Origin of the sequence: Marinomonas posidonica, from assembly GCF_043643765.1 — a bacterium.
GTDB classification, from domain to species: Bacteria; Pseudomonadota; Gammaproteobacteria; order Pseudomonadales; family Marinomonadaceae; genus Marinomonas; species Marinomonas posidonica_A.
Window position 1 is genome coordinate 251,274 of sequence record NZ_JBHZSP010000002.1, and the last position, 56,755, is coordinate 308,028.

Sequence of the window (56,755 nt, forward strand, 5' to 3'; positions counted from 1 at the left end):
CATTGAATTGGGTACTATGATTCATGGCGTATTTCCTTTGCCAAAAGGCTATCAATTTCGTTATGACAACCAACAGCAGATCAATACCGGACACAGCTCATGACAGACACTCTAACGCTGAGCAGTGAGCGCAGCAAAAAGCAATTCATGGCCAAGCCATTTACACTTGGCCTACTTATATTAAGCGCCATTTTGTCCATCATGATCGGTGCGATGCCACTGTCTTTTAGTCAAATATTTCAAGATCTGCTTAATATCACAGGAGCACAACATTATGCCCTGAGCACGAATGTTTTACTGGAAATTCGCTTACCTCGCACCCTACTGGCCATGGCGGTTGGCGCGGCATTGGGTATCTGCGGTGCCGCCATGCAAGCACTGTTTCGCAACCCTTTAGCTGACCCAGGATTAATAGGCGTTGCAGGAGGCGGAGCATTTGGCGCCGTCGTCATTATTGTACTCGGTAACAGTATGTTCCCAGATGCGATGTCCTATTTTGGCCCATATGCACTACCAATAGGCGCCATGTTAGGTTGCCTTGGCGTCTGCGGCATTATCTATAAACTCAGTAACCAACATGGTCAATTCACTATTATCACCTTATTACTAGCCGGCATTGCTGTGAACGCGATAGTTGGTTCTTTTATTGGCATATTAACGCTAATAAGTACCGATGAAGAATTACGGGAATTAACCTTTTGGACCATGGGGAATCTTGGCGGTAATAATTGGTCACTTACCTTACCAGTACTGCTCTTGATTGGTGTTAGTTTAGTTGGCTTAAGTCGCCTTGCTAGACCTCTTAACTTATACCTCCTTGGCGAAGCTCAGGCACAGCATCTTGGTGTACAGGTGGCGCAACTCAAGAAACAAGTCTTTTTTTTCACCGCCATTGCAATTGGTGCAGCTGTTTCAATTAGTGGCATGATTGGCTTTGTTGGTTTTGTTATTCCTCACCTTGTTCGTATTTTAATTGGCCCAGATCATAAATTTTTACTGCCAACCAGCATGTTGTTGGGCGCCAGTTTTCTTACCCTTACTGACATTATTGCGCGCATTGCCATCTCCCCAGCAGAAGTGCCGATTGGGTTAGTCACCAGTGCTTTAGGTGGCCCTTTCTTCCTTTATGTATTGTATAAGCAAACCCAAAGATTCAATTAATTCTTTTTAGGATATCAATCATGTCTATTATCACACATGACTTATCGATCTCATTCATGGACAAGCCTTGCCTGAAAAATGTCCAACTGACAGCTAAAACCAATCAACTGACCGTTTTAATTGGGCCAAATGGTGCAGGCAAATCCACATTATTAAAAGCTTGCTGTGGCGATTTCGAAGCAGCTTCAAATCAAGTTTCTTTAAATGGCAAAAACATCTCTCAATATTCTGCAGCAGAACTTGCTCAAATAAGAGCCGTCATGACTCAGTCCTATGAGATGGGATTTAGCTTTACCGTATCCGAATTAGTAATAATGGGCTGCTATGCTTTCGAGCATCTCATCTCTCGGCAAGATATGGCAAAGATTGTACGAGATGCCATGAATTATATGTCGATATCACATTTGCATGACCAAAACTTTATGACGCTGTCGGGAGGAGAAAAACAGCGTACGCAGTTAGCCCGAGTATTGGCCCAACTGTGGTTTCCTTATCAACAAGACACCCCTCGTTTTCTACTGCTAGATGAGCCTACCTCCAGCCTTGATATTTATCACCAACATCAAGTTCTATCTCTTGCCAAAACTCTCACCAATAGAAACATAGGAGTGATCGCCGTTGTGCATGACCTATCCCTTGCAGCAAATTTTGCTGATCAACTGGTCCTGCTCAATCATGGTGAAGTGGTCACACAAGGGACTGCGGAAAAAGTATTACAAAGACATCATTTAGATAAGGTTTATGGCGTCAAAGGAGATTTTTTTCATTCATCCCCCAACATTCAGCCCACAGTATTATTGGATGCAATTCAATAATACCATTTGAATTAGAAACACATTTAAATAAAAAAGGGAGTGCTAAATAGCACTCCCTTTTTTGTCCCACCCTGAAATACGTTGACATAAATAGGACTTCTTTATGGCGACATCAGGTATCAAGCGTAGCTTCAGCAATGGCTCGCCAATCTTTGTTTTCCGGGCTTTTTTCTATTCTTTTACCAAAGAATTGCGCCACCTGATTTCCAGTTCCGTCATACAACTCTAATGAAGTAATAATGCCATCAGACGTTGGCTTTCTAATTAACCAACCACGGTTTACACCACTCATAAGTAAATGCAAATTGAACTCTGGGTCAAGGATATTCAGCCAATCTCCCTTCTCAACAATCGAATGAATGACACCAGAGTGAATCTGAATGCCGCCTTTATTCCCTACGAAACACATAATAGGCACTTGCTGATCCGCTACTGTAATCAACACCTCTTTCAATTTCCCTATGTCAAACGGCTGAGCATATTCTTCACCGACCAAATCAAATGCCCGTTCTCGGCTTACTGCATATTTCTTCAGCAAACCAACAAATTGATGGACATCTGTCATATTTGACCAGTCTTGGTATAGAGCCTTTTGATCTATCTCTTGCGCTTCGCTAGCAACGTCTTCTGATCTCTTAACAATGCTCAATCTTACTTGCTGATTTGAATGGCGATATTTTGTGACCAAACTCATATAGGCTTCAACATTACTGCTTTCTTGCAAATACAATTTCTGAATAGCCACACCATTTTCATCATAAAATTGAAGACTAAAACGACTACCGTTAGACAAAGTTTCTTGAACAGCAAAACCATGCTTCCAACGTTTTAGAAATAACCGTAAATCGATACGATTATCAAATGAAATGATTAATCCCATCCCCATTGGCCCGCCAACTTTGACATTTTCATAAACGCCTTTACGTTCATGAACAGCAAAGTCATTACGTAGCAAAATCATGACATAACCCAAACTTGGTAGATCTTTAAGCAAATTGGCAAAATCGTCATTCAGGTAAAGACTCTGCACACCCAACTGCTCATAGACCATTTCTGCTTCAGACATTTCCAACTGAGCCGCAACGTCACGCTGTCTCATATTTGGTTGATCTTGCTTCAATGCGGCATATTTCTCCTGCAAAGAGGCATTATCAATTGATCTGTCAAATAACGTCTTAATAGACATAACAACTCCAGACTTGTTTCGTTAAAAGGTTGAAGTAAGTGACAGTTTGAAAGAGCGTCCGCTTTCCAGATAGCGTTCGGATTCTCGCTCTGGTTGAATCATCACAACCTTATCCGTTAGATTATTAATACCAAATCGCACTCTGGTGTTATCCAATATCTGCTTACTCACGCCCAAATCGGCCACGAAATACCCTTCTAACATCTCTGTATTAGCCTCATTAGTAAACTGGTCACCAACATAACGAGCTTGTGCATCTAGATCAAAACCTGAATATAGATCTTTATGAAGGTAGTTTACTTTGACAAGATGATCCGAACGATCCATTAACGCCTTACCATTAGACTCATTTTCAGTATCAAGATAAGTGTAACTCAAGCTAAGTTTCTGGGTATCTAAATCATTAAATATCGACCAAGTGAACTCTACACCCTGTAAAATAGCCGATTCAATATTTTCATATTGTCTAATTGTAACCCCCGTTGATGACACTACTTCTGTATTGATGAGATCTTCTACATCCGAGCGAAACAAAGTAATGGCACCTTGGGAATGACTCTGCTGGAATGTTACCCCTAACTCAAGCGTGTTCGCCGTTTCAGGTTTAAGATCATCATTCCCTAAATAGCGACTCGGTCCTGCATTCACCACGTAATTAGAAGAGCCTTGACTAATAGAAGGCGCAAGATAACTTTTACCATAGCTAGCTTTTACTCCTAAAACAGGTGTTAGCTGATTAAAGACACTGACTTTAGGGCTAACCTCGCTACCATATTTACTGTGATCATCAAATGCCAAGCCCAATGTAATACTTGCTTTATCCGTCATCTTAAACACATTTTGTGCCGCTAAGGTCGTTGAATCCACCTTGTCTTGAAACGTCGTGGTGTCGTCACGAATGGCTTCTTCCTCGCGATAAGTTAACCCAACACTCAGATAATTTTTTTCATTTAAATAACCTTGCGTATCAAAAGCAAAACTGTCTTCCTTAACGGTCCAATCACGGGTTGCTTCAAGTACATTCGACTCACCAGTCGAATAAGAAACCGTGCTGTCAAAATCGGCTATTTCAGTTAAATACTCGGCGGTAAATATCTTGGTTTCGACGTCAGTCGTGTCATCTTCATCTCCCGAAGCGTCGTATTCCTTACTATTGTCATCAGATTGAAGAGTACTGAGTTCAATACGATCGCCATTATTCAAGTCGATTCCAATCACGGCTTGATAGTTATCAAGGTCTTTAGACGATTGTAAACTGGCCAAATTGTCATCATCTCGAATTTCATCTCTGTCACTGGTTTGTCCAGAAATCAATAAATCAATATTATCTGTTACCGCGCCAGAAGCAGACAAACTTACCCCTTGACTATCTCCACCATTGGCATTGTCCATTACTTCTCCGTAAAGAGAGATTGAGCCAGACCATTCTGCGGTGGATTTTTTGGTAATGATATTAATTACCCCGGCCAAGGCATCAGCACCATAAAGACTGGACGCAGGGCCACGAATAATTTCGATTTTTTCAATATTAGCTAAAGGCACCAACCCATAACGATACGCAGGCTCTCTAGGTACGGAACGGTCAATGTTTGGGATACGTTTACCATTTACCAAAATCAAAACTTGATCCGTACCAAAACCTCTTATTTGAGCGGCTGGCGATGGATTGACATAAGTGGAAACGAGCTGAACACTGGGAGATAAATTGATAACATCAGCTAAATCCGTTGCGCCACTAGACTTAATGTCATCAGCCGTAATGACACTAACGGAGCCAGAATAGTTATTTTGATCAACAGGCGCTTTCGCTGAAATGATCAATGAATCCAAATCCGTTGTCTCATTCGCCAATAAAGTATTTGCTGTAATGAAGCAACCGGAAATTAAAATAGCTAACTTTTTTTTATTAAATTTCATTTTTAAAACCTAAGAAAGTTGAAAGATGATATACAACTTGCACTCCTTGCAACCCTTAAGCTAAATGATAATGATTACTATCATTATTTTCAACAAATTATTTGCACATTTCCCTCAATGTGTCATTTTTATGCAAATGACATCACCTAACATCCTAGGTATACTAGCCCTCATTCAAGACTGACCTCTTATACAGAGCGACGCGACCACTTACAGACGGGATATTTTTGAGCCATACATTGACCCTTTATTTATTTAGCCACTAGGCGCTCATTAACAAAAAACTTAAACCACTGTGATGGATACAAACATGAACTCTATAACTCTTGGCCCACTTTCTAAGGCTGATGGCGAAATCCAAATTCCAGGCTCAAAGAGTCTTTCAAACCGCATTTTGTTACTGGCAACGCTTGCCAAAGGCACCACCAGAATCACTAACCTATTAGACAGTGATGACATTCGTCATATGCTTGAGAGCCTGACTCAATTGGGCGTAAACTACCGCCTAGAAGATCAAGGCACGACTTGTGTATTAGAAGGTTTGGGTGGCCCTATTCAAGCCAATTTCGGTGACTTATTTTTGGGCAATGCTGGCACTGCAATGCGCCCACTAACCGCAGCACTATGCCTTGGCCAAGGTGAATTTCGTTTGCATGGTGAGCCACGCATGCACGAACGTCCGATTGGCGACCTAGTCGATGCCCTGAAAACGCTTGGTGTGGACATTCAATATGAAGGCGAGACGAATTACCCACCGCTGCGCATTAAGGCTAATGGATTAAACGGCGGGGAAGTTGCCATTAAAGGCAACATTTCAAGTCAGTTCTTGACCGCTATTTTAATGAGCGCACCGCTAGCGCAACAGGACCTCACTATTAAGGTCGATGGAGAATTAGTCTCTAAGCCTTACATCGACATCACATTACACGCTATGAAGCAATTTGGTATCGAGGTGGAAAACCAAAATTACCAAGCCTTTATCGTCAAAGGTCAACAAACTTACCAAAGCCCTGGCGAAATCATGGTCGAAGGCGACGCTTCTTCTGCGTCTTATTTTTTAGCGGCAGCGGCGATTGCTGGTGGGAAAATCAAAGTGCATGGCGTTGGTACAGACAGCGTTCAAGGGGATGTAAAGTTCGCCGAAGTACTGGAAAAAATGGGTGCAAAAATCACTTATGGCCCAACCTGGATAGAAGCAGAACGTCAAACGCTAAAAGGCGTAGACCTAGATATGAACCACATCCCAGATGCCGCCATGACAATTGCTACGACAGCACTGTTTGCAGAAGGCACGACTCGCATCCGTAATATTTATAACTGGCGCGTAAAAGAAACAGACCGTTTAAGTGCAATGGCCACAGAGCTTAAAAAGCTTGGTGCTGAAGTGATTGAAGGTGAAGATTTCATTAGTGTCACACCGGTAACAACCTTAAAACACGCGGCAATCGATACCTACAATGATCACCGCATTGCGATGTGCTTCTCATTGGTAGCCTTCTCAGATACCCCTGTGACAATCAATGATCCAGGCTGTACCTCTAAGACCTTCCCAACCTACTTTAAGCTATTCAATCAAGTCACTCAATCGTAACGGTTGACCAGACAGACCAAGCCCCAGTGACCTATGCATTCTTTCATAGGTCACTGGGGCTTTTTTTATAGGGAATTACTTTTGATTCTCAGGCGTGGCTGGCGTTTCCAACATTTTAATCTGCTTCGGTGTCAGTAACTTATACAAAGACGCGCGATTCTCCGCATATGCCATGGTTAACGCCTTAGTTTGCTTAGCGCTTTTATCCGCCAGTGTATCCACTTGCTTCAAATAGCCTTTTGAATTAGGCGTAAGTTGACTCAATGCCACTTGAGTATTGTGGAGCTGTTCTTGAATTTTGCGGATTTTTTGACCATCTCGTTCAAACAATGCTGACACTTTTTCTTCCGCATTACTGTCCAAGCCCAGCTTATCGGCAATGCGTTCCGCCAATTGCTCATGATTAGGCACCGCCATTTTCGCATTTTCAGGTTCTGCAAAGGCTTTCATCGCCACACCAGCAATTATTGCAATGCCCAAACATGTGACAGCAATCCTGCCAGTTTTTTTGTTGGTCAACATACTTTCTCCTCAGTCGTTCTGTTTCGCGATGAAGACATTATGTCTAGAGTTACGTCAAACCGAACCAAAGACCAAGGAGAGAGTGATAAAGCTTGTCAATATGGCGTCAACAAGCTGATAAATGTATCCACCAAGCGAAATAAAACACTCAGTGAATGCACATTTCCCAAATTAGAATCGACTTGTTAAGGCTGGATCCCAATCTTTCCAAACCACCTCTTTTCCTTGCGCGTGAATCATCGCCGCAATGTCAACGACGCTTCTTTCATCACTTATCTCAAACTGCTCCAAAGCGGGCTGAGCTTCTTCGGCATAACCTCCGGGCTGAGTTTTAGACTCAGCACTCATGGTGGTGAAGCCCATTTTTACAGCATGCTGTCTAAAGCTAGGCGATTCACGTGTCGACAAACTCATTTCTAAATCCGCATCAAACAACCGCCAAGCGGCAATCAATTGAACCAGTTGGCGATCGCTGATCACGGATTTAGGTTCGATCCCACCTTCACAAGGACGAATTCTAGGAAAGGCCACACTAAAACGGCTACGCCAATAACGCTTTTGCAAATGGCGTAGGTGATGAGCCATGGCAATGGAGTCAGTGCGCCAGTCCTCTAAGCCCAATAGCACTCCTAATCCTATTTTATGAATCTGCGCCTGACCAATACGATCCGGCGCATCTAAGCGGTAATTAAAATTACTTTTATTGCCTCGCAAATGATGCTCTAGATAGGTTTTACGTCGATAGGTTTCTTGATACACCAAGACCGCATCCAATCCCAATTGATGAAGCCGCTCATAATCCACCTTTTCTAATGGCTGAACTTCCATTGAGAGCTGACTAAAACGGGGCTTTATTCGCGGTAACATGCGCTCAAAATACGGCATAGATACCTTGTTTGTTTCACCTGTGACCAACAGGATATGGTCAAACCCTTTCGCCTTAATCGCGGCCACCTCAGCATCAACTTGGTGCTCATTAAGCGTCAGACGGCGAATAGCGTTCGACATAGAGAAACCACAGTAAGTACATTCATTAGCACAAGTATTCGACAAATACAGCGGCGCAAATAAGCTGATCGTGTTGCCGAAACGCCGCTGAGTGATACGTTCACTTTTGCTCACCATCTCCAGCAAATAAGGTGCTGCAGCGGACGAAATTAACGCGGCAAAATCGTCTACGTCTAACTTATCTTTTGCTAGAGCCCGAATCACATCCTGTTCAGTTTTCATTTGATGACTACGAGTCATGGTTTGCCAGTCCAGACCTTCAAGCACCTGACTGAACTGACCTGCAATAGCTGGACTCTGCTCAACAACACGCAAAACAGACGCCTTACTCATGACAAAGCCCCGATAAACTCAGTCAGTGGGCTAGTGGCATGCGCCGCATCAAACCGCTTCTCCCCTAATCCAGATTCGTACGCTAATCGACCTGCTTCAACCGCCAAACGAAACGCCTTACCCATTTGCTCCGGTTGTTTCGCTACAGCCATCGCGGTATTCACCAAGACTGCATCCGCCCCCATTTCCAAAGCCAAAGAAGCATCCGATGGCGCTCCAATCCCCGCATCCACAATCACTGGTACATTAGCCTGTTCAATAATAATGTCTAAAAAAGGTCGACTCGCCAGCCCCATGTTCGATCCAATTGGCGAGCCTAACGGCATCACACATTGGCAGCCAACCTCTTCCAGACGTTTGCACAAAACAGGGTCTGCATGCACATAAGGCATCACCACAAAGCCTTTTTTTACCAGCGCCTCGGCGGCCGCCAAGGTTTCATTGCCATCCGGCATCAGATAACGTGGGTCTGGATGGATTTCTAATTTCACCCAATTTGTCTGTAACGCCTCTCGAGCCAACTCAGACGCAAAGATGGCTTCTTTTGCATTCCTTGCCCCAGACGTATTGGGCAATAACTTTACCCCCATATTTTGTAAGGGTTTGAGAATATTGTCCGTTTGATGCTGCAAATCCAAACGTCGTAAAGATAGCGTCACCAACTCGGTGCCACTGGCCGACAGAGACTCTGTCATTGCCTCGCCGCTGGCATACTTTCCAGTACCAGCAAACAACCGAGAACCAAACTCATGATCAGCAATAATCAAGGGCTCCATACCTAACCTCCCGCAATGGATTCAAAAATAAACACACGACAAGAAGCGAGTACATCAGTCGTGGCCCAAGCACTACGAGGAATGATGTTTTGATCTATGGCCACCGCCACACCATTAGACTCTTTTTTCAACGTATCAATTAAGTCTTGAACATAACGACCATCAAACTCGAACGGTTTGTCATTAAGATATATTTTCATTTCCGACCTCTTTTGATTGCGCAAACTGCTCTATCAGAAAACGAGTCACTCGTTCAGGCGATTCGGCTAAGGTAATGGCGGTTACCAAAGCCACACTGTTTACTCCTGTGGCCGCAACGGCAGCAAAGCGTTCACAGTTAATCCCGCCAATGGCTACTGTAGGGTAATGACCTTTGAGTAAATTGACATAATGCTGCAGACGCTTAAGTCCCTGAGGTTGCGATGTCATTTGTTTTGTTTGGGTGGGATAGATATGCCCCAGCGCAATATAACTAGGCTTAAACACCAGAGCTCGAGCAATCTCAAAATAGCCATGCGTACTCACGCCTAAACGCAAACCAGCTTGTTGAATACGTGCTAAGTCAGCTACTAACAAATCTTCCTGCCCTAAGTGCACACCATATGCACCGTATTCAATGGCTTTTTCCCAATAATCATTGATGAACACCTGCGCTTGGTAAGTTTTTCCTAGCAGGATCGCCTGCTGGATTTGCTCTTCGAGTTGAGCTGAATCGGCGTCCTTGATGCGCAATTGGGCAATGCGAACCCCTTGCTTCAACACTCGTTCCAACCAATGAATGGAATCCACAACAGGGTATAACCCCATTGAATCCACATCCATTTCTGCAAATGCCAGCGACTGTCCTAAGCCACTTTCAGCGGTAACAATATTAGGTAAGTTCTCAATTTGCTCCGGCCAACCAGGCCGACCTAATGGCCCGGCTCCTTGCCCTATTTGCACCCCAGTTTTAAGCGCACCGGTAATGTAAGCCTTTGCCATAGTTATCGCATCGTCAGCAAAGTAGTCATACCCCAGAAAACAGGCCAACGCAGTTGATAATGTACAACCTGTGCCACGGGTATTATGGACAGACAATTTGTCGGTTGAAAAACCACACACACTTTCACCTTTAAACCACCAATCTGTCGCCATGGTCGCTTCATGATGACCGCCTTTCAACAACCAAGAAACTTGGTTAACGCCATATTTCTCAGTGATTTGAAAGGCAATTTGGTTGACCGGTTGATGCACCGAAATCTGCGTTAACGCTTCAAATTCCAGTAAGTTTGGTGTGAGATAATCCACATAAGGCAGCATTAGAGTCAGTAACTCTGTGGCCGCCTCACTTTGTTGTAACCGATTACCAGCTTCGCTGCTGGCCGCCATAACCGGATCAAACACAATGCTAATTTCAGGACGTTGCTGTTTTATGTTTGCTAACCACTTACTACACGCGACAACCAACTCATAATTAGGCAACAAACTCACCTTAATGGCTTGCGGCCACACATCATCCAACAGCGTGTGCCATTGCGCATCAAACATCGCCACGCTAACGGGCTCAACTGAATCAACAATTTTAGAATTTTGCGCTGTGACACAGGTCACGATCGATTGCACATGACATCCCAGATCTTGCCCTGTTCGTAAGTCGGCTTGCAATCCTGCGTGTGCCGACGAGTCAGACCCGCCAACACACCAAATAACAGGAGGTTTTGACATTATCTCACCTCCTACTTTAAGGTTGCTCTGTTTCAAGGTCCGTTGTTGAACCCGTTTTACTTGCCACTGACACCTCATCTGTTGACGATTCAGCCAATAAATTTGAATCAAATTTATCTGTCGTCAGATACACATCGCTGCCTAAATCACGAAATTGTTCAGACATTTTTTGCATGCCCGCAATCGGGTTATCCTCTTCTATGGACACTAAATCAATGGCATTCGCTTCTAATCCCGCCGCATAATCACGAACTTCTTGAGTAATCTTCATCGAACAGAATTTTGGACCACACATAGAGCAGAAATGCGCCACTTTACCTGATGCTTGAGGCAAGGTTTCATCGTGATAAGCACGCGCGGTTTCTGGGTCAAGAGACAAATTAAATTGATCTTCCCAGCGGAATTCAAAACGCGCCTTCGAAAGCGCATTATCGCGAATCTGTGCGCCTGGATGACCTTTGGCAAGGTCCGCGGCATGAGCAGCAATTTTATAGGTAATCAAGCCCTGCTTTACGTCTTCCTTGTTCGGCAAACCTAAGTGCTCTTTCGGCGTCACGTAACACAACATGGCACAACCGTACCAACCGATCTGAGCAGCACCAATACCAGAGGTAATGTGGTCATAACCCGGGGCAATATCTTGTGTTAATGGTCCCAAAGTATAAAAAGGTGCTTCATGACAATGTTCTAACTGCTCCGTCATATTCTGCTCAATTAACTGCATCGGCACATGCCCTGGCCCTTCAATCATGACTTGAACATCGTACTCCCAAGCCACTTTTGTTAACTCTCCTAAGGTTCTCAATTCCGACATTTGTGCTTCGTCGTTGGCGTCCATGATAGACCCAGGACGCAGGCCATCTCCTAATGACAGCGCCACATCGTATGCCGCACAAATCTCACAAATTTCACGGAAGCGCTCATACAAAAAACTCTCCGTATGATGCGCCAAACACCATTTAGCCATAATCGAACCGCCACGAGACACAATGCCAGTCAGGCGCTTCGCCGTCAGTGGGACATAACGCAACAAAACCCCAGCGTGGATTGTGAAGTAATCCACACCCTGCTCCGCCTGTTCAATCAAGGTGTCACGAAAAACCTCCCAGTTTAGGTTTTCAGCAATGCCATCGACTTTTTCCAACGCCTGATAAATCGGTACAGTACCAATAGGGACAGGGGAATTTCGTAAAATCCATTCGCGGGTTTCGTGTATGTTTTTCCCCGTGGACAAGTCCATTACCGTATCCGCGCCCCAACGAGTCGACCAAACCAGTTTTTCCACTTCTTCCTCAATGGAAGACGTCACCGCCGAATTACCAATATTGGCATTCACTTTAACCAAGAAATTACGGCCGATGATCATCGGCTCAGATTCTGGGTGGTTAATGTTATTAGGGATAATGGCACGACCTCTTGCCACCTCGTCTCGCACAAACTCTGGTGTAATCTTATCTTGTAGGTTGGCCCCAAAACTTTGACCTGGGTGCTGCTTAAGAAGCAACTCACTCTTAATGGCTTGCAAGTTTTGATTTTCACGAATCGCAATGTATTCCATCTCAGGGGTGATTATTCCCTTTTTGGCATAGTGCATTTGAGTCACACATTGACCAGACTTAGCACGGCGTATTTTGGGTAAATGCTGGAACCTCAGTTCATCCAACTTACCATCGTCTAATCGAGATTGAGTAAAGCTTGAACTAACCACGGAAAGGGTTTCTGTGTCATTACGCTCTTCAATCCAATTGGCTCGTAATGGATTGATCCCCTGATGAACATCGATTTCTTCTTGTGGATCGCCGTAAGGCCCTGAACAATCGTATACAAAAATGGCTTCGTTTGGTTCAAACGTCAGTTTGTCAGGGTCCGAACCGATCGGCGTGTCGGTGAGATTGATTTTACGCATTGGCACACGTACACCATCTCGCTTACCATCTAGATAAATACGTTCCGAAGCTGGAAAAGGCGTGGCTTGAAGTGACTCGATAAAGGCTTTTGCAGCCAAACGAGACTCTTCGCGTGACTGCTTGTTTGGTTTTTTGTTGTTGTGACTAGACATGAGCATTTCCCTTTTTAATAACGTGAGAATTGCTTGTCTGGGGTGCTGTTTATCCTAACGAACTGATTTAGACATCAGACTAGGCAAACATGGAATCCTGAAATGATAGAATTGAAATAGACGAGTGACTGGCTGCATCGAAAACAATTCAACAAAACAGGAGTTCATTCGATGCAGATAAGAAAAAGTATGACTTTCTTGTTTCCTACGCGGGTATCAACCCGATCAGGTTCTGCGGATCCCGCATTCAATTATGCGATCTCAGCCAAATGGCACTCCGACAAGTAATCATGAGTATACTTAATCAAACGTCCTTGTAAACCCAGTTTTTAATCTTGAAAGTTAAATGGGTAAGGCTACAACAACATAACTCAGTCCTGCTGCATCTCTAACGCCATTTTATAAAGTTGATTCTTTTTCCCGCCAGTGAATTTGGCGGCAATCGAAGCCGCCTGCTTTAAAGGCAAAGATTCTTCTAACAACAAAGCCAACACTCGACGAGCTTCCTGCAGTGATTCATCTTCTTCTGGCAAAGATAAATTCAGCATCACCACAAACTCGCCTTTCATCTGATTCGCATCTTCATCAAACTGCTGCAGAATTTGACTAGGCGAACCAGATAAAAAAGTTTCAAATGTTTTAGTAATTTCACGAGCTAACACTAAGTTGGCTTGATCACCATATACGGCCTCAAGATCGCTAATAGAATCATAAATTCGGTGCGTCGATTCGTAGAAAACAACGGTGCCAGCTTGCTTCGCCCAAGCAGCAAACACATCACGACGGGCTTTACTCTTTGCCGGCACAAAACCGGCGAAGAAAAACTGATCCGTTGGTAAACCAGACGCACACAAAGCCGCCACCACAGCACACGAACCAGGAACAGGCACAACTTTATGCCCTAATGCTCTTAAGCTTGATACCAAGTGGTAACCTGGATCCGAGATCAATGGTGTACCTGCATCCGATACTAGGGCGAGGTTTTTACCTTCTGATAGTAAACTGGCAACGTACTCTGCTTTGTCTTTTTCATTGTGATCGTGTACAGAAAATAACTTAGCCTCAATGCCAAAATGGTTCAATAATCGACGGGTGTGTCGAGTGTCTTCTGCCGCGATATAGTCTACATTGCGTAAAGTTTCTTCTGCTCTTTTGGTAAAGTCGTCTAGATTGCCTATTGGTGTCGCAACTATATACAGCGACCCTCTCACTTCATCCGAAGTATGTGATACCATGATGCCTCTTTCATTTGTCATTTTTAAGATTATGAGCCTATATAATTACCGCATCATATCATTAACCCTCTGCTCTTTTCTGCTGGCGGCCTGTAATTCCGCGAATTTAAATATGCCGCAACAAAACGCCACACGAGTGCAGCAAAATACCGCTGATCAAGAACGCACTTTACCGCCTAGCATTTACCAACCGAAAAAGGCCTTGAGCTCAGATCAAGGCATTCGTGATGCCCTACAGCAAGCTCAAAATAATTATGATAATGGCAATTATATTCAAGCTATTTCTATTCTAGAAAAAACTGTTTTAGGCAAAAAATCATCGGTTCAATTTGACGCGTTTCTCTTAGCGGCAAACATCAACGCTCAGTTAGACAATGCTCTAGACGCCTTCGATCAACTGAATAAAGCCGAACTACTGCCCGTTACTCGTCATCCAGACAAACAAAATGCACTCCAACAAACACGCGCCAGCATTTTAGAACATTTTGGCAATTGGCTTGAAGCCGTCAAACTAAGAATGGCGTTAAGTTATAGCCTGCCACTTGATGAAGGCGAATCCAATCAAGCAAAACTTTGGCTTGCCGTTCAAAACCTGACACAAAATGAAATTGATAGCCTGTATCAAGAACAACAGCCAATCCTGAATGGCTGGCTAACCATCAGTAATATTTTACGCGACCAGTCTCTATCCATTGAGCAACAGTTAGCCTACTACCAAAACTGGCAACAAGAAAACGCCAACCATCCAGCAGCAATTACCCCGCCACAAGACTTTCAGATCATGGCGTCCGTTGAAGAAATGGCACCGGAAAAAGTCGTGTTAATGTTACCAATGACAGGTAAATTAAAACGTGCCTCACAAGCCATTGTCGACGGTTTTTTTGCCACCTACTACAACCAAAAAGAAAAGCGCCCACAGGTTAATATCGTCGATGTAGATCAGTTCAATGACATTAGCGATGCCCTACAAGCCGCCAATGACATGACCCCTGATATTATTATTGGGCCACTGCAGAAAAATAACGTGGCACAAATCAGTCGCCTTCACTTGCCATACCCAGTCATTGCCCTAAACCAATTAGACTTTAATAAAGCCGCTAACAATCTGTTTCATTTTTCGCTCAACGCGGAAGACGAAATTCATGAGTTGATTAGCTTTGCCAAACAAGAAGGCGCAACCAAAGCCGCGGTATTAAGCACTCAAGATACTTGGGCACTGAAACAGAACGATGAGTTCACTCAAGCGGCCGAACAAGAGCACGTTACCATTACCTCAACCCAATCTTACGCTAACACCCCACAGGGGCGTCAGAATGCCGTACAAAAACTACTATTAATCAACGAAAGTACGTCGCGCCGTAGATCTGTTGAAAAATGGACTGGCAGCAAGGTTGAGAGCATCGCCCGACCAAGACAAGATTTAGATTACGTTTTTTATGTTGGCAAGCTTGATGACGCCAAACAAATTCGACCGTTATTGGACTTCTATTTCGCAGATTCCGTCCCGATGTTAGCCACAAGCAGCCTAAACGACAGCGCGCCAGACAAAAATGGCAAAGCGGAAGACATTGAGCGTATATTGTTTACGGAATTGCCAGCTCTAGCGTCCAATAAAAAGACAGCCAGTGCCCTGCCCGCTAACCCAGGGTCAAACATTTTACGTCGTCTGCAAGCAATGGGCGCAGATTCTTACTTGCTAGCGAACAAATACCAACTGTTTGCTTTGCTAAAAAGCACTAAAATTTCTGCTAACACAGGCATTATCACTATGGATGATAAAGGCGTTTTTCATAAGCGCCCTGAGATAATGACCTACCGAAGAGGGAACTTGGTTTATGCGCGCAGTAAGCAGTTTTTTCAAAACGAAGAAAGCAGTAGCAAAGAATAACGGACAAAAAGCCGAACAAGCCGCTGAAGCCTTTTTGTGTCGCCAAGGATTAACCTTTGTAGAACGTAATTTCTATTGTCGAACTGGCGAAATAGATTTGATTTTTCTTGACCAGCAAACCTATGTGTTTGTCGAGGTGAGGTTCCGAGCAGCCCCTACTCATGGGGCAGCCGCGGAAAGCCTAACCCCCTCAAAGTTAATGAAAATTCGCAAAAGCGCAGCCCTATGGCTACAAAAAAACAACAAAATCGACAACTCCAGTCGTTTTGATGCCGTACTATTTGATATAAAAATTGACCATAAACATTTAACTTGGCTTAAAGCAGTATTTTAATCACTATGGATTTTCAAGAAGCAATTTACACGCAGTTTGCACAAAGTTTTGAAGCTCAACAGCAGGCACTGGAAAGCCTCCCTCCCTACATTGAACATGCTGGAAAAGTCATTTTTAACAGCATTGCATCGGGCGGCAAAATCATTTGCATTGGCAACAGCACAGGTTCACATTTGGCGCAGTACTTCAGCACCTTAATGTTGGATAAGATGGACAGAGAACGACCAGGACTGCCTGCCATTAATCTAAGCGGTGAAGGCTCTTCAATTCTAGCGATCACTCATAATGACAGCTATCACGATGTTTTCTCCAAGCAAATTACAGCGCTTGGCAACCCAGGCGACATTCTCTTTGTGATTGCCAACCGAGGCAACACTTCCCCCATCATTCAAGCCATCCAAGCGGCACACGAGCGAAAAATGAGCGTTGTGGCCTTAACCAGCCCAGAAGCCAAAAACATTTCCTCTTTGACATCACAAGATGACACTGAAATTAAGGTCAATTTATTAGGGACAGCAAGAGTCCATGAATGCCAAATCACCGTCATTCATACACTTGTGGACTTACTAGAAAGACAACTCTTTGGCTATGAAGACTGATAGCCAAAACAAATCTAAATGACTAAGATGCCCACAGTAACGCGATCAGTTTATTGGCTACTTAGTCGACAACTCAAGAAAAGGCTTACGAAGAAAAGCCCTTAATGTCATAACATCAAGGGCTGAATAATCACTTAACTACTTTTAATTGGAAGCCTTTTGGTGGTGTCGGTGGAGTTGGTGTTGGCTCTTGTTCAAATTCTTCATCTGGAAACACAAACCCATCACCATTTTCTTTTGCATACAGCGCCATCGCCGCTTTCATTGGCACGTAAACTTGCATCGGTTTGCCACTAAAACGCGCCTCAAATGATACAGCGTCTTTGTCCATATTAAGATGGCGAACCGCACTCATACTGATGTTTAGTACAATTTGACCATCTTTCACAAACTCAGTTGGAACGACAACGTTTTCCTGTTCTGCATCCACCAATAAGTATGGTGTCATTTCATTATCTGCCACCCAAGAATAAGCGGCATTCAATAAGTAAGATCGTTTAGGAATCATCTCTTTTACCCTTTTTACGAATAAAAAAAAGGAGCAGTAAAGCCCCTTTCTTTTACATTTAGATCATCAAATGGCTTAGTCTAAGCGCATTTCTTGCTCTGCTTCAGAAAGGCTTTCTTGGAAAGACTCACGAGCAAAAACAAGATCCATGTATTTATGCAGCGATTTAGCTTGCTCTTTAGGGATATCAACACCTAAAGCCGGTAAACGCCATAAAATCGGTGCTAAGCAGCAATCTACAATCGTGAACTCTTCGCTCATGAAGTAAGGCTTTTCATCAAAAATTGGCGAAACACTGATTAAACCTTCACGTAGCTCTTTTTGTGCTTGAGCAACGGCTTCTTTGTCTTTACTCGACAAAATTAGGTCGACCAATTTAGCCCAATCACGCTGGATACGATACATGTATAAACGACTTTCAGCACGAGCAACTGGGTATACTGGTAATAATGGTGGATGAGGAAAACGCTCGTCCAAATATTCCATCATGACATTTGGCTCATACAACACCAAATCACGATCGACTAAAGCTGGAAGTTCATTATACGGATTCACATCTGCCAATTCGTCTGGCTTGTTAAACGGGTCTACATCAATGATATCCACTGTTACGGCTTTTTCTGCCAATACGATACGCACGCGATGGCTGTAATGATCTTCTCCATCAGAAAAGAACGTCATTGAGGAGCGCTTTGCAATAACACCCATGTCTAACCCCTATATTGAAGACTTCAAAACCCTCTTAAAGAAGAGGACAAATAAACCAAATTGATGGAGTGGCCAGCGATAAACAGACACTCTCACCAAAAATATGCCCTATTCTACCATCTTTTAAATGCTTTTTCTGTGAAAAATCATTTTGTTACAAGATTGCCGACAACGCATATTTAAAACAAAAAAAACGCTTGGCGTAATCACCAAGCGTTTTAATACAGATTCTAAAGCGAATATTAACGCTTAGAGAACTGAGGACGACGACGTGCTTTACGAAGGCCGACTTTCTTACGCTCAACTTCACGAGAGTCACGAGTTACGTAACCAGCAGAACGTAGAGAACGACGAAGAGTTTCATCGTATTGCATTAGCGCACGTGTGATACCATGACGGATCGCACCAGCTTGACCAGAAATACCACCACCTTTAACAGTGATGTATACGTCAAATTTTTCAGTTGCTTCAACAAGCTCAAGAGGCTGACGAACAACCATGCGAGCAGTTTCACGACCGAAGTACTGATCGATAGAACGGTTGTTGATAACTAGGTTACCAGAACCGGCTTTTAGGAACACACGAGCGGTAGACGTTTTACGACGACCTGTACCGTAGTATTGAGTAGCTGACATAATGATCTTCCGTATTAAATGTTAAGTTCTTGAGGCTGTTGAGCAGCATGTGGATGCTCAGTACCAGCGTATACTTTCATTTTCTTGTGCATTGCACGGCCCAATGGACCTTTTGGCAACATACCTTTTACGGCGATTTCAAGAACGCGCTCTGGAGCGTGATCAATCAACTTCTCGAAATTCATAGAACGCAAGCCGCCTGGGTAACCAGTATGGCGGTAGTATTGTTTAGCTGCAGCTTTGTTACCTGTAACGTGAACTTTCTCAGCATTGATAACAACGATGTAATCACCAGTGTCAACATGAGGAGTGTATTCAGCTTTATGCTTACCGCGTAGACGGCGAGCAATTTCGGTCGCCAAACGACCAAGAGTTTTGCCTTCAGCATCAACCACGAACCAGTCGCGACGTACTTCAGCAGGTTTAGCAGTAAAAGTTTTCATCAAAAAAACCCTATCAATACGCGTGCTTATAACACGCTATACCTATTATTATTGGTTGGCCGATCTTATTCAGATCAATCAACGTACACTTACCTTTTAAAAAGGCGAGCGAAGTATACAGCATTTCTAACACATAAGAAAGCCGTAATCGCCATTACGGGCGGTGTTCAAGGGATAAATATTCTTCAGATTGCATTTCCAGTAAACGACTGATCGTTCGGTCATATTCAAATTTCAAGCGCGTCCCTTGATAAATGTCTATGATGGCCACTTCTGCGGAAAATATCACTTTAACGTGGCGATCATAAAACTCATCAACCAAGTTAATAAAACGTCTTGCCAAGTCATCGCGAGCGGCATCCATTTGTGGCAAACCGGAAATGATTACTGTGGTATAAAGTCGAGCGATTTCAATGTAATCAACCTGACTTCGAGGACCATCACACAAGGCATTAATATCAAACCAAGCCAAATCTTCACAGCTTCTTAATAAAGGTATGTCACGCCCTTCAATCTCAACGCTACCACCTTCTACAATATGTGAAGCATCGGTAATCAGGCTCATAAACCTTTCATTCAATTGATCAGCGGATTCATCATTGAGCGGGTAATGGTATAATTTAGCTTGTTTTAGTGTCCTTAGACGATAATCGACGCCACCATCAACATTCATCACCTTGGTATATTGCTTCACCAAATCAATGGCTGGCAGGAATCGTGCTCGCTGCAAGCCGTTTTTATACAAACCATCAGGCTCTATGTTGGAAGTAGCGACCAAGCTAGTGCCGTTTTTAAATAACTCTTCTAACAAACCAGCCAAGATCATCGCATCGGTAATGTCTGTCACGAAAAATTCATCGAAACACAGCACCTGAGCTTTATCGGAAATTTGCTTACCCACGATTTCTAACGGGTTTTTAACATCATTTAACTTTCTAAGCTCTTGATGAACCATCTGCATAAAGCGATGGAAGTGCAACCGCAACTTTTTCTCAGTCGGTAAGCAGTCAAAAAACGTATCCATCAAGTAGGTCTTACCGCGACCTACCCCACCCCAAAAATACAATCCTTGCTCAACTTGCAGCTGTTTCTTTTTCTTAAACATGCCGAACAAACCTGTTGATTCAGGCTCTTGCTTAGCAAGCAGTCGATCAAATAAATCTTGTAAGGCTTCTACGGCTTCTTCTTGTGCTGGATCGTAATGAAAATCTTCGCGCTTGAGGTCTTCTTTATAACGTGTGATTGGTGTCATGTCAGTCTTTCGTATGAATAAGTGAATTACATGCATTCTAACAAATTGTAACTTAAACAACACCTCTCATCCTGTTACGCTTTTCCCTATATAAGCTATAATGGAAATATGTTTTAAGGAGAGAGTTATGAATTTAGAAGAATTCAATGTCATTGTTTTTATTACAGGTATTATTGTTGGGGGTATCGCAACCTACTCAATAAAGAATCTGCTCGCTAAGAGCAATATCAAGCAACCAGACTCAACAGGCAATCTGGTTACCATGAAGTCTCTACAACAGGAACTTGATAATAAACAAGTCATTATTGATAACTTCTTTGCAGACAGTAATGAGCAAATAATCATGGTTGAAAAACGTCTTGCTGAACTAAAAAACAATCTAGCCAGCAATGCTTCACAACTAAGCAATGTCAAAATTGATTCGGCTCCAACAAGCCAATCCAATGATGAAAACATCCCTGCGGAACCACCTAGAGATTACGCTCTTAAACAAGCGCAAGATCAAGGCATGTTGAGCGAAGCATTTGGCCTTAAAGAACCAGACATTGAGCTTGAACCCAAGCGTGGTATCTAAACCTCACAGTGGCTTTAACCAGCATCACTGAATCTCATAAAAAAACGGGCCATTCACATAGCCCGTTTTTTTATGAAGAAAAGGATCTTTTTAAGCTGGATTATCAATATCGATAAATATGGCTTCCAGTCCAGATTGCTCCGACAAGAATTTGGCCATAGACTGGGCGCCAAAACGCTCTGTCGCGTGATGACCAGCAGCAACAAAATGAATGCCCATCTCTCTAGCAATATGAATCGTTTGCTCCGATACTTCCCCAGTGATATACACATCTGCACCAACATTAATCGCTTGCTCAATATACCCCTGCGCACCACCAGTACACAAAGCGACTCGCTTAATCGGCTTTTCAGACACACGCTCAAACAGCACACTTCTCTGCACCGCTTGCTCAACCAGCAACTGAAAGGAATCCAGAGACATCTCTTTCTCCAGCGTACCCACTAAACCAATGGATTCCTCTAGGGGCACACCTGACTGCAAACTTTCGCGAGATGTAAGACCTAAAGCCGTCGCCAAACCGGCATTGTTACCAAATTCTACATGCGCATCTAATGGCAGATGATAGCCATACAAATTAATGTCATTCTTAATTAAGGTTGAAATACGGCGATACTTCATACCTACAATCTCAGGCGCTTCATTTTTCCAAAAGTAACCGTGATGAACAAAAATCGCATCAGCCTGCCAAGCGACAGCCGCCTCGATCAAAGCCTGGTTGGCCGTAACCCCCGTCACAATGCGCTTAATTTGGTTTTTTCCTTCAACCTGCAAGCCGTTTGGCGCATAATCTTTAAAACGACTTGGCCTTAGCGTCCGATTCAGCAATAATTCAAATTCACTGCGTAACAAAGCAACCCCTTATCAATGATGAAGCTAAAAATTTACTGGATGCCCACTATTATCGCCATTCTATTAGGCGCTTGTATAGGTCTGACCACGCTACTCATCCAAGACAATCGTAAAAGCCAACGTCCTTTTAGTTTTGCAGACATTGTCAAAGCCACCACACCTTCCGTGGTCAGCATATATAGCCAGAAATTTACAAAACGTCACTGGACTGACAAAACCGCCACTACACAAACCACCAGCTTAGGTTCTGGCGTGATCATTACCCCTGATGGCTTCATCCTCACCAATCATCACGTGATCCAAAATGCCCAAAGCATCACCGTTGCCCTAAACGATGAAAGACGACTCGCCGCCGATTTAATCGGCTCCGACCCCTCAACCGATTTGGCCGTTCTAAAAATACAACTTAATGATTTGCCAAGCATACAAATCGGCCAGAGCGAAACAGTACAAATAGGCGATCAGATCTTAGCCATAGGCAATCCATTTGGCATAGGTCAAACTGTTACCTCAGGCATCATTAGTGCCAAAGGCCGCAACAGTATCGGCTTAAATACATACGAAAACTTTCTACAAACAGACGCCGCTATCAACCCTGGAAATTCAGGTGGCGCTTTGGTTAACATGCAAGGTGAATTAATCGGCATTAGCTCTGCCATTTACTCGAGTTCTGGCGGCTCACAAGGCATTGGCTTTGCCACACCAATTGATGATGCTATGAGTGTTATGCAGGACATTATTGCTCATGGCGAGGTTATTCGCGGCTATTTAGGAATGGAAGCACAAAAGATTACTCACAATCTTGCTAATAATTTAGCCCTGCCATCAGAATACGGCTTACTTGTGAGTGACATCACCAATGAAAGTCCAGCAGACAAAGCGGGCATTGAAGTGGGTGACATCATTCTAGAAATCAATCAAACCCCAAGCAGAGATCCGATTCAAATAAAAAGACTCATTGCCTCCCTGAAACCGGGCACCAGCATTTCATTACTTGGATTAAGAGGACGGCAATCTTACCAAACGAAGATCACCTTAGATAAACAGCCTGCGATGCAAAGAATCACTTATTGAATCTGATTCTCCACCAGATTTTTCAGTTTCTGCAAGCTAATTTCAAAATTCTTACCTGCCATGTCATTTGCAAACAAAGCGAGATAAGGACCGATAAATCCTGCGTCTAAATCCCCTTCAATCTGCCAAATCACTTGAGTACCTTGCGACACAGACAAGAAACGAATCTGATTCTGTACCAAGTTAACGTTTGGCTTAGGGCGAACATCAAAAGTGAATAGTGAAGGCCCGACGGACAATAAAGTGAGGGCGCCCTGGTCAGCCTTATCTTGATAGTCTATGGCAACACTTTGGCCGACCGACAATTCACCTTGAGAATCTCGCAGTCGTCCATTTTGCACATGCATCCACAAAGGCAAATTACGGCCATCCAAAGCCACATCAAGAATATTCGCAGCAGAGGCATCAATCACCACACTGCGTTCAACTCGATAGTCTGTTGGTAGGAAAAATCCTGCTCCCACCAACAATAAAATGACTAACGCCAAAATTCGCGTGACACGGCGAATTGAATAAATCGCATTAGAATGACCGTGACTTTTGCCCAGCATGATTAATCCTTAAGAATACGGTATTCAGCCGACATAGCATGCGCTTCCAATGACTCACCACGAGCTAAAGGTGATGCTATTTTAGCCAACTCACTCGCACCCTGAGGCGAACAATTAATCAAAGAACTGCGTTTTTGAAAGTCATACACACCCAATGGAGAAGAAAAACGCGCGGTACCAGAGGTCGGCAACACGTGGTTCGGCCCTGCACAATAGTCACCTAGTGCTTCCGGCGTATGACGCCCCATGAAAATGGCCCCTGCATGTCGAATTTTTTCCGCCCATTTTTCTGGCTCATCAACCGACAATTCCAAATGCTCAGCCGCCACTAGATTGGCAATGTCCATCGCCTCTTCCATATCAGCCACATGGATCAAAGCAGCACGACCTTCTAAAGACACTTTAATGATGTCTTTTCGGCTTTGAGACTCAATCAAGGTCTCCATAGATTGTTTAACTTGCTGAATGTAATCCGCATCAGGCGAGATCAAAATCGATTGTGCATCTTCATCATGTTCAGCTTGCGAGAACAAATCCATTGCAATCCAATCAGGATCCGTTTTGCCGTCACATACCACCAAGATTTCAGATGGCCCAGCAATCATATCAATGCCCACCGCACCAAATACCATGCGCTTAGCTGTCGCCACATAAATATTGCCAGGACCGACAATCTTATCGACTTTAGGGATGGTTTCCGTGCCGTAAGCCAATGCGGCAACCGCTTGCGCACCACCAACGGTAAAGACTCGATCCACACCGGCAATATAGGCAGCCGCCAAAACGATGTCATTCACAAAGCCATCAGGCGTCGGTACCACCATGATAATCTCACCAACACCCGCCACTTTTGCCGGCATCACATTCATTAAGACAGAAGATGGGTAGGCGGCCTTACCACCAGGAACATAAACCCCAACTCGATCTAATGGCGTCACTTTTTGACCCAGCACCGTGCCATTGGCCTCTTGGTACTGCCAAGAAGGTTGCTTTTGTCGCTCGTGATAATCATGCACTCGTTGCGCTGCTGCTTCTAGACTAGCCACCAGCTCATCACTGACACGCAATTTCGCTTCCGCTAACTGCTCACGCGAAATTTCCAATTCACTTGCAGCGCTAACATCACGACGATCAAAACGGTTTGTAAATTCAACAACCGCGTCATCGCCACGCTGTCTAACCTGCGTGACGATATCGGTAACGGCTTGCTGAACGCCAGCATCAGAGACAGAATCCCAGGCCAGCAAAGTTTCAAGCTCTGCACGAAAGTCTACAGAGCTCGAAGAAAACTCTCGTATATTCAGTTTCAACTATTTACCCTCGTTTTCTTCTACAGCCTTTCTCAACATTTCAAGAATCGGCTCAATCTCAGCGTATTTGGTTTTATAAGCCGCTTTATTCACGACCAAACGCGTACTAATGGGCGCAATCAAATCTCTCGCTTCCAGACCATTTGCTTTCAAAGTATTGCCTGTATCCACAATGTCCACGATTAAATCAGCCAAGCCCATAATAGGGGCCAATTCCATCGCGCCATACAGCTTGATTACATCCGCTTGAATGCCTTGTTCAGCAAAATAGGCTTTTGCTGTTTTGGAGAATTTGGAAGCCACTTTCAAACGGCGTGTTGGCAAGGATTGCCCCACCACACCCGCAGTCATTAAACGACACTTAGAGATCTTTAGATCAAGTAGCTCATATAAATTTTTGGTGCCAGCCTCCATTAAAACATCTTTACCAGCCACACCAAAATCAGCTACGCCATGCTCTACATAAGTGGGCACATCCGTAGCACGAAGAATCACTAATTTAATGTGTTCGTGATTGGTATCGAAAATCAGCTTACGACTTTTACTGATATCTTCAGCAGGAATGATGTTGGCTTTTTCCAACAAAGGTAAGGTTTCACCTAAAATACGCCCTTTTGAAAGGGCGATGGTTAATGCTTTGCTCATATTAATTTAAAACTCGTGAAATTTTTGCACCCAAAGCACCGAACTTTTCTTCGATACATTCATAGCCACGGTCAATGTGATAAATACGGTCTATTTTCGTATCACCTTCCGCCACCAAAGCAGACAATACCAAGCTGGCCGAAGCACGAAGGTCAGTTGCCATAACCGGCGCACCTTTAAGCTTATCGCAGCCTTTAATGATGGCGGTATTCCCCATCACTTCGATGTCTGCACCCATTCTCAGCATTTCGTCTACGTGCATAAAACGGTTTTCAAAAATGTTTTCGATGACTCGACCAACACCGGTTGCCACTGAGTTAAGGGCAACAAATTGCGCTTGCATATCGGTTGGGAAAGCCGGATAAGGAGCGGTACTAATATTAACCGCATTTGGTCGACGCCCTTCCATATCCACTTCAATCCAATTTTCGCCACAAGTGACTTTCGCACCCGCTTCTTCTAACTTAGCTAACACCGCTTCTAATGATTTCACATCCGTATCAATCACTTTGACTTTACCGCCCGTGATCGCTGCAGCAACTAGGAAAGTACCGGTTTCAATGCGGTCAGGCATAACAGGGTAAGTTGTGCCATTTAGTGACTCAACACCATCAATCACAATGGTATCTGTTCCGTGACCAGTAATCTTCGCACCCATGGCAATCAAACACTCAGCCAGATCAACCACTTCAGGTTCACGAGCCGCATTTTCCAAGATCGTTTGACCTTCCGCCAAAGTCGCCGCCATTAACAAGTTCTCTGTACCGGTTACCGTGACTTTATCAAAGAAAATACGAGCGCCCTGTAAACGACCGTCTACCGTTGCGACAATGTTACCGCCAGTCACATCAATTTTCGCTCCCATGGCTTCCAAACCACGTAAGTGCAAATCAACTGGGCGACTACCAATGGCACAACCACCAGGCAAGGACACAACAGCGCGACCAAAATGACTCACCAATGGGCCCAACACCAAGATAGAAGCACGCATGGTTTTCACCAATTCATAAGGCGCTTCACAATTGTTAAGTGTTGAAATATCCAGTTGCACACTCATTTTTTCATCCACTACTACACCACAACCCATGGAACCTAACAGTTCCAACATGGTCGTAATGTCGTGCAAGTGAGGCAAATTCTTTATGGTAATCAAATCTTTAGTTAACAAGGTCGCCGCCAAAATAGGTAACGCGGCATTTTTAGCACCTGAAGCTCGTACAACACCATTTAAGGGCGATCCACCCGTAATTAAAAGCTTATCCATACAATCAATCTCTTATAATATTTTTTTACAGCTTACTGGCTTGTTCAGGCGTGTAAGTTTTCATGGTAACGGCGTGAATAGCACCACTGGCAATAGCATCTTGTAAATGGGAATAAACTAGCTGCTGCCTCTTCACCGTTGACATGCCTTCGAATTCGCTCGACACGACAACTACTCTAAAATTACAACCCTCTCCTTCTGCAAGAACTTCACTCTCACGGATAGAAGATTCCAAAAGTGCTTTTACTTCACCTGCGTTCACAGTCGCTCCAATCATAAATTGTTCTATAATGACGATATTCTACCCTAGTCACGCCAACTTCTTAACACCCTCTCACGATTCAATTAACAAAAAAGCACTTGTTTTCTAACATTTTATCGATTGATGACGCTTCTTTCTCATTTCAAATGGCGATACGCACTTTATTTCACGGTGTCCAAATATAAGTTAGGCTAACGGTACTTTCTGTCGAGGCCTAGTCTCTCACGATTGTAGAATCATGACTATTGCCTTGTTTCATTGGGGCATTCGTAATCCAGCGAATCGCTTTCGCAACAAGTTAACCTCTCGTTTTATTCACGTTTCCTAAAAAGCTACTCTCAACGAGAATGATCCATTCAATCAAAACGAAGCATCGTCACACCCCCCCCCTTCACCTCTCAGTTCATACACATCAATAACTTATTAATTTTCAAATAGATAGGTTTTAAGAAAATAACAAAACGTTGCAATTCCTCTCATAAAAGACACCCGCTACTCACCTACAATCCAGCCAAATCTTCAAAGCAAGGGGCGGGTTATGTTGCGTAGTGTGTTTGTGTTTCTTATCTTCTTTTCAGCCTATGTGTCAGCAGGCTATTATGATGGCACCGAAGGATTAACCGGTGAAGCATTAAAAGCCAAACTCCACACCATCATAGATGGCCAAAAAGCCCTCAAATACACAACGAGTGGCAATACAGATTGGTACGATGGTGTAAAAATGGATGTGTGGGAAGCACTGGTTTACACCGACTCCGCTTGCCCAGATGAAACGCCAAAATGCGGTTTAGTACAACTGTTGTACTTAGATGACGTAAGGCACATGGACCAAGCAAACCGAGGGAAAAGCAAAAACGATTCATGGGATCGTGAACACGTGTGGCCAAAATCCCGTGGTTTCAAAAAACAAAGCCAAGACGGCTACACAGATTTGCACCACCTGCGCCCTGCTGACCGCAACATAAATGGTGCACACAGCAACTATGGCTACGATAACGGTGGCAAACCAGTCTATGACAAGCTGGTCGATGGCAGCCAAGTCTTATCTGGTGCCTATCTAGACAAAGCCAATGAATCCTTCGAACCAACAGACAGAGCAAAAGGCCAAATCGCTCGCATGCTTTTTTACATGGCAGTTCGCTACGAAAAAGGTGACAGCGCCTCACCAGAGAACATGCCTGATTTAATTATATTAGACAGCAACGAAAAACAAAGCGGACAGCCTTCCATCGGCGACTTGTGCACGTTGCTTGAATGGCATGAAAAGTTTGCCGTAACCCACTTTGAAAAACGTCGAAATAATAGAGTAGAAGAACTACAAGGTAATCGAAATCCCTTTATCGATCATCCTGAGTTTGCGGATGCGATATGGGCGAGTAAATGTTCGTGATATCTGATAATAGAAGTCAGATGAAGATATATCGCTAATTTTCATCTGACCACAAATTTCATTATTTATTCGCCCACTCATCTTGATCTAAACTTGGCGCAATAATCCTTCTATTAAACACACCATGACAAACGGAAAACAGCAACAATGTTATTAAAATAGGCTTCAAAGAGCCACTCGCGAGGACATATGCTAATGTTGCACCAATAATAAATGCCCAATTATAATTCGCTTTTCGAGCTGAAAAAGCACCTTGAATAACTGCCCATAACACAAAAATAGCAAAGCCAATAATGGCAAGTGAACCAGTACCATTTGCAGCCTCAACACCATGATAAGCAAGACTTTCAACAATAATAAAAATAATAAAACCGAATAAGAACCATAACGCCTTAATTAAATGCCCTTTCATAACAACTCTTAAATCCTATAAAAATTTGAATCTAGTATAAGGTCATATTTAATTTATCTTTATAATTCATCAAAAACAGCAACGGAAGCCTACTCGTTAAAACTGCTTAATTACTGAGAAGCGAACGTTTTGCGAAACAAAACTTGAGTCATAATGAATGTCGTCAGTAGCACCATCCTTATCTATATCCCCATCCCCGTCGAGAATATCTGAGTAATTACTGTAGACATAATCAGCACGAACCATCCAGCTATCGGAAATAGCGTAGTCAGCACCAATACTGACAGAAAGCCCTACTGAAGTTTGTTCATCTGTAAATAGATAATCTATACCAGATACGTAGGTGTCTGTATAACGATGTGTTGTCTTGAAGCGTCCTATTGTTGGGCCAGCAGAAACATAAAGTAAGAAATCACCATTTATGTAACCGATTTTAGGTCGAATACTCAAAGAAAAGTCTGTTTCGACCGTTGTTTTCGTTGTGAACGTCGAGCCTGGCTGAGTATCGTAGGCTACATTGGAAGCTGTTTCTGACATTGCAGACGTTGGGCCTGTAAGATCCGCCTCAACACCATAAACAAGATTACCTGACCGAATGTTATATCCCAGCAATAATGAACCAACTATGCTGCTGTCTTTTATTTTTCGCTGCAAAATAGGGTTAATCTGTTCTTTATCTGAGCCAGATGGTTCCTCTGAAAAATACCCAGCATGCTCAATTGCTGTATCAGGGCTAGCTGAGCCAGACAAAATACCTAAAGACAAACCGGCATAAAAACCTTCCCAGTTTGATTCAGAGCTGTTATTGGATTCTGCGAAAACCATCGTATTACCACACCCAATGACAGCTATACTAACGATAGAACGCTTTAAAATATTATTCATACTTCTACTTGCCTCCTTTAATAGTATAAATATTATGTGGGTAAAACACTGAAAATGCCATCATTGAAATGGCACTTTAAATCAGCGTTATTGATGCGCTGCAAACCCTCGTATAGCTTGCCTTCGCTGAGCGAAAACACAAAACCACCGAGCGACATCATCTGACACATGATTACTCCTTAGATAAAAATGGAAGGACAGAAACGAAAAAGCCCATCGCGGGATGGGGCTTGGGGGTGTTTGGTTTGGTTTTTTGAAGGTTACTCACTAACTGTTATCTTCCCTCGTATTTTTTTTATGGTTTTATTTTGTACCATTTGAAAGGTTTTAAAAGCTGGACGAACTTTAAATATTTCTACTTCTTCATCTACTAAAGATGCAATATCGGTAATGTTAAGATTAGAACTAGCACCAACTATCACTTCTTTTAGAATAAGTGTTGAACTAAATTTAGAAAAGTACAAATCTCCATCTTTATTTATTAATTCTGAAAAACATCGATACTCGTTCTCATATTCCCAGTGCTTAAATTTAGAAGTAAAAAAAATCATTATTTCCTTTAGTGTAAACTCGCCACCACTATATGAAATTCTTTCATTAATATATTCAACTTTATTAAGAAGGTGATCAGGAATATCAAAACCTAAACAAATACCTTTATGTTTATCTGCATAGTGAGCCCATTGAACAGGATTTTTCCAGTTTTTACTAAAACATAGGATACCATATCCTTTATTCAAATCTTCTTTGGTTTTATTAATAGCATATCTAGCAACTCTATCAGTCAAGTCCATTCCTAGGAATTCAAATGGATCATTTAATTCCATTATCCGAGCAACTTTCAACCTTTTTTTCTCTAAATTTTGTTTACCATAACTATCATTAACAAAGTGATAAACACGCATAGGTTTTCTCCCTGAAACTCTATATAAAAATAAACTAAAACTTTCTAACTAAGCTATCTTTTTACCCGTTGAAAAACAACTAAAGCCCACTTTTGTAGGCTTGCTTTTGTTGACTGGAAAGGCTTACCGCTTAGAAGTCTACAAAGTTGCGTTGGGCGAAGTCTTTGACGCGGGTGATGTTGTCGTTTACCCAGTCTGGTTACCCTTGATAGAAAGAAAGCTGGGCGATTTGGGTTTGGTAGAGTCGGATGGCTTGTATCATGTCGGTGACTTCACTCGCAGGTAAGACGACTGGGTTGCTGGTGAGTTTCATGGACGTCACGATGCTGTTGAGCAGTTGCTTTCCTTTTAGGGAATAGCTGTTGGTTTCTGCGACCGCGGTGCTGTCGGAGGTTGCTGGAAGGTGTTTTTGCTCCTTGTGTTGTTTTTCCATCTGATTAAACGCATTGATGTAGGCTTCTTTGAATTGGGCGGCTTTTGCGCCGGTGAAGCCCATGGCCAAGAAAACGAAACCGTCGCGGGTGATGCGATACCCTCTATCTTGGCGAGTTGCGCCCTTGCCTACTTCCACATCAATTATCATATCCTCAAAATTGAGGGCATGAAAATTTGTACTGCATTCAAGGTTTTCTATCTTGCGTAAAATATTGTCATGGCGCTTATGAAAGCACTTGGCAATGTCGGTTGAAGTTGTAGTGATTTGGTCGTCGATGATTTGAACAACTGGAGCATCATTGTTCGTAGTTTGAATGTGAGCCATCTTTGGCCTCCTGTGATTGCCTATTAATAGACCACCTCAACGCCAATTAAGGTGGGCAAGCCATACGGGTTGGCGTACCAGTCACAGAGCTGGCGCGTCCGAAGACGCCCCGCACAGCTCACCCATAACAAGAGAGCTATACGCCAGACACAAAAAAACCGCGATAAAGCGGCATCTGTATCCGCTGTGATTTCGGAACGCCAATCCCGAGCACTGAATTTTGCCAGTGCAAAAAGAATGTTAGATCAAGATTTGGGTGGGGTCAATGGATAGTAAACTCTTCTATTTATTTAAATTCACTTTTTCAATTAGGGTAGATTATTAGAACGCTAATGCAGTGCAGTTAGCTTCATCCTCTGCCCATATAAATTTTTTACCTCTCTGAGAAGTACTTTTTGTTCCGAGCATTAACACAAATGCACCTGAAAATTTTTCAAGGTTTTTGACTTTATATTTTTTCAGAAAACCATCTACCGACTTTTCTGAAATGACACAACTTACAGCACTACGATCCCCTGAATTCAACCAAAGATCCCCATCACGACCATATCTTGCATCTGTAATTAGCCCCCAATAACCTTTGAATTGTCCTGAATGCTCTCGGCCTACCATATCGAAAGCAACAAAAAAATCTCTTACAGATGTGGGCTCATATCCTGCCAGCTCAATTGCTTGATGAGATTCACGAAAGTCTTCAGAGTTGATCAAATTTTTTAATAGAGTACTTAGTCGCCTATGCATGATGGCAGAAGGTCTACTACCTCTTCCTGAATGACGACCACGCTCTTGGTTACTTCCTTCAGCATCTTCCGAATCAATATCAAAGTTTTGCTCAGCTGCACCATAGTTGAGATCAATTTCTATTTTAGTGCCGGGATTTCTAATAAAATCCTCCTCTCCACCATCAAGCTCAACTCGTTGAGTTTCAGGTGATGCAAATGAGCAATCATTTACATGAGGGCGAGCACCAAAACATGCTGCTTGTCCACTGGTAGATTCTTTTCTAAAAAATGCATCAGCACCACATTCAGTACAAATCAGATTACGCCTTTTAGATGCTAACTCTGCTCCTTCAAATAGAGAAAATTTTTCAGCGTAGTAAACAACACCATCCGTAACGCACTTAGCAATATCCATTAATAACTCCTTATTTTTTTAAATTGCTTTATATGTTTCAATTAGAAAAATAGGAATTCAAGGGATCAACCTCCTTTAATTTTTGATTTTAAATTTTTTCTACTTCATCAACAAATCTTTTCCATAATGGTTATAGTTGTGGTTTTTCTTTTCTTTGGTCAATTTAAATCGATAAGTCATAAAATTTCGGCTTCAAAAATGAGCATAAACACTATAAATTTTTCGCATATATAGCTTCTCTTTTGGAAAGCCTTTGCTTGCTCTTAAGAATTTAGCAGGACACGCATGTTAAGAATATTTAAAAAAACAGGCGTCGTAATATGCGTGTCTCAACAATGCTCTCTCACTTGATTTCTTTAACTTTTTTAGACATTATCTGAGAACGACTAAACAAAATTTCATAATATTTTTCACTTGGAGAATCTTCAATAAACTGGTATAGCTCTCGACCAGCTTTAGTTAGAAATTCTGTTTTATTTTCACGATGACCTTTTAATATCATTGAAAACTTATTTTCACCGTATTCAATTACATATCTTTCATTCTTTGTAAAATGAAACTGCTGCTGCGGCTGAATTAAGCCAATATCTTGAAGATGACGAATATCAGTTTCGTAAATACCCTTAGCCTCCATTTCTTTATTTAAGGCTGAATACTTAAAGCGCAATATTTCACCATTTACTTTAAATAAAAACTGGCAATAATTATTAAATAAAAGAATATCGTTGTTACTTAAAGACTGGAGAATCAATATTGTAGCTCTACTACACGCTTCAGGTTCAACAACTTCATTAGCTAATATCTTTGCCCATAAAACCTGAACATTTTCCACTGAAACATCTTGACATTTATCAAAATAAAAAGACAACCAGTCTTGATCGATTGAAACTTTATTATCGATATTTATTTGATCAAGGTATTCAATTGATCTATCAATAATACATTCTATATTTTCCTGCCTTCGTGTTTCTTGCGTTGATACTCTTTTTGCAGCTCTTATAGCTAAAGCATCTTCCTCTCCTCTTGCCATAATAACTAAAGCATCAGATTCAGCTCTGGCTTTACGACGAATATGAGTTGGCTCATACAAAACACCTATAGTTTTACTAACAGCGTCAACTAATTTACAAGCTGGATCCGATAAAGCTTTCAAATCTATTAGACTTACATCTATATCACCCATAAAAAAGACACCTTAATAAATATAAAAAATAAATCAGACAGTTTAATCCCACTTCGTTACCAAAAATTTTATGATCGTTGCATGGATTGCATATACTCTTGTGTCATTAGATCACTAACAACCCAATGAATAACCAAATCAATTAATAATTTAAGATCGCTAATATCTTTATCTTGCCACTTTCTTTGATAATGTGTTTCATCATTACCTAGCCACACTGCACGCGTTGCACATTCTTTTATATTAATGTCAGTGATATATTTATCGATACAGTTCATCAACCTCATTTTCATTATTTTTTCAGAACTATCAGAGTATAAAGATACGCAGTAATCTTTGATTAGGAACTCAAGGGCCTTTCGATAGCCCATGCCACACACGTGACTTAAACCACTATTTTCTGCATTCGAAGACTGATTGAAGATTTCTATAAAGTCAGGAGATATTTTACTAATTCTTTCATCAAATTTTCGAGGTTTAAAATTATTAGGTGTTGCATGTGTAAAGGTATAATATCCTTTAGTAGAAACTCCATTTGACTTTCTTTCAAAGTGAGACAAAAACAAATGTCCGCACTTGACTGATGGACATTCGTATAATATTTCTAAAAATCGACTAAAACGCTTATTAATGGGATTATCCGTAAAAATTTCTTTAACTACATTTGTTCTTTTTGGGGACACTAGATGATTACAAACAGGGCAACAATTTGGCTCTTGATCTACATCAATACCATTTATTCCTATACTTATCATTTCCTTTCCTAAGAGATAGATTTTACTAAAAAATAAAAGGACTACTACGCCCATTCGAGTAACAATTTCAGCTAATTAATAGATTCTTTTGTAATCACCGTCAAAGCCAAATTGTTCTGCAAGTTGGTCTAAGACCTTCTTACCTTCACAAAGAAGCAACATGTTCCTACTTTGACAATCTACTTCTTTGTCACCATGCTTCCCCCCATGAAACAAGTTATTTCTTATCGTTCGAAGCATTGTGACAACTTTACAAAGGTCATTTCTACAATGCCCTATACCAACAGGCTTCCAATTTAATTGTTTGTTCTCTAGAACTATTTGCCTTTTGGGGTGTAAATTAATTAGTAAAGTAGCCTCATCTGAAATTTTGTATGTTTCATTATGCATATTTATGAACTTTTCCCAACTTGGTTCTGCATTTTTTCCAGACTCTTCAGATTTAAGAAAGCCGTTTTCTTTAAGAACAAATTCAAATCTTGAGAAGCAATAAAAAAAGTAAAAGGATGCATTCTTTAAATCTTCAGATAGTTCGTCATATTTCATAATAAATTATAGTAAAATTAGAATTTATTTAATCTTATCCGACATATTCAAGAAATCAGAATATTTTTATCTAATTTCAAAAAGGTGGCAGACTAATAGTTTTATTATAATCGATTTCTATAAGCCTTTTTGCAGTTGTTGTTTAGTGTAATGTTCTAGTGCTTTGTGTTGCATTTCATTCCATGAGCTAAAGGAAGTATTTTCTACAATAAATTTTTCCCACTCTTCATCAGGTATTGCAGAAAAATCAGCAGGACTTTCAATTGTAAAACCACTTGCATCAAATAAGTCTTCGATGGTGTTGAACTTAGAGCAGCCAGATACAAAACTTGGACTCATAAGTTCAGTCAACTTAATTTCCGTTTTTTTACTAAGCTCACCTATGTTCTTCTGTAAATTTTTAAAGCCTTTAAAGTTTAATGGCATTTGATTCACCTATAGTTGATTAGAGGTTAGAAAAATTAAGCTTCTTACCACAAAAGAATAGCACATCCCCTATAGCACCATCCTTAACCCGTTAAGGTTTATTTATATGCTTCTTTATACAGGTAACAGACTCATTGTAATGTTATTTCCTTAACTCCCCCGCTTATCCCCCAAGCTCCCATCCGCTCGTGTCGCCACGTCCATGTTGCCCATCATGCCTTGTGCAAATTCGGCTTTGAGGCGTTCTATCACTTGGTCGCTGAGTTGTTGGTCGTAGCTTGGGTTGCCTGTTGGGGTTAAGTGTAGCACTGGCGCGAAGGTCATGCTTTTGTTGTTGTTTTGCAGCTGTTGGCTTTGCTTGGCGATGGCGCCTGGTGCGGGTTGGTCGGTTTTGTCTTCGCTGAACCAGCCGCCAAGTTTGCCGCCTATCCATTCCCCTGCACTCTCCCCTACAAAACCGCCCCCCATGCCGCCCGCGATGGAGCCGATGATGCCACCGATGGCGGTGCCGATAATGGGGACGACGGAGCCAATGGCCGCGCCTGCTAGGCCACCTGCGGCGGCTCCGCCCATGCCGCCAAGCATGTCCCCTGCGGTGGCGCCAATGTCGGTGCTGTCGCCTTGGGATATGGCCGAGGCGAGGCTCATGCCCTGCATGGCCATGTCCAGCGGTCGGAAGAATCGGCCAGCGGCTTTTAAACCGCCGCCGGTGAATTGGCTAAAGCGACCTCCTATACGGCTGCCTTTTCGACCACCCGCGCTAGAGCCTTTATTTGGGTTGTTGGCATTGGCAATGTGGTCTTCATGGTATCTGAGGGTGGCGAGTCGGCTGTTTGCTGTTCTTGCTGCTCTTGCTCTTCTGCCTGCTCGGCTGCCCATACCGTAGCCTGCCCCTGCGCCTAAGCTGTTGAGTTTGCGGTTTAGGCGATCCAGTGACAGTGATGCTCGGTTGGCGCTAAGGCTGGATTGGTCGGTGCTTAGGTTGAGTTTGGTGCGGCCAAGGTTGAGGCGATCGCGTCCGTTGCCAAGGGTGAGTTCCATCTTTCTTTTCTCTTCCTGAAACTAGCCATATCACAATCCTGTAATTTTATGACATAATTGGGAATCATATTTATTAACGGCATTTTAGAAGTCTTGCCACAGGCGAGTGATAAAAAAATAATTTTAGCACTTTGTTAGCACCGGACTCCCTAAAAGGCCTATTTTTGCACCCAAATTGACCCTATAAATGCTAAACGAAACCACAGACATTTTAAGCTCTAAACCAGTAAAATCAGTCGATACAGTCGATAGACGTTTTTCCGTCGCACCCATGATGGATTGGGCAAACACAGTAAAAATCCTTTAAAAATCAACCCACTAAAAACACAAAATAAATTTTTAGCATTTTTTTAGCATTTCTCTTTTTATTTCACTCGATTTTTCCGCCTTTTTGTTCAAAAAACAAACAAGATATGCAATCATGATTTTGTTCAAGGATCGAACAAAATGCCAAGGAGACGACATGGAAAGTTTGAAGGTACTTCTAAAGGATTTAGAATGTGTTTCGTTACGTGACATATCCACTATGCCACTCGAGTATCAGCCAGCTATAGTAGAACATTTAGAACAACTTCAGGATGAGTTAAAAGCAGCGTTAAGGACAATACAAGCCAATGAATCTTATCACCAGCGTAGCGACTACCCTCTCCCAAATAAATGAGATCGAAACTTGGAAACAGTGTTCTCCTCAACTCACAAGAGAGCAGCGCTTGGAATGTTATAAGATTGCTCAACGCCTTTGGCTTGAGCGTTCTTATGCTGCTAATAAGTTGTACATCAACCTAGGAGTGATAGAAGAATTAAAAGCCAATGATTGGCAACCGAATACCATACAGAAGCAAATGATTTGGGCGAGCGTTATAGCCTCTGTTGATAGTAAAACCCAAAGGAATCGCTTTAACATTATCAAACAGAAACTAGTTAAAAAGTATGGCTGGAATTGGTATAACGAGTGTTACAGAAGAGTAAAAAAAGCTTTTTCCGCTCGAAAATGGATAGAAAACCGTTCATTCGAACCCGATTCAGCATACATGGGGAGCATGTTTTTACGCGAGGTTTCCAACGAACACGTTATTGCCGCTCTTAAATCAATTCCAGCCAACTAAATTCACATCATACTTAAAATAACTTTCCATTACGGCACAGGGAAGTTGCTTCATTACTAACAATAGGATCATCAGCAATCATCTGATTAGGTCGGAAATTCGAACCAAGCGTTACACCTAACAGATATAGATTTCCATTATGAGCACAAAACATAGGGCCTCCAGAGTCACCTGGCGCAGTACTTGTGTTGTTACTTGCAGTCGCGCTTATAGCGGAAAGGAAATCTACGTCGGGGTTTTGATCACGAAGTACAGATCTAGCATTATCGGTAATCGTTGTGGCTCGAACCTGAAGGTTATGACTTAAATTAGGCTGATTTCCTTGCGCCGTTAGCATGTCACCAAACCCCATCACAAAGACGGCTCTGTTAACTTGATTCTGTTGGTAAAAACCTAACTGATTATTTCTATAATGAATAAAATCGCCATTATTAGAATTCATCCATGTCAAAATAGGCAGATCACTTTTCTTAAACGAAATAAACATCAGATCGTAATCCCAGCTACCCCAGCCAGAACGAAATTCAATATCGCTATTATCAAGACTCAGAACTTGTGTGTGGGCAGGATTTTTCCCTAACGATGTAGCACCATACCCAACATTGAGACCATCAAGAAAATTATTCATCAGATCAATTGCACTGGTTTCATTCCAAACATCAGGAGTGGCAGTCCCATTGCATATACAAAGATTGTGTTTTGCCGTAACTATTCCCGCAATGTTATCTGCATCTTTAACTAATACTCCAGACCCTGTGAAGCCATTGTTCTTAGTTAAACGAACCGTGCTAAGCATCATTGTATTTTTAAGATTGTTATTCAGGCCATTAAAAGCCGTGATTGCTTGCTGTTTGCTTTGATCATTAAATTGCATATTTGCATACCTCACGAATTATTGAATTTAAGCGTAAAAGAGTAAGGATTCTTAGCCGCTAAGACTTGGAAGAACTTACTGATAACTCAGTTCATCTAAGGAAAAAATCAATGCATGAAATAAAGCCCACTTTCGTGGGCTTTGTTGTGTTTATGGCTTAGAAATCAACGAAGTTGCGTTGGGTGATGTCTTTCAGGCGGGTGATGTTGTCGTTCACCCAGTCGGGTGTGCGGAGTTGGGCGATTTGGGTTTGGTACAGGCGCACGGCTTGGATAAGGTCGACGAGTTCTTTCGAGGGAACCACCACTGGGTTGCTTTCCAGTTTCATGGCTTTGATCATGTTGTTGAGGACTTGGTATTTTTCGAGGTCTTGGAAGTGGTGAGTTTGGTTGGCTGGGGCGGGAAGGTGTTTTTGTTCGTGGAGTTGTTTTTCGCAGTCGATGAAGTACCTGCGGGTTTGTTTGCCCTTATCATTCAGTTCAACCATGGCCAGTTCTTTTGCCATGTCTAAAGTGATGAAATACTCTTTTGTCGCCCCACGATTCCCGCTTGCCGAATTTGGCAAGCGGCTTATAACGGTGTAATCGACACCTTCTTCAAAACCATATTTATCTATACGAGCTTTGATCCAGTTAGCAAAGTATCTGCCTACTTCTAGAAAAGCATGAAGTTCACGAGCGTTTACGGTATCTAACGTTTCTTCATTGATAGAGCGTGTGTGTAGCGGGATAAGTTGATTAGCCATCTGTGGCCTCCTACGGTCATTAAATTGACCACTCCTTGAGTGTGAGAGTCTCAACGGGTGGTGGGTCTAAATCAGGATCTCACAACCGCCCGTAGGAACGGCCCAGCCGAAGCTGGCCCAACAAAGACCCACCATAACAGGTGGACTCCGGCCACAAAAAAACACGCGGTGCGTGTTTTAGGCCGCTACGGTATTCAACGGGGTGAGATTCCCGACACTGGATTTTGCCAGTGCAAGAGAAATACTAGATCAAGATGCGGATGGGGTCAATGAAACCTTACACATTCAATTTAAGATCTTTTAATCTTTGCGATAACCGAAGGCATCCCTTACAATTATGTTTTACAATATAAGATATAAACAGTCTATGGTTGATGGTATTTTTGATCTATTGTATACAAAAATCAATTTCATTTAAGCCAATAAAATATAGAGAAAGAAATGGAAAGCAATCAAATCTATAAAATTTTAATTTTATTAATACTTTCAATAACATCAATAACAATAGTTTATATCCTTAGAACCCCCTTATCAAAGCTAATTGAAAAGATAAAACAATTAAAATACAAATCCAAGGGCAAAGAATTCAGCCTATTAACTGACAATGAACCTCCCCACTCAATAAAACCCTCGAAAGAAACACAAGAAAAAGAGAATAAAATAGATTCAATCGATGGTAGAGACGGGCCTATTGAAATCATAACGCTTTTTGAGAATAGATTATTTGAAGATGCTGACAACTTATTTTTAAAATATTACACTGAAATAGAAAGCAGAAAAGAAAAAATAAAAGAAAAATCTTTTTACCTATTACTTAAATCGAAATATGAAGACACGAAAAACCTAAAAGAACTTATAGATTTATTTGAAAAAACAACCAACCAAGATGAAAAATATGATGTAGCATTTTGGATTTCTTATTATTATAGAGATACAGATAACTTTGAAAAAAATTTTGAATTATGGTCTTCCTTTTTAAATAAAATAGATAAAAAACAAAACTTTGACCTATTCATAAAAGTAAGCTTAGAACTATGTGATTCACTTAAGTTAAAATTTGATTTTACACAAGCCAAAAAAACACTTTCCTCTTTATTAACATATAAGAACAATTTAGAACAACACAACCTTTATAAAATATATAAAAACCTATCTGAAGTTGAAAATAAATTAAACAACCCCATTCAATATCAATACTGCTTGGACAAGTCAATTCAATACAATCAAAATGATGAAGCTACAATATTTAACACTGCATATACTCTTCGTGAAGACGGAGCTAATGATTTAGCTTTATTAAATTACCTAAAAGTACTAAAAATAAATCCTAAAAACAAGAATACACTTAACAACCTAGGTGCGTTTGCTCAAGAAAAAAAACTAAAAGCCATTGCTTATGATTTTTATAAAAAATCAGCAGACTTAAATAATTCTATTTCATATGCCAACCTTGGCTATTTATTTCTAGAAGCAGGAGACATCAAAGAAGCAAAAAAAATGGCACTTACAGGACTAGAACAGGATCAACCACATTCAAATAACCATGAGCTAATTACAAGAATAGAAAAGCTTGAAAAAAATCAAAAAGAACTTTGGCAAGAAAAAACTGATAAATATAATGATCGACAAATTATAATTAGAGAATACACTGAGCTTTATTACACAGGAATAAGTTCAAGTTTTGATGAAAAATGGATAACCAACCACAGTGAAAATGTAATTTTACATACCAATAAAGAAAAAATATTTATTTCTTGGAAAGAAATAAATAACCAAGATTCACTAACTAAAATTGAAGGCTCCATAAATGGCGCAACTTTTTACGGCACTCTAAAAAGTGAAAAAAACCCAAAATATATGTCATTAGGAAATAGCCATTTAATTTTGGAATGCTTAGGATATGTTAAAAACAATAGTTTGATCATCTTTTCCAAAGACTCTGAAAAAGAATTAAAAATCATCTTAAATAGAGATAAATCTCTTTGAAACTTTTTATCAGGATTTACATATTAAGAGAATTAAAAATGCTAATTTCTTATGATACGCTATCCCAATGTCATCCATAAAAAATTAGGCTAAATTAAAATTAAACTTATTAATTCACGTCCAATAGTACACTACTTTAGAGGCCGTGCCTCTGCACCACATTGAGGACAAACGGCAACATTTGACTTCCATTTACAGCTACAGTTATTACATAGATAAATACTGTTTTTAAAACCATATTTTGTGGATGTTGGAGACCTGCTTGTTCCCCAATTTTTAGGAGGCCCAGCCTTTCGTAAAGCAAGTTTCTTTTGTGCTTTTGCGTTTACACTTTGAGTGAATGCTTTCTTCTCTACTTCTTTAAATCTATGATGATAAATCCACCGCTTCCCTTCAATTCCATTCATTAGAAAATGTTTTAAAGCTTCTAAATACTGACCATTTTTTGTTTTCTGAAACGCTTCACGTAAAATTTTAGCTTCGAATTCAATGACTCCTACTTTTGACTCTTCGGGATTAGATAGTTTCTCTGATACAGGTCTGTCTTTGTAACTAACAAATATAACGAAAGGATAACCGCCTACGCTAGCCAGGACATCAACTACAACTCCAGAGAACTTTTCACCAACCTTTATATCTTGAAGGTGAATATCTTGGCTTCTGACGACATGTATAATATCTGGCAGTATGCTTTTTGTGTTTTCATCGTAAATTTTAGAAGGGACAGTAAGTAAAGGAACTTTTAAATCCAATCCTGCTTGTGAAATTTGACGTATCATCATTCTTACTGATACGTAAAAAGAGAAGTCACAAGGAACCTTAGTGGAATTATGAGATTTCCTAACTTTGTGAGAGAAATGCCATTCGTTTTTTTCACCCTGCCTAGCTGTCAATAAGGTTTTGCATGAGGGGCAGATACAACCACATTTATCTCCATTTGGAACATTACCAACATCAACAAATTCGCCACTTTCAATGTCTTGCCCGAATGGTAATAAATTACCTAGCCTCATAACATTACCTATCAACTAATCCTATTTCTAAAAATAATGCCAGCATGCCACTCCACAAAGCAAATCATTTATCTACAAACATCAAACCACCTCACTCGCCACCACATTACACCTATACCCTGCTTTGTTGTCGCCTCGGGCGGTGACTTTGTCGATGCTCCAGTTGCCTTTCATTTCGGGTGGGAAGGTGTGGTTTAGGGTGAGGATGCCTTCTGCGACGAGTTTGGGGTTGCCTGGTAAGTCGAGTGTGACGCTGGTGCCTTGGCGTTGGGTTTTGATGAGTTCGTCTTGGCAGGCTTGTTGGGCGGTGGTTGGGTTGTCGTAGCTTTGGCGTAGTTTTTTATACGGTGCGGTGCCGACTTGTACGGTGTGTTCTTCCCCTGTGTTGTTGTTTGTCCAGTTGGCTTTTACGCCTTTTATGCGCTGGCGGCTGGGTCTGTCCAGTTGGGCGTTGATGAAGCGCGCCAGTTCACTTGGGGCGTTGTTGCTTGGCAAGGTGACCACCACGGGCGGGATGGCTTGCCCTGTGATGGTTTTCACCTGGCCGCGCTTGGCGAGTACATAAAGGTCGTTGACGGGTTTGGCGATGGCGTCCCGCTCCCGTGCGATGCGTGCCAGAAAGGCGCTGTCGGTTTCGTCGGTTTGGTCCATGTGCTCGAGGACGACGCTTTCAAACTCTTTGGCCACCCGTGGGCTGAATCCGTGGGGTGTGACGACTTGGCGGAACAGGTCGGCAAGGCTGACGTTTTCGAAGGTGCGTGTGCGGCGCTCTTTGAAGCCCGTGCTGTCGTCCACCTGAAACGGCGCGGCGGTGGCGACGATGGTGACGCTGGGCGGAAACAGTTTCGGCACGATGCGGGTGATTTTGAACTGGCCTTTGTTGATTAGCTCATTGGCGTAGCCTTCGTACCATGTGAGCTTGGCGCCTTCCTGTGGCAAGCCAGTGATGCCCGTGGTGTCAACTTGCAAGTTGAGTTGGTCACTTTGTAGCCCTGCGGCGTCGATGCGCTCCCACGAGGTGAGGCGCGCGTTGATGGTGTTTTCCCCTGCTCCGCTCACGCGCACGCGGGGTTGGTTGTTTAATCCCATAGGTTTACCACGCTGTCTGGGGCTTTTTCAGCCATGATGGGTAAGGTGATGACGATGCCAGCGGGCAGCACTGGCCCATGGGCTTCTAAGCCGGGGTTGAGTTCGAACAGGGCTTCTTCCGCTTCGTCGTCATTGCGGCCTAGACTCATCCATAAGATGTTGGAAATGGTGTCGCCATCGCGGCTACGGATGGTTGTCATTGGCGTACTCTTCTAGCTCTAGGGTGAAAGAAAGGACGAAAGCGGTGCCGTCGTCGATGATTTTGTCTTGCTTCTCTTGCAGGCGCTTAATGGTCCATTGGCCTAAGTTATTGCCATAGCCATCGGCCAGCACTAAGGGCATCCGTTTGCTTTGCAAGGTGCGCAAGGCATTTAGATTGGTCATGCCCTCCCCTTGAAACCACGTCCCTGTGACCGTGATGTTTTCCAACTGTTGGCCCGTGTTTTGGCTCATCGGCTTTTGACCGTATCGCGCCACCGCGACCCAACCGCCGTCGCTAGTGCGCTGCAAACCCTCGTATGGTGTGCCTTCGCTGAGCGAAAACACAAAACCACCGAGGGACATCATCTGACGCATGATTACTCCTTAGATAAAAATGGAAGGACAGAAACGAAAAAGCCCATCGGAGGATGGGCTTGGGGGTGTTTGGTTTGGTTTCAGAAGTTAAGGACTTTTTTATCAAATCCAAAATTTACAAAAAGTGAAAATTAAAAAAACTCTGCACATTGAATAGCTATTTGAAATAAATCATTAATTATCTATTCGCCCCAACTAGAAATATCGACATTTAAATCATCGACCTTCATTACACTTCCTAGTGGTTTCTCAAACTGAACATCAATTGTACAATCAAATTGAAATGACTTTGGGATAACGACTCCATCACCTTTTCGAAAATCTGAACCTGAACCATACTGAAGCTCACATTCGAGCCAACCTGTTACTCTAAGTAATAGAGATTTAGGTCCGATACGCTCTACATGAGCGCCATCATGATAAATACCGTCTACAAATTGATGAGTCGAAAGAGTCCCAATATCTTCAACAGAATCAGAAATTATACTATCTAGAAGACTTCTATCTATTTCATCTGTCAACATACTAAGTACTTTACTTCTTGTTTCAGACATTTTCTCGATGAAATATAAAGTAGCGTCCAAGCATTCCTTAGACAACTTCTCTACTTCTGACTCTGATATATCAAAAGTATGCGGTTCAATATGTGTATATTCATTAAGTAACTTAATAATCGAAAGAAGCTCATCAATAACATCATTCACTTCCTCTATTTCAAGTTTTTTAGTCACATAGAAGTCAGTCAAGCCACCTTGAATTGCATATTTTAATCGCTGCTGTCTTGTAAACCCCGATTTAGATGTTGCGTCAGGCTTAAACCAACCACATTCAGACACCTCAGTATCAGGGGATAATCTATGCAACACATGGCGTAGGAGCTCTCTCAGAGCGTATGCAAAATTATTGAACCTAAGAGGGTTAGAGGCAATCAAATTACTAAATGCAGATTCAAATAATGCTCGTTCAAATTCCTCATCAAAGAGACTAGAAATACGTTCTTTATAAATATCCTCCAAATGCTTCAACCCATTCTCCCTAGCAATATAACGATACAAATTATTTAATTTATTAATGCTAAAACTATTAAATCTTTTCCTACCAGCCAAAGCAACCAAAGCCCACTTTTGTGGGCTTACTTTTGTTGACAGGTAAGGCTTGCCGCTTAAAAGTCTACGAAGTTTCGTTGGGCGAAGTCTTTGACGCGGGTGATGTTGTCGTTTACCCAGTCGGGTGTTTGTAGTCGTGCTATTTGCTGTTGGTACATGCGGACGGCTTGGATTAGGTCGATGAGTTCTTTTGATGGAACGACGACGGGGTCGCTTTGTATCTGCATGGATTTGACGATGTTGTTGAGTAGATGGTACTTGTCTGTTTCTGCAACCGTGTTGCTGTCTGTAGTAGCGGGAAGGTGTTTTTGCTCGTGGAGCTGTTTTTCCATTTGGTTGAAGGCGTTGATGTAGGCTTCTTTGAATTGGGCGGCTTTGGTGCCGGTGAAGCCCATGGCGAGGAAGACGAAGCCGTCGCGGGTGATGCGATACATGGGTCGAGTCTTGTCTTGTTCATCTTTGTATTCAGCCAGCTCAAAATTGAGCGCGCTAAATTCATCACTGCATTCAAGGCTTTCTATTTTGCGTAAAACGTTTCTGTGATGTTTGCCAAAGCATTTGGCGAGGTCGGTCGAAGTCGTGGTAATTTGGTTATTGATGATTTGTACAACGGGTGCGTCAATGCTTGAGATAATGTCCATAGCCATGTTTGGCCTCCTGTGTATGAAGTTGACCACCTCGTGAGGTACTAATCTCAGTAAGGTGGTGGATCTAAATCAGGTTAGTACTACCGCCACAGGAACGGCCAACCCGAAGGTTGCCCAACAAAGACCCACCATAACAGGCAAATCTCGGCCACAAAAAAACACGCTCTGCGTGTTTTAGGCCGCTGTGTAAACGGGGTACTAATCCCGACACTGGATTTTGCCAGTGCAAGGAGAATGTTAGATCAAGATTCGGCGAGGGTCAATGGGGGAAATCTCAAATATCGCCGCGGTTTGCAGCAACTTTGAGGCGTAGATAAAAATTGTTAGACAGCAGCCTTACTATTTCTGCAGCTCAAGAGGATTCTCTCTAAGAGCCATAGTAATGAACTGAATGTACTCTCCAATATCTTCAGTTAAGCTTTGACCATTTTTACTTCGTTCAGTTAGCTCCTGAAGCAACACTGCATTTCTCTGCACTTCTAATTTACTTAGATCTAGATGATCATAGTCTTGGAATATACTACCAAAGATAACATGTCCCTCAATCATGCCTCTCCATTTCTTTGCGTATTCGTCTTGATTTTCGTTGTCACATACATAGGCAAATGCACTAGCTACTGCATCAGCCAATTGAACTCCATGAACACTTTTTGAATCTACTAAGTTAAGTGGTTCTTTTAGATTAAAGGTAATAGGGCTATCTATGGCTGCAACATGCGAATACTTCTTATCTTCTCGGTTGATCATGACGTTAAAAATTTCTTGATCTTCACTTAATGGCTTTGATTGATCGCAATAAGCGGTCAATTGATCGTATTCTTGACCCCATGCAGCCAGTAGACCAAAAAGCGCTGTATTTGTTAAATCTAGTACCCATTTTCCTGCACCACTACCAACATAACCATCCAGCTCTCTCACTACCGCTTCTTTGTTATGTATAGCAAAATCACATATTTGTTCCAGAATTGGAGATATACCTTCATTTTTAGATGCTGAAAAAAGAGCTTTAAGGCCCTCAAAATCTCCAGTTCTCATCAGTTTTTCGAAGTCCTCAAATATCTGCTCAGCCATGGCTCCACGAACACTTAATTCCACATGAAGCATGTTACTTATAAAACGATGAAAATTGATTTTGTAAAATATAGAACTTACGCTCTGAATAGCTGGCTCAAATATATATTCAAAAAACTTGCCTGCTAGTGCATATTTTTTATCTGAGATAGAAACTTTAAATCTGCCTTTGAAGTGTTGAATTATTTCGTCAACTGCTCTTTTCCCCTTTACACCTTTTAATAATTTACTACCTTTTATTTCTCCATTTTGAATTTTGTATTTCTTGATTATGTACTCGACAAAATCCTTAGCCTCTTGATGTGAACATTCAATTGAGGCATAACAAAATATATTTTGTTGCTCATGAAGGAGATTATTACCCGTAAACCCAGATTCATCAAAATGTAAAATTGCGTTTTTTTTACCCTTTTCCGAAACCATAAAAATTCCTTTTTCAGTCAGACTACATGCACTATTTTGGATATAATAAAAACCCAATGGATTTTTATCTTACTATAATACTATATATTCTTTACGAATTTTCATTGATAAATAATTGAAGTTCTTTTGAAAACTTCTCAATATGAGAAATCATTTCTAGGATATCATCGCGACTAAGATGAATTAATTCACCTTCTTTTGTTCTTCCATTTCTATGAACAATATCATGTCTAACTTTTATAATTTTATCTAGCTCGGAAATATCTATTCTGATTTTTTTATTAATTATTAATTCAAAGATACGCTTCACTTTCGGCATATTATGATAAAGAATATTTGAAAGTTCTTTGACGGCTAATCCTTTGACATTTACTTCACTTTTTGACAATTCTTCAAGTGTATATTTCGCCTTTTTCAACTCTTCAATTTGCATTGAATTTGTAAAAAAATTTTCATTTTCATTTATAAGTGATTTAACCGTATCGCCTAAAAATGCTTCTAATAGAGTAACAGCATAAGAATAGGTCATCCGGTTAATAAGATATGTTCTTTTTGTTGGAGTTTTTTCTTCTATATTCTTTAGTTCTTCAAGTTCTTCAAGAAAATTTTTATGTATAACTGATGAACCATTTTCTTTTAGCCATTGCAATTCGGCTTCAAACTCTGCCTTTTCTGCCAGATAATCTTGTAGGTTAGAATATTCTATAGCTAGTTCTTGATATTCTTCTGATTCTTCATCTGCATCTGCATCCTCAAGTCTTTCTCGAATCCATTCATCAGCTCTTTCATTTTGCATTTCTATCATTAGTTCTGACATACTGCCCATTTAACTTACCTAATATTCATATAATAGAGACATAACGCCCGCATAATAGAAGTAAGTTTACGAGCACCTAATTAATAACCTTATCAGGACACACATGTTAAGAACCCTGAAAACACTGATTTCTTAAGGTGTGTATTCTAATAACGTATTTAACGTACTATTTAGAGAAAATCCAACCACTGATTTTCAGATACAATTTTAATTGGATGACCTTCAAGCCTAAGTTTTACCGCCTTTTCAATCTTGCCCCCAAAGTTGGACGATCCCCAATTAGGAGAAACCTTAGAACCAAAAATCAGGTAATCTACTTTCTTACTAATTGACGTTTTTACTACATATCCACGAGTCATTGCTGTCTCTATAACATCATCACGATCACCTAAATCAAACTCCCCAGAAACACAAATGGCTGAATCTTGATGAGTCATAGCTTCTAATGTGTCTTCAATGAAGGATAATGGGTGAATATCAGCGCTTCCTGTTTCGCTAAATTTAGCGCCCGATACTTGTTTAAGGAAATTTAACAAATCATCTGGGCCCGATTGCTCTGTGACAGAATTTTTGAGTTGATCGAATTGCTTCACAACTAAGTTGATGGGAAAAGAGTCAAATAAGTCATCGTTGGCATTTAACCATTCGATTAGAGCTGACATTTCATCGTAATTAAGAACATCATCAGCAACAACGCCGGAAAGAACGCCTAAGAACTCATTTACACGGTCAATGTCTTTTTGCCTAGGAAAGTCTTTAAACTCAACAATGTCGTTCACTAGACATTTAAGGTCTTCGATTTCTTCTTCAGTGACAATGCCATCTGCAAGAATATCGTCAACGGCATCAATAAGATCAATCGCGTCGGGATCGTCTCTTAGATGCTCTTGTGATTTTAGCCACACATCTAAAAATAGTACTTCAACTTCATTTAGCTGCTGATCCGCTGCTATGCCTTGAAGTATTCCTTTTAGTGAGATTACAGCCTTTTTTCTATTTCGATCTAAACAGTAATAACTAACCGTATCCATTGCTTCCCTCCTTAGTGCATTTACAAGAAATATACACATAAGAGGACAAAAGACAAAGGCTAGAAGATTGCTACTTATCAAGTATTGCTTAATATCAGCCATTTAATACATAGAATGGCTGCCTCAAACCTATCTCCCCCGCTTATCCGTCAAGCTGCCTTGTGCCTATGGTTTTAAGGAGGAACGATTCGTTCCTCCTTGAAAATTTACTGTTGCACATGCGGCTTAGAAGTATTTATAGGGGTCTGCATTTCACCGCCCCCATTTACCGTGGTACAAGAGACTTAAGGGAGCCCTGTTTCAGGGCTCCCTTCCACTAAGAAAGAGCCGACCTGATTTACCAAAACGGTAGTTCAGCTTAAAGATTAACTCGTTCGTTTGTCAGTCAAACTCCCATCCGCCCTTGTGGCGACGTCGATATTGCCCATCATGCCTTGTGCAAATTCGGCTTTGAGTCTTTCTATCACTTGGTCGCTGAGTTGTTGGTCGTAACTTGGGTTGCCTGTTGGTGTTAGATTGAGCACGGGCGCAAAGGTGATGCTTTTGTTATTGTTTTGTAGCTGTTGGCTTTGCTTGGCGATGGCTTCGGGTGCGGGTTGGTCGGTTTTGTCGTCTTCAAACCAGCCGCCGATTTTGCCGCCGATCCATTCGCCCAAAGAGCCACCGCCCATGCCGCCCGCGATGGAGCCGATGATGCCACCGATGGCGGTGCCAATAACAGGCACGACGGAACCAATGGCGGCTCCGGCTAAGCCGCCTGCGGCCGCGCCACCCATTCCCCCTACCATGTCGCCTGCGGTCGCGCCTATTTCGGTGCCGCTGCCGCCTGACATGGCCGAAGCGAGGCTCATGCCCTGCATGGCCATGTCCAGTGGACGAAAGAATCGACCTGCGCCTTTTAAGGCACCGAGTTTTCCTAACTTGCCAAATTTGCCAAAGCGGCCGCCTGCGCTGGCGCGTTTGCTTGGGCTGTTACGGTCTGAAATTTGGTCTTCATAACTTCTTAGACCTGCGAGTCGGTTGCCTGCTCTTCTGCCTGCCCTGCTTCCTGTGCCGTAACCCGCGCCTGCACCAAGTCCGTTTAGTTTGCGGTTGAGTCGGTCTAGAGAGCGTGATGCTCGGTTGGCGCTTTGTGTGGTTTGGTCGGTGGAGTTGGTGAGTTTGGTTTTGCCAAGACTGAAACGGTCACGGCCGTTGCCAAGGGTGAGTTTGGCGAGTTTGAAGGCGATGGCACCGGCTTTGACGGTGGCAATGGCTGCGGCGACGCCAAGCAAGCTGCTGGTGAGTTGTGGGTTGGCTTCGGCGAAGTTGGCAATGCCATCTACGGCACTCATAAGCGGTGGCAAGACGACATCGAGTACGGGTAAGAGTCGGTCACCCAGTACGATGGTCATGCGGTCAAATTTGGCACCGAGCATGGCGAGTTTGTGGCCACGGGTGGCGGCTCGGTTGGCGTATTCGTCGTTGACGCTGTTGGCGCGGTCGGCTTGATTGGCCACTTTGGCAAAGGCGGCGACGAGGCCGTTTTTGTCGTCGTCGAGGGTGGTGACGAGTTTGGCAACGGCACCTTTGACTTCTTCGCCAAAGAGTTGCGAGATGACCGCGCCTCGGTCTGTGGCGTTGACGTTTTGCAGGCCGCGCATGACTTCCACTAGGGTGGCTTGGGCGTCTTGTTGCATCATGTCGGCCAGTTGTTCGGCATCGAAGCCGATGCGACCCATGGCGTCTTGCTGGGCGGCGGTGGCGGCGTAGCCTGTGGTGAGGCGGCCGGTGATGTTTTTGAGGGCGGTGGCGGCCACTTCTTGGGTGGCGCCCCCTGCTATTAGGCTGGCAGACAGTGCGGCGGTTTGGTTGTAGTTTAGCCCTGCGCCCATGGCGGTGGAGCCTTGGCGTACCATGACGGCGGCAATGTCTTTTGCCTTGGCGTTCATGTTGTTGCTGAGGTAGTTGGTGCTGTCGGCAAGGTCTAGGGCGTGCTTTTGGGTGAGCCCCATGGCGGCGCGCCATGTGGCGAGTGTGCTGCCGGCTTCTTCTGCGGATACGTCCCATGCCACGCTCATTTTGGTGGCGGATTCGGCAAATTGTAAGAGTTGGTCTTTTTCGATGCCAGACTGACCCGCAGCGGTGACGATGTCGGCGATGCCTTTTTGCTCTACCCCTAGCCGCCCTGCCAGTTTCATCATTTGTGTGCGGTATTGGGCTTCTTCTTTTTGATCGGTGAAGTTGACGACTTTTTTGACGTCGGCAAAGGTGTTTTCGTAGTCCACGGCGCGTTTGCCCGCCATGATGAGTGGCGCGGCTTTTAGGGTGAGGCCAACGGCTTGGCCGACCAGTTCGCCTTTTTGGGCGTTTCTGTCTGCTATGCGCCCTTTTAGGGTTTGGATTTTTTGCAGTTTGGCTTTTTGGCGGTCCAGTGCTTGGCTGGCTTGGTCGGTTTGGCGGGCAAGTTTGAGTTCTTGTGCGCCGAGTGAGTTTATTTTCAAGCCAGCGCTGGTCATGTCTCGACGCAGTCCACCCAGTTCTTTGGCTTGTTTGCCATAGGCGTTGGTGAGCTGGGTGCTTTTGAGTTGGGCGTTTTTTAGCTGGGCTTGTTCTTCTTTGTAGGCTTTTTCGGCGGCTTTTTTGGCTTGGGTGAGTTGCTTTACTTTGGCGGTGGCGGCTTTGACTTGTTCCGAGTGTGCGCCATAGGCTGCGGTGGCTTTTTGGACGTTGTTTTGAGCGTTCGCTAATGCGGTGGCCTGTTGTTCGGCGGCAAGGGCTTTGGCATTCGCAAGCTGTTGCACTTTGGCAGTGGCGGCTTTGGCTTGTTTGGACTCAGCACCGTAAGCTTTGGCGGCTTTTTGGGCTTGCTTTTGGGCGTTGGCGAGTTCGGCCGTGCGTTGCTTTGTGGCGGCACTTTGGGCTTGGCTGAGTTGGTTTAGGTTTTGTTTGGCTTGGGCAAGTTGTTGGGCGTGTGCGCCTTGGGCTTCGGCCAGTTTGATGACGCTGCGCTCGGCTTGCGCTAGGGCTTTGGTGTGTTGTGCCAGTGCGGTTTTGGCGTTGGCTTGGTTTTGTTTGAGTTGGTTGGTGTGTTGGGCGGCTTGTTTCATGGCCGCGCGGGTTTGGTCTAGGCCTGCGGTGAGTTTTTTGAAACGGGTGATGAGGCTTTGTTGGTCGCTTAGGCCTTTTAGTTGGTTATCGGTTTGGGTGATTTGGTGTTCTAGCTTCCCTGCTGTTTGGATGATGTTGTTGGCGGGTTTGGTGAATTTGTCGACGGCGGAGAGTGCGATGGAAATTTTGGAGTCAGCCACGGTTTACCTCTTTTGTATTCCCAGTTTGGCGGCGGCTAGGTGGTAGCGGCGCATGGCTTCGTCGATGCGCCAGTTTAGGATTTCAGACGGTGGTACGTGGTAAACCAGCGGGATGATGTCGGTTAGGATTTCTATGTCTTTGGGTGAAAGTAAGCCGCCGGTTGTTGCAAAAAATCGATGAGTCGCTCTTGCAGTTGGTTCCAGTCTGGCAGGCTGAGGCGTTCTAGTTCGCTTTGGCTGAAGCCGGTGCAACTTGAGCTGAGGAAGATGGTGCGCTCCCATTCGTTGGTGTGGGTGTCCATTAGGTCGGTGGTGGCGACGGTGGGCGGTTTGAGTGTGTATTGGGTTTTCTGTTGGCCGCTGTCGCTTTGTATGGGGATGAGCAAGCTTGGCGCGGTGTTGTCGAACTCGCCTTCTATAAAGTGGCTGGCGGTGCTGTTCATGAGTTCTAGGACGTGGTTTTGGATGCTGGTGTAGTCTGGTGTGACGAGGTTTTTGATTTCTTTGTCGCTGAGTCCGGTGCTGGCGCTGATGCAGGCACGCAGTAGTTGGGTGTCGTTGTCTTTGTGCTTTTCTGACAGTTCGCGGTGTTGCCCCATGGTAAGGGGTTGGCAATGTACGCGGGTGATGGGGTCACTTTTGTCGCTTTGGGTTGGCCAGACGAGTGTGTGGGTTGGTGCTTGAAACATGGGATTTCTCTTTGCTGTGTTTGAGGGTTGCCACCTAGTGGTTTAGGTGGCGCTTTGGTTTGGTGAAGCAGGGTTATGGCAAGCCAACGTTGCGACGATGGGCAGCCAGTAGGTCACCGTTGCCAAGGTTGAGGATTTGGGCATTACGGTCGATTTCGTAGATGGTTCTGCCCGCTTCGGTTTTTTTGTAGGCGCTTACTGTCATTTCGATTTCGTGGTCTGGCAGTTCGCCCATTTTGCTGGCGGCTTCGGTCACGCCGGTGATTTCCCCTGTGATGCTGTATTTGATGGCGAAGTGGTTGCCGTCTTCATCTTGGTGAGATTCGTTGACGTTGACCTGGCACATTTCACCATCGGCTAAGCCGAAGGCAGACAGCAGGGCTTGGTTGGCGCCTTTGATTTTGTATTTGGCGGTCATTTTTTCGAGGCCGACCATGATTTCACCGGGGATGAAGGAGCCACCTCGGGTTTCTTGCATGGTTTTTTTGACTTCGGGCGGGGTGAATTCGTCCAGTTCTTTGATGAGCGGTTCACCGTTGATGATGGCCATGCGGCTGATGCGGGTGCGTTGTCCTGCCATGTTAGAGAACTCCTTCTAGGAATGATTCGACGATGCCTACGTCTTCGATTAGGTGGTACACCATGTGTTCGTTTGGCGCGTAGCCGTGGTATTTGATGGCGATGTGCCATTCACCGTTGGTGTAGTTTTCGACGTTGTTGAGGGTTGGGTGCAGGTAGACTTGTGCGCCCATGATGGTTTCGTCGGCCTGTAGGGATTTGAGCCAGAAGTTGAGTTTTTCAATTTCTTGGTTCATGAAGGATTCGCTGAGGTTACGCGCCATGGCGCGCTGGGCGGTTTTGGCCAGTTTGCGAATAATGGCGTATTCGAGCCCGACTTGTGACACGAAGCGACCCATGACACAGCGGTTGCCTATGAGTGAGAAGCCTCCCAGTGAGGTGCGTGCAAAGTAGGATAAGCCAAAACGGTTCATTAGGTCGCCGTTGGTGGCTTTGTCCATGATGTTGTAGTCGATGGTGCGCGCGGTACCGTCGATTAACACACCCATGCCGCCTTTGGCTGGGCTTTCCCATGGGTTGACGCGAGCAAAGCATGTGAGGGCGATGGCGGCACCTGAGAAGTAGACGTTGCCTTTGGCGGCTTGGCTGTAGACGGAGACGAACGGGTCGACTAGATAGAATGCGTCGTAGCCTGTGCCTTCGCCCCCTAGGCTTTTGGAGTATTCTATGGCGGCGTTGTCGTTGGTGTTTGGGCCGTCCCCCACTGGGATGGCAAAGAGTCGTTTGCCCATGGCGGCCAGTGCATCGGCAACGGGTTTGGTGTTGAAGCCCGGTGCGGCAATGTGGGTGGGGACTTCCATGCAGTCAGCTAGGGCTTGGATGCCGGTTCGCTGACCTGTTGTTGGGTCAATTTTACCGAGGATGTTGTTGGTGGTGTCGGCGGTATCGTTGCCCTCTTCTACGATGATGACGTAGATGGGGACGGAGACGATGCGCAGTAGCTCGTAACAGGTACGCCATAGGGTGCCGCGTTCGTCGCCTGTTGTGTCGAGTTTGGCCGCGGCGGCCATGTTGGCAATGCGGATGGGGGTGTTTTTGGCATAGCTTTCATGGGCGTCTGGCGCGGTGCCCACTACGCTGATGACTACGCCACCCAATGGCCCCATTGGCGGTGGCGCTGAGTGGGTTTCTATGCTGATGCCGTTGTGTACGAAGGATGCAATTTCTGGCATTAGGCTTCTCCTTTGTTTTTGGTGGCGCTTTTGTTGGCATCTGCCGCTGTGGCGATTTTGCCGCTAAGCATGAGGAAGTCGGCTTCGCTGGGCAGCAGCTCGACGCTGTCGCCCACTTGGTGCCAGTGCTGGGTATTGGGGCAACGGTACGGGGCTTTTACTTGGTATGTTTGCCGCGTGGTGACGGGCTTTTTGGTGGTCATGGCTTTCTCCAGACGTAAAAAAACCGCTTTCGCGGCTGGGTGTTTGATTCTTCAAATTGGGGAAATGACTATTCCGTTGGCAAGGGATAGCGTGCTTTGATTTCGGTGACTTTATCACGCCATTTTTGTTCGGCTTCGTCCGTTTGGTCGTATTGCCACTCCATGTAGAGCGGGTCGGATTCCGCTTTGTAAGCACTGGCTCGGTTAGCTTGCGCTTGGACAAGACGTTCTTCTAAGGTCAGCTCTGGTGAAGGTGGTTCTTCTAGCAATGCGCCTTCGGGGAGCGTTTCGCCTAGCTCGTTTATAGTGTGGTGTGTGCCGTCTTCATCCCAATACTCAGTGCCAATATTGTCGACGACATAGTGCCAAGCACCGTCTTTGAAATACCGCTGATGACCTGCTTTTTCTGCAATCAATTCAACGTTTGTAGCGAAAGCAGGAATCATTTCACGGCCTGTCACTGGGTCTTTTTTGGCTTGAATTTGCTTGGTAAAGATGGGGTATTTCGCCCCTAATTTGAATGCGTTTAACATCATAATTGAGGCTCCTTAAAGTCTTGTTTTGCCGTAGTAGGCGATGTTATGGGGGCGTGCCACTCCCCCTCCCCAACTTGTATTAGTTAAAAAATCTTTATTACTACTAGCCCCACTCATTGCCAAGCCTCTTATGCTCAAATAGTCCTGCGGGTTTGCTCTATCCATTCCAAACGCATCTAAATAAGCTTGACTATTACCCTGGACTGCGGTGTCGGATTCAGCACTATGCATTGTTCCATCCCATCTTTCGTTGTAAGACATTACAGTTCCTTTCTGCATAGATCCAAATACCCGATCAGTGTCCACACCACGTCCATCATCAAACATACGAATGAACTCACCACCCACAATGGGTAGAGATACAGTTACAGAATCATCTTCTTCCTCAACAAAACCGTAATATCCGCCGTATGTAATTGGGTCAGCATCTTTCGATGCCTGTTCAATGTAGTTTGATGAAGCTGCCGCTTTCGCACAGGCAATGGGGTGATCATTACTGCTGATAGTCGAGCCGTCTAGCGCGTATTCTCCTAGGCTTAATGCATCAACGGTGTCCATATAAAGCTTAGCAATATCAAGCACGTTGTTACCTGTCTTGGGATTCACTTGTTCAACGACATAGAACTCACCAGCAATATAACGCACCGTTAAAAGAGCGCTTTTAAAAAGTTGGTTGGCTGCTGTCACACCAGACAGTGGAATTGCTCCAAGTTGATCAATGACTATGCTCACTTGGTCTGTATTCGTTTCAGATACCACAAACGTAAACTCGTCATAGTCTTTAATCTTGCTAATAGGTTTTACGCCCTCTGGGCTAGTCAGCACTAATTCATTAGCAGTGCCTGCCACAGTAAAGAGTTTTTTTTCAGCCACGGCGGCATCCACGTATTCTTTTTCTTTTACGGCTTGCTCTGTTGCTAATGCTTTTGTCTGGTATTGTGGATGAGGATCTTCTACATCCAAATGCGCTTTAACAGTTTTTTCTAGGTCAGTAGGCGTAGCAAACTGTACGGATGGGTCAATTTTGATTTGTATGGCATCTGCGTTACCGGGGACAAACTTTAAGCGAATGGTGTAGCTTTTGCCCTGTCCTTCTTCTAGTAGTGGTTTGTAGTCACCGGCTTGCCTTGCATAAGCGTACAAAGAACCGTCTTGC

61 protein-coding genes and 1 riboswitch (2 of these 62 only partly in view) are annotated in these 56,755 nt (G+C 43.2%); of the genes, 12 read left to right on the forward strand and 49 right to left on the reverse strand.

The features are described from left to right. The 3 genes in view from ACHUFM_RS03235 to ACHUFM_RS03245 are tightly spaced (at most 20 nt apart) and all read left to right on the forward strand, a layout consistent with a single transcriptional unit that may run on beyond the window. Window positions 1-103, forward strand: partial view of a heme/hemin ABC transporter substrate-binding protein gene (locus ACHUFM_RS03235; protein ID WP_394179511.1) — the 3' portion only. 812 nt of this gene lie to the left of the window's left edge; the window shows 103 of its 915 coding nt (coding positions 813-915); the start codon falls outside the window, past its left edge; it ends in the stop codon at window positions 101-103. Next, window positions 100-1,161, forward strand: coding sequence for a FecCD family ABC transporter permease (locus ACHUFM_RS03240; protein WP_394179513.1), 1,062 nt, complete (start codon window positions 100-102; stop codon window positions 1,159-1,161). The genes ACHUFM_RS03235 and ACHUFM_RS03240 overlap by 4 nt, the downstream gene beginning before the upstream one ends. A gap of 20 nt (window positions 1,162-1,181) precedes the next feature. Beyond that, the gene (locus ACHUFM_RS03245; protein WP_394179515.1) at window positions 1,182-1,976 is read left to right on the forward strand and encodes a heme ABC transporter ATP-binding protein; all 795 of its coding nucleotides are present in this window, start codon (window positions 1,182-1,184) and stop codon (window positions 1,974-1,976) included. A gap of 112 nt (window positions 1,977-2,088) precedes the next feature. Here the strand turns inward: ACHUFM_RS03245 and ACHUFM_RS03250 are convergent, their stop codons facing one another. Both ACHUFM_RS03250 and ACHUFM_RS03255 read right to left on the reverse strand, forming a co-directional pair. Further along, window positions 2,089-3,162, reverse strand: coding sequence for a hemin-degrading factor (locus tag ACHUFM_RS03250; RefSeq protein ID WP_394179517.1), 1,074 nt, complete (start codon window positions 3,160-3,162; stop codon window positions 2,089-2,091). A gap of 21 nt (window positions 3,163-3,183) precedes the next feature. Next, a complete protein-coding gene (locus tag ACHUFM_RS03255; protein WP_394179519.1) occupies window positions 3,184-5,079 on the reverse strand; it encodes a TonB-dependent receptor plug domain-containing protein in 1,896 nt (631 codons plus the stop codon). Window positions 5,080-5,389: 310 nt separating this feature from the next. Here ACHUFM_RS03255 and aroA point away from each other — a divergent pair, with 310 nt between their 5' ends. Next, window positions 5,390-6,670: a 3-phosphoshikimate 1-carboxyvinyltransferase gene (gene aroA / locus ACHUFM_RS03260; protein ID WP_394179520.1), complete on the forward strand. Its 1,281-nt coding sequence runs from the start codon at window positions 5,390-5,392 to the stop codon at window positions 6,668-6,670. Between the two features lie 75 nt (window positions 6,671-6,745). Here the strand turns inward: aroA and ACHUFM_RS03265 are convergent, their stop codons facing one another. From ACHUFM_RS03265 to rsmI, 7 genes are all read right to left on the reverse strand, one after another. After that, a complete protein-coding gene (locus ACHUFM_RS03265; protein WP_394179522.1) occupies window positions 6,746-7,192 on the reverse strand; it encodes a hypothetical protein in 447 nt (148 codons plus the stop codon). A 171-nt stretch (window positions 7,193-7,363) separates the two neighbouring features. After that, window positions 7,364-8,533, reverse strand: coding sequence for a 2-iminoacetate synthase ThiH (gene thiH, locus ACHUFM_RS03270; RefSeq protein ID WP_394179524.1), 1,170 nt, complete (start codon window positions 8,531-8,533; stop codon window positions 7,364-7,366). Further along, window positions 8,530-9,309, reverse strand: coding sequence for a thiazole synthase (locus ACHUFM_RS03275; protein ID WP_394179526.1), 780 nt, complete (start codon window positions 9,307-9,309; stop codon window positions 8,530-8,532). The genes thiH and ACHUFM_RS03275 overlap by 4 nt, the downstream gene beginning before the upstream one ends. Window positions 9,310-9,311: 2 nt before the next feature. Continuing rightward, window positions 9,312-9,509: a sulfur carrier protein ThiS gene (thiS, locus tag ACHUFM_RS03280; RefSeq protein ID WP_394179528.1), complete on the reverse strand. Its 198-nt coding sequence runs from the start codon at window positions 9,507-9,509 to the stop codon at window positions 9,312-9,314. Then, window positions 9,493-11,013: a thiamine phosphate synthase gene (gene thiE / locus ACHUFM_RS03285; protein WP_394179530.1), complete on the reverse strand. Its 1,521-nt coding sequence runs from the start codon at window positions 11,011-11,013 to the stop codon at window positions 9,493-9,495. The genes thiS and thiE overlap by 17 nt, the downstream gene beginning before the upstream one ends. Before the next feature lie 16 nt (window positions 11,014-11,029). Beyond that, entirely contained in the window at window positions 11,030-13,072 is a 2,043-nt protein-coding gene (gene thiC / locus ACHUFM_RS03290; protein WP_394179532.1) for a phosphomethylpyrimidine synthase ThiC, read from the reverse strand. A 185-nt stretch (window positions 13,073-13,257) separates the two neighbouring features. After that, window positions 13,258-13,362: riboswitch (TPP riboswitch) on the reverse strand. Between the two features lie 81 nt (window positions 13,363-13,443). Next, entirely contained in the window at window positions 13,444-14,307 is an 864-nt protein-coding gene (rsmI, locus tag ACHUFM_RS03295) for a 16S rRNA (cytidine(1402)-2'-O)-methyltransferase (protein WP_113874644.1), read from the reverse strand. Between the two features lie 112 nt (window positions 14,308-14,419). Between rsmI and ACHUFM_RS03300 the strand changes: the two genes are divergently transcribed. The 3 genes from ACHUFM_RS03300 to ACHUFM_RS03310 are packed head-to-tail and all read left to right on the forward strand — an operon-like array spanning window position 14,420 to window position 17,128. Further along, window positions 14,420-16,195 (forward strand): penicillin-binding protein activator, encoded by a 1,776-nt coding sequence (locus tag ACHUFM_RS03300; protein WP_394179534.1) that lies wholly within the window; start codon window positions 14,420-14,422, stop codon window positions 16,193-16,195. Next, a complete protein-coding gene (locus ACHUFM_RS03305; RefSeq protein WP_394179536.1) occupies window positions 16,143-16,529 on the forward strand; it encodes a YraN family protein in 387 nt (128 codons plus the stop codon). Before ACHUFM_RS03300 ends, ACHUFM_RS03305 begins: the two co-directional genes overlap by 53 nt. Window positions 16,530-16,534: 5 nt before the next feature. Next, complete coding sequence (locus ACHUFM_RS03310) at window positions 16,535-17,128, forward strand: SIS domain-containing protein (RefSeq protein WP_394179538.1); 594 nt, start codon at window positions 16,535-16,537, stop codon at window positions 17,126-17,128. A 130-nt stretch (window positions 17,129-17,258) separates the two neighbouring features. Here the strand turns inward: ACHUFM_RS03310 and ACHUFM_RS03315 are convergent, their stop codons facing one another. The 5 genes from ACHUFM_RS03315 to zapE form a co-directional block, all read right to left on the reverse strand. Next, a complete protein-coding gene (locus tag ACHUFM_RS03315; protein ID WP_394179540.1) occupies window positions 17,259-17,636 on the reverse strand; it encodes a ClpXP protease specificity-enhancing factor in 378 nt (125 codons plus the stop codon). A 75-nt stretch (window positions 17,637-17,711) separates the two neighbouring features. Further along, a complete protein-coding gene (locus ACHUFM_RS03320; RefSeq protein ID WP_013796472.1) occupies window positions 17,712-18,344 on the reverse strand; it encodes a glutathione S-transferase N-terminal domain-containing protein in 633 nt (210 codons plus the stop codon). A 242-nt stretch (window positions 18,345-18,586) separates the two neighbouring features. Beyond that, window positions 18,587-18,979, reverse strand: coding sequence for a 30S ribosomal protein S9 (gene rpsI / locus ACHUFM_RS03325; RefSeq protein WP_063333982.1), 393 nt, complete (start codon window positions 18,977-18,979; stop codon window positions 18,587-18,589). A gap of 14 nt (window positions 18,980-18,993) precedes the next feature. After that, the gene (rplM, locus tag ACHUFM_RS03330) at window positions 18,994-19,422 is read right to left on the reverse strand and encodes a 50S ribosomal protein L13 (protein ID WP_013796474.1); all 429 of its coding nucleotides are present in this window, start codon (window positions 19,420-19,422) and stop codon (window positions 18,994-18,996) included. 154 nt (window positions 19,423-19,576) lie between these two features. Then, on the reverse strand, window positions 19,577-20,674 hold the full coding sequence (gene zapE / locus ACHUFM_RS03335; protein ID WP_394179543.1) for a cell division protein ZapE: 1,098 nt from the start codon (window positions 20,672-20,674) through the stop codon (window positions 19,577-19,579). 127 nt (window positions 20,675-20,801) lie between these two features. Between zapE and ACHUFM_RS03340 the strand changes: the two genes are divergently transcribed. Beyond that, on the forward strand, window positions 20,802-21,248 hold the full coding sequence (locus ACHUFM_RS03340; RefSeq protein WP_394179545.1) for a Z-ring associated ZapG family protein: 447 nt from the start codon (window positions 20,802-20,804) through the stop codon (window positions 21,246-21,248). Window positions 21,249-21,338: 90 nt separating this feature from the next. Here the strand turns inward: ACHUFM_RS03340 and ACHUFM_RS03345 are convergent, their stop codons facing one another. After that, a complete protein-coding gene (locus ACHUFM_RS03345) occupies window positions 21,339-22,100 on the reverse strand; it encodes a Nif3-like dinuclear metal center hexameric protein (protein ID WP_394179546.1) in 762 nt (253 codons plus the stop codon). A 15-nt stretch (window positions 22,101-22,115) separates the two neighbouring features. Between ACHUFM_RS03345 and ACHUFM_RS03350 the strand changes: the two genes are divergently transcribed. Beyond that, entirely contained in the window at window positions 22,116-23,174 is a 1,059-nt protein-coding gene (locus tag ACHUFM_RS03350; protein WP_394179547.1) for a S1C family serine protease, read from the forward strand. On the opposite strand, the gene ACHUFM_RS03355 is transcribed toward ACHUFM_RS03350, so the two are convergent. From ACHUFM_RS03355 to ACHUFM_RS03375, 5 genes are read right to left on the reverse strand one after another with little or no spacing between them, the layout of a single operon-like run. Next, window positions 23,168-23,725: an SRPBCC family protein gene (locus ACHUFM_RS03355; RefSeq protein WP_394179549.1), complete on the reverse strand. Its 558-nt coding sequence runs from the start codon at window positions 23,723-23,725 to the stop codon at window positions 23,168-23,170. The two genes, ACHUFM_RS03350 and ACHUFM_RS03355, sit on opposite strands and share 7 nt — an antisense overlap. Window positions 23,726-23,727: 2 nt before the next feature. Then, entirely contained in the window at window positions 23,728-25,035 is a 1,308-nt protein-coding gene (hisD, locus tag ACHUFM_RS03360) for a histidinol dehydrogenase (RefSeq protein ID WP_394179551.1), read from the reverse strand. After that, a complete protein-coding gene (gene hisG, locus ACHUFM_RS03365; RefSeq protein ID WP_394179553.1) occupies window positions 25,036-25,680 on the reverse strand; it encodes an ATP phosphoribosyltransferase in 645 nt (214 codons plus the stop codon). It abuts the gene before it with no gap. 1 nt (window position 25,681) lies between these two features. Further along, window positions 25,682-26,944 (reverse strand): UDP-N-acetylglucosamine 1-carboxyvinyltransferase, encoded by a 1,263-nt coding sequence (gene murA, locus ACHUFM_RS03370; RefSeq protein ID WP_113874634.1) that lies wholly within the window; start codon window positions 26,942-26,944, stop codon window positions 25,682-25,684. A gap of 25 nt (window positions 26,945-26,969) precedes the next feature. Beyond that, complete coding sequence (locus ACHUFM_RS03375) at window positions 26,970-27,206, reverse strand: BolA family protein (RefSeq protein WP_113874860.1); 237 nt, start codon at window positions 27,204-27,206, stop codon at window positions 26,970-26,972. Window positions 27,207-27,744: 538 nt separating this feature from the next. On the opposite strand from ACHUFM_RS03375, the gene ACHUFM_RS03380 reads away from it, so the two are divergent. After that, entirely contained in the window at window positions 27,745-28,596 is an 852-nt protein-coding gene (locus ACHUFM_RS03380) for an endonuclease I family protein (protein WP_394179556.1), read from the forward strand. 61 nt (window positions 28,597-28,657) lie between these two features. On the opposite strand, the gene ACHUFM_RS03385 is transcribed toward ACHUFM_RS03380, so the two are convergent. The 11 genes from ACHUFM_RS03385 to ACHUFM_RS03435 form a co-directional block, all read right to left on the reverse strand. Next, window positions 28,658-29,008, reverse strand: a complete 351-nt coding sequence (locus ACHUFM_RS03385) for a hypothetical protein (RefSeq protein WP_394179558.1) — start codon at window positions 29,006-29,008, stop codon at window positions 28,658-28,660. Window positions 29,009-29,104: 96 nt separating this feature from the next. After that, window positions 29,105-29,893 carry an outer membrane protein gene (locus ACHUFM_RS03390; RefSeq protein WP_394179560.1) on the reverse strand — a complete coding sequence of 263 codons (789 nt, stop codon included), beginning with the start codon at window positions 29,891-29,893 and terminating at the stop codon, window positions 29,105-29,107. A 32-nt stretch (window positions 29,894-29,925) separates the two neighbouring features. Continuing rightward, entirely contained in the window at window positions 29,926-30,063 is a 138-nt protein-coding gene (locus ACHUFM_RS03395; RefSeq protein ID WP_394179562.1) for a hypothetical protein, read from the reverse strand. A 90-nt stretch (window positions 30,064-30,153) separates the two neighbouring features. Next, a complete protein-coding gene (locus ACHUFM_RS03400) occupies window positions 30,154-30,798 on the reverse strand; it encodes a DUF2971 domain-containing protein (RefSeq protein ID WP_394179564.1) in 645 nt (214 codons plus the stop codon). Between the two features lie 199 nt (window positions 30,799-30,997). Next, window positions 30,998-31,558 carry a Rha family transcriptional regulator gene (locus ACHUFM_RS03405; RefSeq protein ID WP_394179566.1) on the reverse strand — a complete coding sequence of 187 codons (561 nt, stop codon included), beginning with the start codon at window positions 31,556-31,558 and terminating at the stop codon, window positions 30,998-31,000. A 321-nt stretch (window positions 31,559-31,879) separates the two neighbouring features. Further along, the gene (locus ACHUFM_RS03410) at window positions 31,880-32,695 is read right to left on the reverse strand and encodes a hypothetical protein (RefSeq protein WP_394179568.1); all 816 of its coding nucleotides are present in this window, start codon (window positions 32,693-32,695) and stop codon (window positions 31,880-31,882) included. Window positions 32,696-33,038: 343 nt separating this feature from the next. After that, window positions 33,039-33,878 carry a DUF2806 domain-containing protein gene (locus tag ACHUFM_RS03415; protein ID WP_394179570.1) on the reverse strand — a complete coding sequence of 280 codons (840 nt, stop codon included), beginning with the start codon at window positions 33,876-33,878 and terminating at the stop codon, window positions 33,039-33,041. A gap of 68 nt (window positions 33,879-33,946) precedes the next feature. Continuing rightward, window positions 33,947-34,633 carry a hypothetical protein gene (locus tag ACHUFM_RS03420; RefSeq protein ID WP_394179572.1) on the reverse strand — a complete coding sequence of 229 codons (687 nt, stop codon included), beginning with the start codon at window positions 34,631-34,633 and terminating at the stop codon, window positions 33,947-33,949. Between the two features lie 75 nt (window positions 34,634-34,708). Beyond that, a complete protein-coding gene (locus ACHUFM_RS03425; protein WP_394179574.1) occupies window positions 34,709-35,179 on the reverse strand; it encodes a hypothetical protein in 471 nt (156 codons plus the stop codon). Between the two features lie 117 nt (window positions 35,180-35,296). After that, window positions 35,297-35,605 (reverse strand): hypothetical protein, encoded by a 309-nt coding sequence (locus ACHUFM_RS03430; protein WP_394179576.1) that lies wholly within the window; start codon window positions 35,603-35,605, stop codon window positions 35,297-35,299. Between the two features lie 150 nt (window positions 35,606-35,755). Continuing rightward, entirely contained in the window at window positions 35,756-36,646 is an 891-nt protein-coding gene (locus ACHUFM_RS03435; protein ID WP_394179578.1) for a hypothetical protein, read from the reverse strand. Window positions 36,647-37,260: 614 nt separating this feature from the next. On the opposite strand from ACHUFM_RS03435, the gene ACHUFM_RS03440 reads away from it, so the two are divergent. After that, entirely contained in the window at window positions 37,261-37,752 is a 492-nt protein-coding gene (locus ACHUFM_RS03440) for a hypothetical protein (protein WP_394179580.1), read from the forward strand. 13 nt (window positions 37,753-37,765) lie between these two features. Here ACHUFM_RS03440 and ACHUFM_RS03445 read toward each other — a convergent pair whose 3' ends face one another. Together ACHUFM_RS03445 and ACHUFM_RS03450 are read right to left on the reverse strand one after the other, a co-directional pair. Then, the gene (locus ACHUFM_RS03445; protein WP_394179582.1) at window positions 37,766-38,626 is read right to left on the reverse strand and encodes a trypsin-like serine protease; all 861 of its coding nucleotides are present in this window, start codon (window positions 38,624-38,626) and stop codon (window positions 37,766-37,768) included. Window positions 38,627-38,783: 157 nt separating this feature from the next. Next, window positions 38,784-39,371: an antA/AntB antirepressor family protein gene (locus ACHUFM_RS03450; protein WP_394179584.1), complete on the reverse strand. Its 588-nt coding sequence runs from the start codon at window positions 39,369-39,371 to the stop codon at window positions 38,784-38,786. A 441-nt stretch (window positions 39,372-39,812) separates the two neighbouring features. On the opposite strand from ACHUFM_RS03450, the gene ACHUFM_RS03455 reads away from it, so the two are divergent. Further along, a complete protein-coding gene (locus tag ACHUFM_RS03455; protein WP_394179586.1) occupies window positions 39,813-41,357 on the forward strand; it encodes a tetratricopeptide repeat protein in 1,545 nt (514 codons plus the stop codon). A gap of 131 nt (window positions 41,358-41,488) precedes the next feature. Here the strand turns inward: ACHUFM_RS03455 and ACHUFM_RS03460 are convergent, their stop codons facing one another. The 16 genes from ACHUFM_RS03460 to ACHUFM_RS03535 all read right to left on the reverse strand — a co-directional run. Beyond that, the gene (locus ACHUFM_RS03460) at window positions 41,489-42,370 is read right to left on the reverse strand and encodes a hypothetical protein (RefSeq protein WP_394179588.1); all 882 of its coding nucleotides are present in this window, start codon (window positions 42,368-42,370) and stop codon (window positions 41,489-41,491) included. Window positions 42,371-42,451: 81 nt separating this feature from the next. Next, window positions 42,452-43,459, reverse strand: a complete 1,008-nt coding sequence (locus tag ACHUFM_RS03465; RefSeq protein ID WP_394179590.1) for a contractile injection system protein, VgrG/Pvc8 family — start codon at window positions 43,457-43,459, stop codon at window positions 42,452-42,454. Beyond that, on the reverse strand, window positions 43,450-43,659 hold the full coding sequence (locus ACHUFM_RS03470) for a tail protein X (protein WP_394179592.1): 210 nt from the start codon (window positions 43,657-43,659) through the stop codon (window positions 43,450-43,452). Before ACHUFM_RS03470 ends, ACHUFM_RS03465 begins: the two co-directional genes overlap by 10 nt. After that, complete coding sequence (locus ACHUFM_RS03475; RefSeq protein ID WP_394179594.1) at window positions 43,643-44,026, reverse strand: phage tail protein; 384 nt, start codon at window positions 44,024-44,026, stop codon at window positions 43,643-43,645. The genes ACHUFM_RS03470 and ACHUFM_RS03475 overlap by 17 nt, the downstream gene beginning before the upstream one ends. 191 nt (window positions 44,027-44,217) lie before the next feature. Continuing rightward, window positions 44,218-45,060, reverse strand: coding sequence for a pPIWI-associating nuclease domain-containing protein (locus ACHUFM_RS03480; RefSeq protein WP_394179596.1), 843 nt, complete (start codon window positions 45,058-45,060; stop codon window positions 44,218-44,220). A gap of 137 nt (window positions 45,061-45,197) precedes the next feature. Further along, complete coding sequence (locus ACHUFM_RS03485; protein ID WP_394179598.1) at window positions 45,198-45,782, reverse strand: Rha family transcriptional regulator; 585 nt, start codon at window positions 45,780-45,782, stop codon at window positions 45,198-45,200. A 345-nt stretch (window positions 45,783-46,127) separates the two neighbouring features. Continuing rightward, complete coding sequence (locus tag ACHUFM_RS03490) at window positions 46,128-47,282, reverse strand: DUF3800 domain-containing protein (protein WP_394179600.1); 1,155 nt, start codon at window positions 47,280-47,282, stop codon at window positions 46,128-46,130. Window positions 47,283-47,373: 91 nt separating this feature from the next. After that, window positions 47,374-48,108 carry a HEPN domain-containing protein gene (locus ACHUFM_RS03495; RefSeq protein ID WP_394179602.1) on the reverse strand — a complete coding sequence of 245 codons (735 nt, stop codon included), beginning with the start codon at window positions 48,106-48,108 and terminating at the stop codon, window positions 47,374-47,376. Between the two features lie 161 nt (window positions 48,109-48,269). After that, window positions 48,270-49,130, reverse strand: a complete 861-nt coding sequence (locus ACHUFM_RS03500) for a BRCT domain-containing protein (RefSeq protein ID WP_394179604.1) — start codon at window positions 49,128-49,130, stop codon at window positions 48,270-48,272. Between the two features lie 365 nt (window positions 49,131-49,495). Then, window positions 49,496-52,420 (reverse strand): phage tail tape measure protein, encoded by a 2,925-nt coding sequence (locus ACHUFM_RS03505; protein ID WP_394179606.1) that lies wholly within the window; start codon window positions 52,418-52,420, stop codon window positions 49,496-49,498. 131 nt (window positions 52,421-52,551) lie between these two features. After that, on the reverse strand, window positions 52,552-53,109 hold the full coding sequence (locus tag ACHUFM_RS03510) for a phage tail assembly protein (protein ID WP_394179608.1): 558 nt from the start codon (window positions 53,107-53,109) through the stop codon (window positions 52,552-52,554). A gap of 73 nt (window positions 53,110-53,182) precedes the next feature. Next, entirely contained in the window at window positions 53,183-53,689 is a 507-nt protein-coding gene (locus tag ACHUFM_RS03515) for a phage major tail tube protein (protein WP_394179610.1), read from the reverse strand. 1 nt (window position 53,690) lies between these two features. Next, window positions 53,691-54,860: a phage tail sheath protein gene (locus ACHUFM_RS03520; RefSeq protein WP_394179612.1), complete on the reverse strand. Its 1,170-nt coding sequence runs from the start codon at window positions 54,858-54,860 to the stop codon at window positions 53,691-53,693. Beyond that, the gene (locus ACHUFM_RS03525) at window positions 54,860-55,063 is read right to left on the reverse strand and encodes a hypothetical protein (protein WP_394179614.1); all 204 of its coding nucleotides are present in this window, start codon (window positions 55,061-55,063) and stop codon (window positions 54,860-54,862) included. The genes ACHUFM_RS03520 and ACHUFM_RS03525 overlap by 1 nt, the downstream gene beginning before the upstream one ends. Before the next feature lie 68 nt (window positions 55,064-55,131). Next, a complete protein-coding gene (locus ACHUFM_RS03530; protein ID WP_394179615.1) occupies window positions 55,132-55,599 on the reverse strand; it encodes a hypothetical protein in 468 nt (155 codons plus the stop codon). A 12-nt stretch (window positions 55,600-55,611) separates the two neighbouring features. Beyond that, on the reverse strand, window positions 55,612-56,755 hold the 3' portion of the coding sequence (locus ACHUFM_RS03535) for a phage tail protein (RefSeq protein ID WP_394179617.1). The gene runs 278 nt beyond the window's last position; only the last 1,144 of its 1,422 coding nucleotides appear in the window; its start codon lies beyond the right edge, outside the window — the gene reads right to left on this strand; the stop codon is at window positions 55,612-55,614.

Bases quoted from the DNA above. Each gene is read 5' to 3' on its own strand.
- aroA (WP_394179520.1), top strand. From the start codon at position 5,390: ATGAACTCTATAACTCTTGGCCCACTTTCTAAGGCTGATGGCGAAATC.
- ACHUFM_RS03380 (WP_394179556.1), top strand. From the start codon at position 27,745: ATGTTGCGTAGTGTGTTTGTGTTTCTTATCTTCTTTTCAGCCTATGTG.
- ACHUFM_RS03430 (WP_394179576.1), bottom strand. From the start codon at position 35,605: ATGCCATTAAACTTTAAAGGCTTTAAAAATTTACAGAAGAACATAGGT.
- ACHUFM_RS03310 (WP_394179538.1), top strand. From the start codon at position 16,535: ATGGATTTTCAAGAAGCAATTTACACGCAGTTTGCACAAAGTTTTGAA.
- hisG (WP_394179553.1), bottom strand. From the start codon at position 25,680: ATGAGCAAAGCATTAACCATCGCCCTTTCAAAAGGGCGTATTTTAGGT.
- thiC (WP_394179532.1), bottom strand. From the start codon at position 13,072: ATGTCTAGTCACAACAACAAAAAACCAAACAAGCAGTCACGCGAAGAG.
- rpsI (WP_063333982.1), bottom strand. From the start codon at position 18,979: ATGTCAGCTACTCAATACTACGGTACAGGTCGTCGTAAAACGTCTACC.
- ACHUFM_RS03265 (WP_394179522.1), bottom strand. From the start codon at position 7,192: ATGTTGACCAACAAAAAAACTGGCAGGATTGCTGTCACATGTTTGGGC.
- rplM (WP_013796474.1), bottom strand. From the start codon at position 19,422: ATGAAAACTTTTACTGCTAAACCTGCTGAAGTACGTCGCGACTGGTTC.
- ACHUFM_RS03350 (WP_394179547.1), top strand. From the start codon at position 22,116: ATGATGAAGCTAAAAATTTACTGGATGCCCACTATTATCGCCATTCTA.
- ACHUFM_RS03450 (WP_394179584.1), bottom strand. From the start codon at position 39,371: ATGGCTAATCAACTTATCCCGCTACACACACGCTCTATCAATGAAGAA.
- ACHUFM_RS03355 (WP_394179549.1), bottom strand. From the start codon at position 23,725: ATGCTGGGCAAAAGTCACGGTCATTCTAATGCGATTTATTCAATTCGC.
- ACHUFM_RS03445 (WP_394179582.1), bottom strand. From the start codon at position 38,626: ATGCAATTTAATGATCAAAGCAAACAGCAAGCAATCACGGCTTTTAAT.
- ACHUFM_RS03320 (WP_013796472.1), bottom strand. From the start codon at position 18,344: ATGGGTGTTATTGCAAAGCGCTCCTCAATGACGTTCTTTTCTGATGGA.
- ACHUFM_RS03495 (WP_394179602.1), bottom strand. From the start codon at position 48,108: ATGGGCAGTATGTCAGAACTAATGATAGAAATGCAAAATGAAAGAGCT.
- ACHUFM_RS03245 (WP_394179515.1), top strand. From the start codon at position 1,182: ATGTCTATTATCACACATGACTTATCGATCTCATTCATGGACAAGCCT.
- ACHUFM_RS03420 (WP_394179572.1), bottom strand. From the start codon at position 34,633: ATGATAAGTATAGGAATAAATGGTATTGATGTAGATCAAGAGCCAAAT.
- ACHUFM_RS03390 (WP_394179560.1), bottom strand. From the start codon at position 29,893: ATGAATAATATTTTAAAGCGTTCTATCGTTAGTATAGCTGTCATTGGG.
- ACHUFM_RS03435 (WP_394179578.1), bottom strand. From the start codon at position 36,646: ATGGAACTCACCCTTGGCAACGGACGCGATCGCCTCAACCTTGGCCGC.
- ACHUFM_RS03255 (WP_394179519.1), bottom strand. From the start codon at position 5,079: ATGAAATTTAATAAAAAAAAGTTAGCTATTTTAATTTCCGGTTGCTTC.
- ACHUFM_RS03525 (WP_394179614.1), bottom strand. From the start codon at position 55,063: ATGACCACCAAAAAGCCCGTCACCACGCGGCAAACATACCAAGTAAAA.
- ACHUFM_RS03405 (WP_394179566.1), bottom strand. From the start codon at position 31,558: ATGGCTCACATTCAAACTACGAACAATGATGCTCCAGTTGTTCAAATC.
- zapE (WP_394179543.1), bottom strand. From the start codon at position 20,674: ATGACACCAATCACACGTTATAAAGAAGACCTCAAGCGCGAAGATTTT.
- ACHUFM_RS03275 (WP_394179526.1), bottom strand. From the start codon at position 9,309: ATGGAGCCCTTGATTATTGCTGATCATGAGTTTGGTTCTCGGTTGTTT.
- ACHUFM_RS03305 (WP_394179536.1), top strand. From the start codon at position 16,143: ATGCGCGCAGTAAGCAGTTTTTTCAAAACGAAGAAAGCAGTAGCAAAG.
- ACHUFM_RS03470 (WP_394179592.1), bottom strand. From the start codon at position 43,659: ATGACAACCATCCGTAGCCGCGATGGCGACACCATTTCCAACATCTTA.
- ACHUFM_RS03410 (WP_394179568.1), bottom strand. From the start codon at position 32,695: ATGGATATTGCTAAGTGCGTTACGGATGGTGTTGTTTACTACGCTGAA.
- ACHUFM_RS03455 (WP_394179586.1), top strand. From the start codon at position 39,813: ATGGAAAGCAATCAAATCTATAAAATTTTAATTTTATTAATACTTTCA.
- ACHUFM_RS03515 (WP_394179610.1), bottom strand. From the start codon at position 53,689: ATGGCAGGACAACGCACCCGCATCAGCCGCATGGCCATCATCAACGGT.
- ACHUFM_RS03395 (WP_394179562.1), bottom strand. From the start codon at position 30,063: ATGTGTCAGATGATGTCGCTCGGTGGTTTTGTGTTTTCGCTCAGCGAA.
- ACHUFM_RS03400 (WP_394179564.1), bottom strand. From the start codon at position 30,798: ATGCGTGTTTATCACTTTGTTAATGATAGTTATGGTAAACAAAATTTA.
- ACHUFM_RS03475 (WP_394179594.1), bottom strand. From the start codon at position 44,026: ATGATGTCCCTCGGTGGTTTTGTGTTTTCGCTCAGCGAAGGCACACCA.
- ACHUFM_RS03340 (WP_394179545.1), top strand. From the start codon at position 20,802: ATGAATTTAGAAGAATTCAATGTCATTGTTTTTATTACAGGTATTATT.
- rsmI (WP_113874644.1), bottom strand. From the start codon at position 14,307: ATGGTATCACATACTTCGGATGAAGTGAGAGGGTCGCTGTATATAGTT.
- thiS (WP_394179528.1), bottom strand. From the start codon at position 9,509: ATGAAAATATATCTTAATGACAAACCGTTCGAGTTTGATGGTCGTTAT.
- thiH (WP_394179524.1), bottom strand. From the start codon at position 8,533: ATGAGTAAGGCGTCTGTTTTGCGTGTTGTTGAGCAGAGTCCAGCTATT.
- ACHUFM_RS03315 (WP_394179540.1), bottom strand. From the start codon at position 17,636: ATGATTCCTAAACGATCTTACTTATTGAATGCCGCTTATTCTTGGGTG.
- ACHUFM_RS03490 (WP_394179600.1), bottom strand. From the start codon at position 47,282: ATGGTTTCGGAAAAGGGTAAAAAAAACGCAATTTTACATTTTGATGAA.
- ACHUFM_RS03440 (WP_394179580.1), top strand. From the start codon at position 37,261: ATGAATCTTATCACCAGCGTAGCGACTACCCTCTCCCAAATAAATGAG.
- ACHUFM_RS03520 (WP_394179612.1), bottom strand. From the start codon at position 54,860: ATGCCAGAAATTGCATCCTTCGTACACAACGGCATCAGCATAGAAACC.
- ACHUFM_RS03425 (WP_394179574.1), bottom strand. From the start codon at position 35,179: ATGAAATATGACGAACTATCTGAAGATTTAAAGAATGCATCCTTTTAC.
- ACHUFM_RS03250 (WP_394179517.1), bottom strand. From the start codon at position 3,162: ATGTCTATTAAGACGTTATTTGACAGATCAATTGATAATGCCTCTTTG.
- ACHUFM_RS03465 (WP_394179590.1), bottom strand. From the start codon at position 43,459: ATGGGATTAAACAACCAACCCCGCGTGCGCGTGAGCGGAGCAGGGGAA.
- ACHUFM_RS03510 (WP_394179608.1), bottom strand. From the start codon at position 53,109: ATGTTTCAAGCACCAACCCACACACTCGTCTGGCCAACCCAAAGCGAC.
- ACHUFM_RS03530 (WP_394179615.1), bottom strand. From the start codon at position 55,599: ATGATGTTAAACGCATTCAAATTAGGGGCGAAATACCCCATCTTTACC.
- murA (WP_113874634.1), bottom strand. From the start codon at position 26,944: ATGGATAAGCTTTTAATTACGGGTGGATCGCCCTTAAATGGTGTTGTA.
- ACHUFM_RS03300 (WP_394179534.1), top strand. From the start codon at position 14,420: ATGCCGCAACAAAACGCCACACGAGTGCAGCAAAATACCGCTGATCAA.
- ACHUFM_RS03385 (WP_394179558.1), bottom strand. From the start codon at position 29,008: ATGAAAGGGCATTTAATTAAGGCGTTATGGTTCTTATTCGGTTTTATT.
- thiE (WP_394179530.1), bottom strand. From the start codon at position 11,013: ATGTCAAAACCTCCTGTTATTTGGTGTGTTGGCGGGTCTGACTCGTCG.
- ACHUFM_RS03240 (WP_394179513.1), top strand. From the start codon at position 100: ATGACAGACACTCTAACGCTGAGCAGTGAGCGCAGCAAAAAGCAATTC.
- ACHUFM_RS03485 (WP_394179598.1), bottom strand. From the start codon at position 45,782: ATGGACATTATCTCAAGCATTGACGCACCCGTTGTACAAATCATCAAT.
- ACHUFM_RS03415 (WP_394179570.1), bottom strand. From the start codon at position 33,878: ATGGGTGATATAGATGTAAGTCTAATAGATTTGAAAGCTTTATCGGAT.
- ACHUFM_RS03500 (WP_394179604.1), bottom strand. From the start codon at position 49,130: ATGGATACGGTTAGTTATTACTGTTTAGATCGAAATAGAAAAAAGGCT.
- ACHUFM_RS03460 (WP_394179588.1), bottom strand. From the start codon at position 42,370: ATGAGGCTAGGTAATTTATTACCATTCGGGCAAGACATTGAAAGTGGC.